The organism is Lelliottia sp. RWM.1 (genome assembly GCF_016859735.1).
Taxonomy (GTDB): domain Bacteria; phylum Pseudomonadota; class Gammaproteobacteria; order Enterobacterales; family Enterobacteriaceae; genus Enterobacter.
Genome location: NZ_WLVC01000027.1, coordinates 1 through 55,264 on the forward strand (window position 1 = coordinate 1; position 55,264 = coordinate 55,264).

At 55.7% G+C, this 55,264-nt stretch carries 61 protein-coding genes and 5 pseudogenes (1 of these 66 cut by a window edge); 56 read left to right on the forward strand and 10 right to left on the reverse strand.

What is annotated here, in order from left to right:
* Window positions 1–893: 893 nt before the first annotated feature.
* The 3 genes and pseudogenes from GF617_RS17470 to umuC all read right to left on the reverse strand — a co-directional run.
* Window positions 894–1,199, reverse strand: a complete 306-nt coding sequence (locus tag GF617_RS17470) for a hypothetical protein (RefSeq protein ID WP_008325193.1) — start codon at window positions 1,197–1,199, stop codon at window positions 894–896.
* A 53-nt stretch (window positions 1,200–1,252) separates the two neighbouring features.
* Entirely contained in the window at window positions 1,253–1,504 is a 252-nt protein-coding gene (locus GF617_RS17475; RefSeq protein ID WP_004118488.1) for a type II toxin-antitoxin system Phd/YefM family antitoxin, read from the reverse strand.
* 78 nt (window positions 1,505–1,582) lie between these two features.
* A pseudogene (umuC, locus tag GF617_RS17480) lies at window positions 1,583–2,725 on the reverse strand (translesion error-prone DNA polymerase V subunit UmuC); the annotation flags it as partial.
* Window positions 2,726–2,786: 61 nt separating this feature from the next.
* Between umuC and GF617_RS17485 the strand changes: the two are divergent.
* Both GF617_RS17485 and GF617_RS17490 read left to right on the forward strand, forming a co-directional pair.
* A complete protein-coding gene (locus GF617_RS17485) occupies window positions 2,787–3,794 on the forward strand; it encodes a site-specific integrase (RefSeq protein WP_008325196.1) in 1,008 nt (335 codons plus the stop codon).
* Window positions 3,778–5,388: a hypothetical protein gene (locus tag GF617_RS17490; protein ID WP_023294860.1), complete on the forward strand. Its 1,611-nt coding sequence runs from the start codon at window positions 3,778–3,780 to the stop codon at window positions 5,386–5,388. The genes GF617_RS17485 and GF617_RS17490 overlap by 17 nt, the downstream gene beginning before the upstream one ends.
* On the opposite strand, the gene GF617_RS17495 is transcribed toward GF617_RS17490, so the two are convergent.
* Window positions 5,323–6,020, reverse strand: a protein-coding gene (locus GF617_RS17495) for an IS1-like element IS1A family transposase (protein WP_223826526.1) whose coding sequence is annotated in 2 segments (ribosomal slippage) — window positions 5,323–5,771 and window positions 5,771–6,020 — 699 coding nt in all. Because the reading frame shifts where the segments join, the coding sequence is not laid out codon by codon here. The two genes, GF617_RS17490 and GF617_RS17495, sit on opposite strands and share 66 nt — an antisense overlap.
* 105 nt (window positions 6,021–6,125) lie before the next feature.
* Between GF617_RS17495 and GF617_RS17500 the strand changes: the two genes are divergently transcribed.
* Window positions 6,126–7,790, forward strand: coding sequence for a Mov34/MPN/PAD-1 family protein (locus GF617_RS17500; RefSeq protein ID WP_239006527.1), 1,665 nt, complete (start codon window positions 6,126–6,128; stop codon window positions 7,788–7,790).
* Between the two features lie 44 nt (window positions 7,791–7,834).
* Here GF617_RS17500 and GF617_RS17505 read toward each other — a convergent pair.
* The 3 genes and pseudogenes from GF617_RS17505 to GF617_RS17515 all read right to left on the reverse strand — a co-directional run.
* Window positions 7,835–7,963, reverse strand: a pseudogene (locus GF617_RS17505) (DNA polymerase V subunit UmuC); the annotation flags it as partial.
* Window positions 7,963–8,385: a translesion error-prone DNA polymerase V autoproteolytic subunit gene (umuD, locus tag GF617_RS17510; RefSeq protein ID WP_008324207.1), complete on the reverse strand. Its 423-nt coding sequence runs from the start codon at window positions 8,383–8,385 to the stop codon at window positions 7,963–7,965. The pseudogene GF617_RS17505 and the gene umuD, both read right to left, overlap by 1 nt.
* A 179-nt stretch (window positions 8,386–8,564) precedes the next feature.
* Window positions 8,565–9,236, reverse strand: coding sequence for an SOS response-associated peptidase family protein (locus GF617_RS17515; RefSeq protein ID WP_008324206.1), 672 nt, complete (start codon window positions 9,234–9,236; stop codon window positions 8,565–8,567).
* A 359-nt stretch (window positions 9,237–9,595) separates the two neighbouring features.
* Here GF617_RS17515 and GF617_RS17520 point away from each other — a divergent pair, with 359 nt between their 5' ends.
* The 8 genes and pseudogenes from GF617_RS17520 to GF617_RS17555 all read left to right on the forward strand — a co-directional run bounded on the left by GF617_RS17520 (window position 9,596) and on the right by GF617_RS17555 (window position 13,694).
* Window positions 9,596–10,273 (forward strand): DNA methylase, encoded by a 678-nt coding sequence (locus GF617_RS17520; protein WP_008324204.1) that lies wholly within the window; start codon window positions 9,596–9,598, stop codon window positions 10,271–10,273.
* Window positions 10,273–10,521, forward strand: a complete 249-nt coding sequence (locus tag GF617_RS17525) for a hypothetical protein (RefSeq protein WP_008324202.1) — start codon at window positions 10,273–10,275, stop codon at window positions 10,519–10,521. The genes GF617_RS17520 and GF617_RS17525 overlap by 1 nt, the downstream gene beginning before the upstream one ends.
* Window positions 10,505–10,924 carry a DUF1380 family protein gene (locus GF617_RS17530; RefSeq protein ID WP_008324200.1) on the forward strand — a complete coding sequence of 140 codons (420 nt, stop codon included), beginning with the start codon at window positions 10,505–10,507 and terminating at the stop codon, window positions 10,922–10,924. The genes GF617_RS17525 and GF617_RS17530 overlap by 17 nt, the downstream gene beginning before the upstream one ends.
* A gap of 53 nt (window positions 10,925–10,977) precedes the next feature.
* Complete coding sequence (locus GF617_RS17535; protein WP_008324198.1) at window positions 10,978–11,757, forward strand: hypothetical protein; 780 nt, start codon at window positions 10,978–10,980, stop codon at window positions 11,755–11,757.
* Between the two features lie 398 nt (window positions 11,758–12,155).
* Window positions 12,156–12,662 (forward strand): antirestriction protein ArdA, encoded by a 507-nt coding sequence (locus tag GF617_RS17540; RefSeq protein WP_114191415.1) that lies wholly within the window; start codon window positions 12,156–12,158, stop codon window positions 12,660–12,662.
* A 42-nt stretch (window positions 12,663–12,704) separates the two neighbouring features.
* The gene (locus tag GF617_RS17545) at window positions 12,705–12,896 is read left to right on the forward strand and encodes a hypothetical protein (protein WP_008324194.1); all 192 of its coding nucleotides are present in this window, start codon (window positions 12,705–12,707) and stop codon (window positions 12,894–12,896) included.
* Between the two features lie 192 nt (window positions 12,897–13,088).
* Window positions 13,089–13,343, forward strand: a complete 255-nt coding sequence (locus GF617_RS17550; RefSeq protein ID WP_008324193.1) for a DNA polymerase III subunit theta — start codon at window positions 13,089–13,091, stop codon at window positions 13,341–13,343.
* Window positions 13,344–13,377: 34 nt separating this feature from the next.
* Window positions 13,378–13,694: pseudogene (locus GF617_RS17555) on the forward strand (hypothetical protein).
* Between the two features lie 117 nt (window positions 13,695–13,811).
* Here the strand turns inward: GF617_RS17555 and GF617_RS27545 are convergent.
* Window positions 13,812–14,035 (reverse strand): annotated as a pseudogene (locus tag GF617_RS27545) (hypothetical protein); the annotation flags it as partial.
* A 284-nt stretch (window positions 14,036–14,319) separates the two neighbouring features.
* Here GF617_RS27545 and GF617_RS17565 point away from each other — a divergent pair.
* From GF617_RS17565 to GF617_RS17615, 11 genes are all read left to right on the forward strand, one after another.
* Entirely contained in the window at window positions 14,320–14,550 is a 231-nt protein-coding gene (locus tag GF617_RS17565; RefSeq protein ID WP_008324190.1) for a DUF905 domain-containing protein, read from the forward strand.
* Between the two features lie 70 nt (window positions 14,551–14,620).
* The gene (locus GF617_RS17570) at window positions 14,621–16,630 is read left to right on the forward strand and encodes a ParB/RepB/Spo0J family partition protein (RefSeq protein ID WP_008324188.1); all 2,010 of its coding nucleotides are present in this window, start codon (window positions 14,621–14,623) and stop codon (window positions 16,628–16,630) included.
* A 42-nt stretch (window positions 16,631–16,672) separates the two neighbouring features.
* Window positions 16,673–17,104, forward strand: coding sequence for a conjugation system SOS inhibitor PsiB (gene psiB, locus GF617_RS17575; protein ID WP_008324186.1), 432 nt, complete (start codon window positions 16,673–16,675; stop codon window positions 17,102–17,104).
* Window positions 17,101–17,829: a plasmid SOS inhibition protein A gene (locus GF617_RS17580; protein WP_008324185.1), complete on the forward strand. Its 729-nt coding sequence runs from the start codon at window positions 17,101–17,103 to the stop codon at window positions 17,827–17,829. The genes psiB and GF617_RS17580 overlap by 4 nt, the downstream gene beginning before the upstream one ends.
* Complete coding sequence (locus tag GF617_RS17585; RefSeq protein WP_008324183.1) at window positions 17,826–18,149, forward strand: hypothetical protein; 324 nt, start codon at window positions 17,826–17,828, stop codon at window positions 18,147–18,149. Before GF617_RS17580 ends, GF617_RS17585 begins: the two co-directional genes overlap by 4 nt.
* Window positions 18,150–18,210: 61 nt before the next feature.
* On the forward strand, window positions 18,211–18,570 hold the full coding sequence (locus tag GF617_RS17590) for a hypothetical protein (RefSeq protein ID WP_008324181.1): 360 nt from the start codon (window positions 18,211–18,213) through the stop codon (window positions 18,568–18,570).
* Window positions 18,571–19,196: 626 nt separating this feature from the next.
* Entirely contained in the window at window positions 19,197–19,571 is a 375-nt protein-coding gene (locus GF617_RS17595; protein ID WP_008324180.1) for a hypothetical protein, read from the forward strand.
* A 53-nt stretch (window positions 19,572–19,624) separates the two neighbouring features.
* Window positions 19,625–19,912 (forward strand): hypothetical protein, encoded by a 288-nt coding sequence (locus GF617_RS17600; protein WP_008324178.1) that lies wholly within the window; start codon window positions 19,625–19,627, stop codon window positions 19,910–19,912.
* A 46-nt stretch (window positions 19,913–19,958) separates the two neighbouring features.
* Window positions 19,959–20,303, forward strand: coding sequence for a hypothetical protein (locus GF617_RS17605; protein WP_008324177.1), 345 nt, complete (start codon window positions 19,959–19,961; stop codon window positions 20,301–20,303).
* Window positions 20,304–20,388: 85 nt separating this feature from the next.
* A complete protein-coding gene (locus GF617_RS17610) occupies window positions 20,389–20,652 on the forward strand; it encodes a hypothetical protein (RefSeq protein WP_008324174.1) in 264 nt (87 codons plus the stop codon).
* Window positions 20,653–20,694: 42 nt separating this feature from the next.
* Window positions 20,695–21,525, forward strand: a complete 831-nt coding sequence (locus GF617_RS17615) for an N-6 DNA methylase (protein WP_008324171.1) — start codon at window positions 20,695–20,697, stop codon at window positions 21,523–21,525.
* 206 nt (window positions 21,526–21,731) lie between these two features.
* Here the strand turns inward: GF617_RS17615 and GF617_RS17620 are convergent, their stop codons facing one another.
* Window positions 21,732–21,902, reverse strand: coding sequence for a hypothetical protein (locus GF617_RS17620; protein ID WP_203452182.1), 171 nt, complete (start codon window positions 21,900–21,902; stop codon window positions 21,732–21,734).
* A gap of 249 nt (window positions 21,903–22,151) precedes the next feature.
* Between GF617_RS17620 and GF617_RS17625 the strand changes: the two genes are divergently transcribed.
* Window positions 22,152–22,682 (forward strand): antirestriction protein, encoded by a 531-nt coding sequence (locus GF617_RS17625; protein ID WP_008324170.1) that lies wholly within the window; start codon window positions 22,152–22,154, stop codon window positions 22,680–22,682.
* A 46-nt stretch (window positions 22,683–22,728) separates the two neighbouring features.
* On the opposite strand, the gene GF617_RS17630 is transcribed toward GF617_RS17625, so the two are convergent.
* Complete coding sequence (locus GF617_RS17630; protein WP_008324168.1) at window positions 22,729–23,205, reverse strand: transglycosylase SLT domain-containing protein; 477 nt, start codon at window positions 23,203–23,205, stop codon at window positions 22,729–22,731.
* Window positions 23,206–23,636: 431 nt separating this feature from the next.
* On the opposite strand from GF617_RS17630, the gene traM reads away from it, so the two are divergent.
* From traM to GF617_RS17795, 33 genes and pseudogenes are all read left to right on the forward strand, one after another.
* Complete coding sequence (gene traM / locus GF617_RS17635) at window positions 23,637–24,029, forward strand: conjugal transfer relaxosome DNA-binding protein TraM (RefSeq protein ID WP_008324167.1); 393 nt, start codon at window positions 23,637–23,639, stop codon at window positions 24,027–24,029.
* A gap of 188 nt (window positions 24,030–24,217) precedes the next feature.
* Window positions 24,218–24,907 carry a hypothetical protein gene (locus GF617_RS17640; protein ID WP_008324166.1) on the forward strand — a complete coding sequence of 230 codons (690 nt, stop codon included), beginning with the start codon at window positions 24,218–24,220 and terminating at the stop codon, window positions 24,905–24,907.
* Between the two features lie 86 nt (window positions 24,908–24,993).
* The gene (locus GF617_RS17645) at window positions 24,994–25,218 is read left to right on the forward strand and encodes a TraY domain-containing protein (protein ID WP_008324165.1); all 225 of its coding nucleotides are present in this window, start codon (window positions 24,994–24,996) and stop codon (window positions 25,216–25,218) included.
* Window positions 25,219–25,275: 57 nt separating this feature from the next.
* Window positions 25,276–25,623, forward strand: a pseudogene (gene traA, locus GF617_RS17650) (type IV conjugative transfer system pilin TraA); the annotation flags it as partial.
* 153 nt (window positions 25,624–25,776) lie between these two features.
* Window positions 25,777–26,082: a type IV conjugative transfer system protein TraL gene (gene traL, locus GF617_RS17655; RefSeq protein WP_008324160.1), complete on the forward strand. Its 306-nt coding sequence runs from the start codon at window positions 25,777–25,779 to the stop codon at window positions 26,080–26,082.
* A 14-nt stretch (window positions 26,083–26,096) separates the two neighbouring features.
* Window positions 26,097–26,663, forward strand: coding sequence for a type IV conjugative transfer system protein TraE (traE, locus tag GF617_RS17660; RefSeq protein WP_008324158.1), 567 nt, complete (start codon window positions 26,097–26,099; stop codon window positions 26,661–26,663).
* Window positions 26,650–27,393, forward strand: coding sequence for a type-F conjugative transfer system secretin TraK (gene traK, locus GF617_RS17665; RefSeq protein WP_008324157.1), 744 nt, complete (start codon window positions 26,650–26,652; stop codon window positions 27,391–27,393). Before traE ends, traK begins: the two co-directional genes overlap by 14 nt.
* A complete protein-coding gene (gene traB / locus GF617_RS17670) occupies window positions 27,380–28,774 on the forward strand; it encodes an F-type conjugal transfer pilus assembly protein TraB (protein WP_008324156.1) in 1,395 nt (464 codons plus the stop codon). The genes traK and traB overlap by 14 nt, the downstream gene beginning before the upstream one ends.
* A gap of 21 nt (window positions 28,775–28,795) precedes the next feature.
* Window positions 28,796–29,335 (forward strand): type IV conjugative transfer system lipoprotein TraV, encoded by a 540-nt coding sequence (gene traV / locus GF617_RS17675; RefSeq protein WP_008324154.1) that lies wholly within the window; start codon window positions 28,796–28,798, stop codon window positions 29,333–29,335.
* A gap of 119 nt (window positions 29,336–29,454) precedes the next feature.
* Window positions 29,455–29,679 (forward strand): TraR/DksA C4-type zinc finger protein, encoded by a 225-nt coding sequence (locus tag GF617_RS17680; RefSeq protein WP_008324141.1) that lies wholly within the window; start codon window positions 29,455–29,457, stop codon window positions 29,677–29,679.
* 3 nt (window positions 29,680–29,682) lie between these two features.
* The gene (locus GF617_RS17685) at window positions 29,683–29,868 is read left to right on the forward strand and encodes a hypothetical protein (protein ID WP_008324139.1); all 186 of its coding nucleotides are present in this window, start codon (window positions 29,683–29,685) and stop codon (window positions 29,866–29,868) included.
* Window positions 29,852–30,253, forward strand: a complete 402-nt coding sequence (locus GF617_RS17690) for a hypothetical protein (RefSeq protein ID WP_008324137.1) — start codon at window positions 29,852–29,854, stop codon at window positions 30,251–30,253. Before GF617_RS17685 ends, GF617_RS17690 begins: the two co-directional genes overlap by 17 nt.
* Window positions 30,243–30,809, forward strand: coding sequence for a conjugal transfer pilus-stabilizing protein TraP (gene traP / locus GF617_RS17695; RefSeq protein ID WP_008324135.1), 567 nt, complete (start codon window positions 30,243–30,245; stop codon window positions 30,807–30,809). Before GF617_RS17690 ends, traP begins: the two co-directional genes overlap by 11 nt.
* The gene (gene traC / locus GF617_RS17700; RefSeq protein WP_008324134.1) at window positions 30,802–33,432 is read left to right on the forward strand and encodes a type IV secretion system protein TraC; all 2,631 of its coding nucleotides are present in this window, start codon (window positions 30,802–30,804) and stop codon (window positions 33,430–33,432) included. Before traP ends, traC begins: the two co-directional genes overlap by 8 nt.
* Window positions 33,429–33,776 (forward strand): type-F conjugative transfer system protein TrbI, encoded by a 348-nt coding sequence (trbI, locus tag GF617_RS17705; RefSeq protein WP_008324133.1) that lies wholly within the window; start codon window positions 33,429–33,431, stop codon window positions 33,774–33,776. The genes traC and trbI overlap by 4 nt, the downstream gene beginning before the upstream one ends.
* Window positions 33,776–34,423, forward strand: coding sequence for a type-F conjugative transfer system protein TraW (gene traW, locus GF617_RS17710; RefSeq protein WP_008324132.1), 648 nt, complete (start codon window positions 33,776–33,778; stop codon window positions 34,421–34,423). The genes trbI and traW overlap by 1 nt, the downstream gene beginning before the upstream one ends.
* Before the next feature lie 2 nt (window positions 34,424–34,425).
* Complete coding sequence (gene traU, locus GF617_RS17715; RefSeq protein ID WP_032160671.1) at window positions 34,426–35,412, forward strand: conjugal transfer pilus assembly protein TraU; 987 nt, start codon at window positions 34,426–34,428, stop codon at window positions 35,410–35,412.
* Between the two features lie 16 nt (window positions 35,413–35,428).
* Window positions 35,429–36,058, forward strand: a complete 630-nt coding sequence (trbC, locus tag GF617_RS17720) for a type-F conjugative transfer system pilin assembly protein TrbC (protein WP_008324130.1) — start codon at window positions 35,429–35,431, stop codon at window positions 36,056–36,058.
* Window positions 36,055–37,908: a type-F conjugative transfer system mating-pair stabilization protein TraN gene (gene traN / locus GF617_RS17725; RefSeq protein WP_022652255.1), complete on the forward strand. Its 1,854-nt coding sequence runs from the start codon at window positions 36,055–36,057 to the stop codon at window positions 37,906–37,908. Before trbC ends, traN begins: the two co-directional genes overlap by 4 nt.
* Window positions 37,909–37,939: 31 nt before the next feature.
* On the forward strand, window positions 37,940–38,128 hold the full coding sequence (trbE, locus tag GF617_RS17730; protein WP_008324128.1) for a conjugal transfer protein TrbE: 189 nt from the start codon (window positions 37,940–37,942) through the stop codon (window positions 38,126–38,128).
* A gap of 30 nt (window positions 38,129–38,158) precedes the next feature.
* On the forward strand, window positions 38,159–38,908 hold the full coding sequence (gene traF, locus GF617_RS17735) for a type-F conjugative transfer system pilin assembly protein TraF (RefSeq protein ID WP_008324127.1): 750 nt from the start codon (window positions 38,159–38,161) through the stop codon (window positions 38,906–38,908).
* 16 nt (window positions 38,909–38,924) lie between these two features.
* Window positions 38,925–39,173: a type-F conjugative transfer system pilin chaperone TraQ gene (gene traQ / locus GF617_RS17740; RefSeq protein WP_008324126.1), complete on the forward strand. Its 249-nt coding sequence runs from the start codon at window positions 38,925–38,927 to the stop codon at window positions 39,171–39,173.
* Window positions 39,163–39,717, forward strand: coding sequence for a type-F conjugative transfer system pilin assembly thiol-disulfide isomerase TrbB (gene trbB, locus GF617_RS17745; RefSeq protein ID WP_008324125.1), 555 nt, complete (start codon window positions 39,163–39,165; stop codon window positions 39,715–39,717). Before traQ ends, trbB begins: the two co-directional genes overlap by 11 nt.
* Complete coding sequence (locus tag GF617_RS17750; protein WP_008324122.1) at window positions 39,710–40,138, forward strand: hypothetical protein; 429 nt, start codon at window positions 39,710–39,712, stop codon at window positions 40,136–40,138. Before trbB ends, GF617_RS17750 begins: the two co-directional genes overlap by 8 nt.
* Window positions 40,125–41,495, forward strand: coding sequence for a conjugal transfer pilus assembly protein TraH (gene traH, locus GF617_RS17755; RefSeq protein WP_016247527.1), 1,371 nt, complete (start codon window positions 40,125–40,127; stop codon window positions 41,493–41,495). Before GF617_RS17750 ends, traH begins: the two co-directional genes overlap by 14 nt.
* A complete protein-coding gene (traG, locus tag GF617_RS17760; protein WP_008324119.1) occupies window positions 41,495–44,317 on the forward strand; it encodes a conjugal transfer mating-pair stabilization protein TraG in 2,823 nt (940 codons plus the stop codon). Before traH ends, traG begins: the two co-directional genes overlap by 1 nt.
* 21 nt (window positions 44,318–44,338) lie before the next feature.
* Window positions 44,339–44,770 (forward strand): entry exclusion protein, encoded by a 432-nt coding sequence (locus tag GF617_RS17765; protein ID WP_114191414.1) that lies wholly within the window; start codon window positions 44,339–44,341, stop codon window positions 44,768–44,770.
* A gap of 74 nt (window positions 44,771–44,844) precedes the next feature.
* Window positions 44,845–45,519 (forward strand): tetratricopeptide repeat protein, encoded by a 675-nt coding sequence (locus GF617_RS17770; RefSeq protein ID WP_008324909.1) that lies wholly within the window; start codon window positions 44,845–44,847, stop codon window positions 45,517–45,519.
* A gap of 133 nt (window positions 45,520–45,652) precedes the next feature.
* Complete coding sequence (traD, locus tag GF617_RS17775; protein ID WP_023307203.1) at window positions 45,653–47,854, forward strand: type IV conjugative transfer system coupling protein TraD; 2,202 nt, start codon at window positions 45,653–45,655, stop codon at window positions 47,852–47,854.
* Entirely contained in the window at window positions 47,854–53,094 is a 5,241-nt protein-coding gene (gene traI, locus GF617_RS17780; RefSeq protein ID WP_023307204.1) for a conjugative transfer relaxase/helicase TraI, read from the forward strand. The genes traD and traI overlap by 1 nt, the downstream gene beginning before the upstream one ends.
* A gap of 1 nt (window position 53,095) precedes the next feature.
* The gene (traX, locus tag GF617_RS17785; protein ID WP_203452183.1) at window positions 53,096–53,833 is read left to right on the forward strand and encodes a type-F conjugative transfer system pilin acetylase TraX; all 738 of its coding nucleotides are present in this window, start codon (window positions 53,096–53,098) and stop codon (window positions 53,831–53,833) included.
* 66 nt (window positions 53,834–53,899) lie between these two features.
* The gene (gene finO, locus GF617_RS17790) at window positions 53,900–54,619 is read left to right on the forward strand and encodes a fertility inhibition protein FinO (RefSeq protein ID WP_203452184.1); all 720 of its coding nucleotides are present in this window, start codon (window positions 53,900–53,902) and stop codon (window positions 54,617–54,619) included.
* A protein-coding gene (locus GF617_RS17795) for a DsbA family protein (RefSeq protein ID WP_008324924.1) crosses the window boundary here: on the forward strand, window positions 54,612–55,264 show its 5' portion. 139 nt of this gene lie beyond the right edge of the window; 653 of the gene's 792 nt are visible here — the first part of the coding sequence; its start codon is at window positions 54,612–54,614; its stop codon lies beyond the right edge, outside the window. Before finO ends, GF617_RS17795 begins: the two co-directional genes overlap by 8 nt.

Genomic DNA, 55,264 nt, shown 5'->3' on the forward strand with positions numbered 1-55,264 from the left:
CTGGGACCACGGTCCCACCTGCGTCATCGGTCAGGTTATCTGACTGGGACCACGGTCCCACCTGCGTCGTCGGTCAGGTTATCTGCCTGGGACCACGGTCCCACCTGCGTCATCGGTCAGCTTATCTGTCTGGGACCACGGTCCCACCTGCGTCATCGGTCAGCTTATCTGTCTGGGACCACGGTCCCACCTGCATCGTCTGTCAGGTTATCTGCCTGGGACCACGGTCTCACCTGCGTCATCGGTCAGGTTATCTGTCTGGGACCACGGTCCCACCTGCGTCGTCGGTCAGGTTATCTGACTGGGACCACGGTCCCACCTGCGTCATCGGTCAGCTTACCTGCCTGGGACCACGGTCCCACCTGCATCGCCGGTCAGCTTATCGGCCTGGGACCACGGTCCCACCTGCATCGTCGGCACATTATTAGTTTGGGACAACGGTTAAGCAATGCCTGTCACGAACAGGTATTGGCTTGTCGCCAGCAACCTGTTGAGCGGAGTAATCACGCAGCAGGGCGGCTATTACAGGTGATGGTGAAAGCTCTGTTGGGATCTGAACGAAGCATGTTGAGTGAAATTTGCAAAATTTCGCGGGGTGTGCGGCTTAATTTTAAATTTCCGCCAGCATTTTTAAAACCAGCTGCCGCCGCTGCGCGTTGGCCGGTCCTTCGTCCGGCCGGTAACCAGTCCCGGCCGTTCTTACGACCCTGGATGAACATGGTCCCGTCATCAGCGTCTCCAGTGTGATGTCGTTTGTCACGCCGTCCGAGGGGATATCAGGGACACAACATATGGTAGAAAAAGCAGCTGTCTGAGACACAATATATTGATTATCCACAGTAACGGGGGATAACCGTGTGGGTAACATATTGAAAGTCCAACACGTTATCTGATTAACTGACTTTGTAAACGCCGCTGAACCATGAAAAAAATCCGGGGGAATCATCACAGCGCATAAACATACCGTTTTGTTTTTGGGTGACGGCAAGGAGGCCCCTGTTATCACCACATACCTTGTCAAAGGTTTCCATTCCTATCCTTATCAGGCTCTTTTCGTTATTTTCGGGAGAGATCCGGAGATGTTTTGTCAGCCAGACAGGATAGGTATCAGCGTTACGCCAGTACTGCAATTCAATCACTGAAGCCATTCCCCAGATAGTGAAGAATAAGAAAACCACACCTGCGATTTTGCTACCCATATTGTTCCTTAACATTGATTTAATACATTCCTTGCTCCTCGCACCGGAGCACATCACAGATACTGATTGAGATCCACTTCACGCAGCGGCTGGTTTTGACGTTCTGTGATCAATTGCACCAGGTCTTTTTCGTCCAGCGCATCGAGCATTTGTTCATACAGAGCCGCGGGCACACAATAAAAAACAGGGCGGTTGCGGTCAATAATCGCGACCGGGTAGCCGCCGCCGGCACTGGCGGTGGCCACCGGATCGTTTTTAAGTTCGCTGATGCTGGCAGTCACATCACACAGAATGATATTTGTCATGGTTCCCCCCTGAGACAAGTCATCTGTATGATCGGTAAAGTAAGCTCTTGCAGCAAGTCCCGTCTGTCATTTCGACGGTCAGAAACGGGCAACCGGCAGCTCCTTCCAGCGGGTGGTATATGCCGGTGACAGCATCTCCCGTTTCATCTGCCAGTCCGGCGCAATACCCCGTCCGGCAAACCAGACTTTCCCGAGTCCGGAATGATTAATGCCGTCGAGCACCTTCATCAGCGCATCGCTGTGCGGCCGTGGCTGCACGTCATCGAACAGATTCAGCTGCGCGACGCCGTTCGGACTGAAATCATTGAGCATTATCCCCGCTTTTGCGTAGCGGTGGCCATCGAGCCAGATCCTGTCCAGAGACCTGACCGCTGCCGCGATAATGTCCCGGGTGTCACGGGTAGGGGTGTTCAGTTTTTCCGTGGCCACGTTACCGTAATACGGCTCATTAACCGCAAAAGGGGACGTCTTGATGAAGGTGCTGATATGCCGGCAGTACTGTCGCTCACCGCGCAACTTTTCCGCCGCGCGCTCGGCATACTGGCAGACGGCCTGGCGCATTTCTTCGTAGGTGGTGATCCGCTGCCCGAAGCTGCGACTGCAGACAATCTGCTGTTTCGGCGGCGGCGCTTCCTCCAGCGAAATGCAGCTCTCGCCGTTCAGCTCACGTACCGTGCGCTCCAGCACTACGTTGAAGTTTTTCCGGATAAATGTGGGGTTCGTCAGCGACAGCTGCAGGGCAGTGGTGATCCCCATAACGTGCAGCTTTTTCGCTATCCGGTTCCCCACGCCCCAGATTTCTTCCACCGGCTGCAGGCTGAGTAATTTTGCCGTTCTGCGTGGATTTTCGGGCGACAGCGCCAGCACCCCACTGAATTGTGGCCATTCCTTTGACGCCCACTGCGCCGATTTGGCCAGTGTTTTTGTGGCGCCGAAGCCGACACCGATCGTCAGTCCGGTTCCACTGAGAACATGCCCACGCAGCTGCCTGCCAAAATCCTCCAGATCCATACAGTGGCCAATTCCTCGGGCATCCAGGAAACATTCGTCAATTGAGTATTGTTCGACGCGGGGCGACAGCTCTTCCAGCAGGGCGACCACACGGTTACTCAGGCTCGCGTAGAGCTCGTAGTTGCTGGAAAAAACGTACAGTTTTTCAGGAAACTGCGCCTCTTTGAGCTGGAACCAGGGGGTTCCCATCTTTATACCCAGCCGTTTGGCTTATATGTTATTTGGAATTGACTATCCTTAGGTTGTGCTTTCTGACTCGGAAGGAAAGTGTATGCGTGCATCGTTGCTGGCATCTTTACCTTACATGATGGCTGAGCCTACAGCTTTTCGCTGGTTATGCTTACAGGAAAGTTTGCTGAAGGCGCCAAATACGGTTGAAGCTTATGCCCGTGGGATCGATGATTGGCTGCGTTTTTGTCGCCAGAATGATGTGAGCCCTACAGAAGCCAGCCGGGAGATCCTGGCTTTGTATGTTCGGCATCTTAATATCTCCCGCAATCTGGCGGCTGCCAGCCTTCGTCATCGACTCACTATCGTTCGATTATATTGTGACTACCTGCGAGAAGAAGGATTAATAGTACTGAACCCCGTTATGAGAGGCAGCTGGCATCCTGGCGGAGGTGGGCGCAGGGGGCTCATTCAGGCACAGCGACGCCTGCCATGGATACCGAGTGACCGTGACTGGGAAAACTTACTTATCGCAGCCCGCCAGACCACAATACGTAATCGTTTTATGCTATCTCTTGCGTACGACTGTGCCCTGCGCCGGGAAGAGTTGTGCTCCGTTGCTACCGGCGATATTGACCCTTCTCGTCGCTTGCTAACAGTTCGGGCTGAAACGACAAAAACTAAGCGAGGTCGGGTTGTGCCCTATTCTGTCGTAACCGGAGAGTTATATTTCCTCTGGTTAGCAGAACGGCGACAATTAAATACTTCCCGTGGCCCACTGTTTCTTTCTTATTCCTGTCGCAACAGAACTGCGCCAATAACCCGGTGGACCTGGTCCAAGATCGTAAGGTCGTTGGCAATGCAGGCGGGGCTACCCCAATTGAGTACGCATACCTTCAGACATCTATGTCTGACCGATCTCGCCAGAGCTGACTGGGATATTCATGAGATCGCTACGTTTGCCGGCCATCAGAGTATCCAGTCAACGTTACTTTATATCCATCTTAGTGCGCGTGATCTTACGGAAAAATTTAACGCAGGTATGGCGTCGATACATGAACATCGGTTACACCATTTAAAGGGGGACAATACGGATGGCAATGAAAACTGAATATGATGCGCCAGCCCCTTTTGACTACGAAGTATGGCAACCTGACCCTGACTGGGATTGTTCTCCCGAATTACAGCCGATTGAACGAGATACTTTGATAAAGCTGGCTCAGTATGTTGTTGGACGTCATAAACAAAACTGGTCGAACTGTGTAAGACAAAGGCTTTCTCGCCTGATAATTCCACTCAGAGCAGCATTAAAGTGGATGAATGCCGCATCCACAACAACCAATTCTGCAATTCATGACATCATTCTGGAAATGCACCGGCTGGAAAAAAACTACTGGTCATGGACCCAGGACGACTGGCTCGAAGTGCTGTGCAGCAGTGAAGAGGTATTTCGCAAAAAATATGGCAGCTGTGGTAATTGTCGACAGTATGTCCTCGCGATTGCTTGGTTACTGTGCGGATTTAATCGACTTGAGGCGGCTGGCTGCTTTTATCATTATCGGCTTTCTGTCAAAGTTTTTGGCCGCCCGGCGACAGAGGCGGCGGTAAACAAGCTTCAGGAGAACATGCAGCGCCTCGGCTTTGTCGCTGCTGACAATAACATTCGTAATGCGCTACTGCTGTCTATGCTTTGTCAGCGGCAGGTTGATCCTGAAAAATTGGAACTGGAAACACTTAAGCGAGTAATAACTTACGGGCCTGTTTATATGCGTCGCTCTGCGGCCACCTTGTCAAGGATATTTGCTGCGATGGGGCTGTTCCCAGCGGGCATTGACCATCGTATTCTTGAGCGCAGACGGCCTCACGGGGAATATCGTGCAACCAGTAACGTTCCGGAAGAATGGTTGCGATGGTGTGAACGCTGGCGTAAAACCGCTATTAAAGCACCATCATCTGAACTCAGTACATGGTACCGCATCCTGCAGTGTGGGCGCTGGCTGAAAGCCACTCACCCTGATATACATTCTCCTGCAGACTGGAGCCGGGACATCGCACTTGAATACGTAGCTGCAGTGTGTCAAATGAAAATAGGCCAGTGGTCTGAACCGCGCCATATGTATCAGAATCGAATAGGCCAGTTAATGACAGCCTCTGCACGGGCGGGGATTTTACAGGCTATCAGAGTTTTTTTTCGAGACCTTCAGGAATGGGGGCTTATTATCGTCCGATTTAATCCTGTCAGAACGTTCCGTTTACCCCGCGCTATCCGGGCCAGTATTGGCCCTGCACCAAGAGTCGTTGCTGATGATATATGGAGTAAACTTGTCTGGGCAGGGTTGAACCTGCAGGAGCAGGATCTGCATTATGGTGAACAACTTTACTATCGCTACCCATTTTCTATGGTTCGTGCATTATGTGTTCTCTGGCTGTTTGGTGGGTTGCGTCGTGATGAAATTTTGCGGATGCGAACAGGCTGTATACGCTGGCAAAATGATGAACATCAGGGCGGCTCTCGGATATGTTTGCTGGATGTCCCCGTGAACAAAACCAGCACGGCCTTCACCAAACCTGTTGATCCAATCGTAGGGGAATACATTGATTGCTGGGAAAAAGAACGAAATATAGGTAATGACTCCAACTTATTGATAGTGTTTTATGTTCAGATAATGCCCGATGACTTTGTCATGCAGCTCCACCGATTTTGAGAACGACAGCGACTTCCGTCCCAGCCGTGCCAGGTGCTGCCTCAGATTCAGGTTATGCCGCTCAATTCGCTGCGTATATCGCTTGCTGATTACGTGCAGCTTTCCCTTCAGGCGGGATTCATACAGCGGCCAGCCATCCGTCATCCATATCACCACGTCAAAGGGTGACAGCAGGCTCATAAGACGCCCCAGCGTCGCCATAGTGCGTTCACCGAATACGTGCGCAACAACCGTCTTCCGGAGCCTGTCATACGCGTAAAACAGCCAGCGCTGGCGCGATTTAGCCCCGACATAGCCCCACTGTTCGTCCATTTCCGCGCAGACGATGACGTCACTGCCCGGCTGTATGCGCGAGGTTACCGACTGCGGCCTGAGTTTTTTAAGTGACGTAAAATCGTGTTGAGGCCAACGCCCATAATGCGGGCGGTTGCCCGGCATCCAACGCCATTCATGGCCATATCAATGATTTTCTGGTGCGTACCGGGTTGAGAAGCGGTGTAAGTGAACTGCAGTTGCCATGTTTTACGGCAGTGAGAGCAGAGATAGCGCTGATGTCCGGCAGTGCTTTTGCCGTTACGCAACACCCCGTCAGTAGCTGAACAGGAGGGACAGCTGATAGAAACAGAAGCCACTGGAGCACCTCAAAAACACCATCATACACTAAATCAGTAAGTTGGCAGCATCACCCGAATTATCTTGATTATAATCATGCCGCAGCTCATAAACTCAGCCTCCAGATGGTCAGCAATGGTAAGCCGATAATTTTAAGGGCTGTACCTGAACATTCTAATCAGGGCATCAGACCATTTCGCTTATTAACCATTGCCGTCCCACCAGTTGAAGCCTCATTAGTTGCTTCATATCCTGACAATCTGAAAAAACTGGAAGAGCAGCTTCAATCCTGGGGAAGTGAACTTCTCCAGCCACTCGCTGATGCTGTTTATGATGCTATACCTGATACAGGTCTTCGCCCTAGCTCTGGTGAAAAGGAAGGTTTGCTAATTCTGCTATGGGTTCCTCGTTTAAGGGATGGTAAAACAGAACGTACTGATGTTATGGGCTATATCGTGGAACGCTCACTCTACGAACTTGCCAGCGTATTAGACATACTTGCCCCTAGGAATGAGCGGGGAATACAGCACCGTTTCCGACTACTTGGTGGCGTAAGAGGTACACAATGGCAACAATTACCACTGTTACCTGTCGAAATACGTTCGGCTATGAATGCTGCACGAGCAAGAGACATTTCTGCTGTTGATTCTGATAATGCATCTTTCTATGGTGTTCTGGCTGGCGTTGGGGCTCTTGGCGGCACATTAGCTGATATCTGGATACGAGTCGGCTGGGGACACTGGACATTTATCGATCCTGACAAACTCCTTCCACATAATCTGCCCCGCCATATTGGGGTTGATGATCATATTGGATACCCTAAAACTGATATTCTTCGGCACCTCGCAGGTAGTATTTATCCACATGAACCTCTCCCCGGAGCGATCAATAAAAGTATTCTTGATGACGATCATGATATTGCCAGAGCTGTGAATGAGGCTCACTTAGTTGTGGATGTCAGTACCACCTTTGAGGTGCCTAGGACCCTAGCGTTAAAAGATGATATACCCAGAACAGTTAGTCTGTTTCTGACACCATCAGGCAAGGCCAGCGTGATGTTAATAGAGGATACAGACAGACAGTGCCGAATTGATGCAATTGAGGGGCAATACTACCGGGCAATTTTGAGCAGCGAGTGGGGAAACACTCACCTACAGCACAATTATGGTGATCGTTGGGTCGGTGGTGGATGTCGGGATATTTCTGTACGTATGTCTAACGAATGTATTCACGTTCATGCTGGTATCCTGTCGCGCCAACTACGGCAGACCGTCCTTAAGGATGATGCTCGATTATGTATCTGGGTGTCTGATGAAAATTCAGGTGCAGTGAGCGCTCATGAAATTGAGCTTTACCCTGTGGTATCTGTAATTGCTGGCGAATGGATTGTTAGATACGATCAAGGCTTAGAACAAAAACTGAGACACACCCGTTTACAGGCCCTACCGAATGAAACCGGGGGCGCTATTGTGGGCATAACTGATTTTAAGAACAAGACTATTATTCTGGTTGATGTGCTCCCAGAACCTATCGACAGTAAATCCTCACCAGCCTTCTTTGTCCGAGGAGAAGAGGGACAAAAGGAAGCATTAGAACGGGTTCAGCAGCTGACCGCTCGTGTTGTCGATTATGTTGGTGAATGGCACTCCCATCCTCAAGGATTTTCAGCGAAAGCCAGTAATGAAGATGATAATTTAATCAAAAAGTTACATCAAAAAATGAGTGTGGAAGGTTTACCTGCTGTGATGCTGATTGTTGCGGAAAACGATATCAATATTATAGTCAGATGAAGTTCGCTTCATCTGCATCACAGTGTTACTTGCAATTCCACATAATCGGCACTTCGCGCTATTACACAGCCGTCGTTGTTGCTAAGAACAACAACAGGTTTGTTCCGCAGGTCGGGACGAAAAACTTTCTCGCAGCTCGCATAGAACGAATTCACATCAGCGAGCGCAAACATCAGTTAGTACCCCGCGTCTTATGTATGAATGCCATCACCACGCCGAATATCTGCAGTTCCTCCGGGTAGAGGGTGGGGTAGGCGGGATTCATCGGCAGCAGGGCGATTCGGGGTTTAAGCTGCAGGCGTTTAACGGTGAACTCGCCATCTGTTTCTGCGATGACAATATCCCCCTGTATGGGTTTTTCGGCTTTGTCGACAACCATTAAATCGCCGGAGTGCAGGCCCATATCTTTCATCGAGTCGCCAATGGCCCGGACAAAGTAGGTCGCGCTGGGGCGACGGATACAATAGGCATTCAGATCCAGTTCGTCTTCGGTATAGTCCGCGGCCGGTGACGGAAAACCTGCCGGACAGCGCTCTGTGAAAAGTGGTGCGGTGGACAGTGCTGGTTCAGATGCGGGAGTGACAAAAAGGATCATGGCATACCTCTTAAAATGCCTGTTTTTATATACAGTATTATTTAAGATATTTCCCGTCCTGCAAGGAGAATTTTACCGGCTCCTGCCAGGTTATTGTTCTGCCGGATAAAACAGGCTCTGGGTTATCCACAGAAACGGTGCATAACCCTGTGAGTGGATGCCGGGTATCTCACCGTCTGCTAAGCCAGTGGCTCTATAAGTTCCCTGCCCTGGTTCCCGGGATTGCCAACAGCCCGGCTGACGGGGTGCCATGTGAAATCTTCGGCGGAAAGACTGCCCTCACGGGCAATGTCTTCCGCCTCTTTACCGGTTGTGTTTTCACTGAGCCATTTACGTGCGGCATCCGGTGAGTACACGAACGGTCGCCGATCGTGAATATCCAGCAGTCCCTCATCCGCAGCTGCCGTGACGATCAGGAATCCTTCCAGGTCATTACCATTCTCAAAAGGTGGTTTCCCGATGGCAGCGAGCAGGAGTGGATTTCCGTCCTTGCGGTAAATGAAAAACGGCTGTTTCACGCCGTTTTGCTGTTTCCACTCAAACCAGCCGTCAGCAAAAATAATGGCCCGTCCGTGCTCCCAGAGTGGCCTGAACATCCGGCTGCCAGCCGCAGTTTCACTTCTGGCGTTGATTAGAGCGGGCTTGTTCCACCACTCCGGCGCATAACCCCAGTGAACAGGATCAAGATGCAGCTGCGAGCGGCGTTCACTCAGCAGTAATACCCGGGTTCCGGGCGCAACGTTGTAGCGGCCGACGGGCTCCGGATCATACGGGATGTCCCGTTCTGCTTCTTCTCCGAGAAAGGCCAGGTACTCCTCGCGGGAGTTGTACTGCGTAAACCGACCGCACATTATCGTTTCTCCGGTGTAGATTTCGCATGCGAAATCTGTGTTTTCTTCAGTTCAGAACATAGGCCGTTTTTCAGGTTCCTGCCATCGTGTGGCCGCCGTGCCGCTACTGTAGCCGGGCCGCTTCGAATGCAAGGGTTCGCTCTGCCGGTGTCCTCACCCGGTCGCAGTTTATTTCAAAGGCATTATCCGCCGTCTTCCCGTCGTTTTCCGTCTCAATTTTCGCCGTCAAACCGTCCAGCCAGCGTCTGCTTTTTCACTGCGCTGCGGCTTGCGGCACCGCCCCTGCATTCTCCGCTTTTCGCCCGGCTGTCGTATCGGCACGGCGTAACTGGCGCCGCATTTGAGAAAGGAGAACTACCATGTCCCGATTTATCCAGGGTAATTGCGTCCATATCGTGTCCGGCTTTCCGGATAATGCTGTCGATTTCATTCTGACCGACCCGCCATATCTCGTCGGTTTTCGTGACCGTCAGGGGCGTACCATCGCCGGCGATAAAACCGATGAATGGCTGCAACCCGCCAGCCATGAGATGTATCGCGTGCTGAAAAAAGACGCGCTGATGGTGAGCTTCTACGGCTGGAACCGCGTCGATCGCTTTATGGCTGCGTGGAAACAGGCCGGGTTCAGCGTTGTTGGTCATCTGGTTTTCCCTAAAACCTACACATCGAAGGCCGCATATGTGGGCTACCGCCACGAATGCGCCTACATCCTTGCAAAAGGTCGTCCGTCCCTGCCGCAAAACCCGTTGAATGACGTGATTGCGTGGAAATATTCAGGCAACCGGCACCACCCGACAGAAAAACCCGTAACCAGCCTGCAACCGCTGATTGAGTCTTTCACACATCCCGGCGCAATTGTGCTCGACCCCTTTGCCGGAAGTGGCTCCACCTGTGTGGCCGCCCTCCAGGCTGGCCGTCGTTACATCGGTATTGAACTGCTGGAGCAGTATCACCGGGCCGGACAGCAACGTCTGGCCGCCGTCCGGCGCGCCATGCAGTACCCGGCCGCTAACGACGAGTTCCCGGAGGCCGCGTAATGAACTATGCCGGACACGAAAAACTCCGCGCAGAAGTGGCGGAAATCGCCAACAGCATGTGTGACCTGCGGGCGACGCTGAACGGGATGGAGCACCGCTATCGCTTTGACTCCGATGTGCTGGCCGAACGCCTGACCCGTCAGACCCTTTTTCGCATCAATGCCCTGTTTATGGCGGCATACAACGAAATTCTTGAGTTGGATGCCTGCTTTAAGGACAGAGGAGAAAAATATGTACGGAACCTGTGAAACCCTCTGCCAGTTGTTGCGTGAACAGTATCCCGCAGAAACCCCGCTGAACCTCATTGTCTGGTCCCCGGCGGATATCGAAGCGCTGGCCGACGGAATGGAATATGCTGTTTCGGAGCAGGACACAAGGGTGGTACTGGCGCGTATGGACGCCATTCCGGAGGAACAACGGCTTGAATCGGGCGTGTCTGCCGGTGCGGTGATGGATCTGATTGAACAGGTGAAACAGGCCGCAGCGGCGGTGAGTGTGCCGGCTGACCTGCTTGAAACCCTGCTGACCACTGCCGAACAGGCGTTATGGCACAGGGAATGGACCGCCCGTGACAGCAATCATCCGGTCCCGGAAAGCGTTACCCGCCGCCTGGCTGATGCGGCGAAAGTTCGCGCCTTACTGAAAAACTGAAATCAACACGCCGCCCGGGCGGCGTGTACTGACCCCGTTCAGAGGAACCCATTATGCAGGAAATCACCACGTTAACCGCCCTTGTTATGCGCCGTGCGCGCGATTTGATTGCTGATTATGGATGGCCTGACCATACCGATGTTGATCAGCGTGATCCGGTCAATAAACCGGGATGGATAAGCATTTATGTCCGTCTGGATGCGGCAAATATTGTTCATCTGCTGCCTTTGCTTTGTACCGGTGACGTACCCGCAGAGCTGCAAAGTGCCATGACAAAAATAGCCGGGACGCCAGCGCAGATTATTTTATCCGGCAGCCGCTATGCCGACGCGCCGCAGCTTCCGGAGGACGGAACACAGATAGCGTTCCCCTGGGCCGGGGAATGGCTGACGGAGCCGGAGATTCAGGCTGTAACGGATTGCCTGTCCCGCGCGGTGCGGGATATCTCCCGGCAGGTATGGGAGGATGCGCGCCGGATAAAGGCGGCGCTGACCACGCGCGGGGAAACGCTGTTTTATCGCCAGACCCGAAACTTCCGTCTGGTTGTGAAGGAAAATGATATGCCCTGCTGGCTGGACGATGATGACAATTTGCCGGTGGTGCTCGATGCCATCCTGAACAAAGGGGCACGCTACAGCAGCGTCGAGTTCTTTGTTATCAGCGACAATGTTGATCAAATCCTGGCATGTGGCCAGATGTGCGATGTGCTGCGTATTCCGGGCGAGCCTCCGCGCCGGTGGATGGATTTAACCCTGTTACATGAGGTCATGGCAGAAGCGCGTGCAGAAATCAGTCTTGTCCGCAATGCCCTGTCAGCAATCCGGCCAGTGTAGCGAACAGCAGGGGGCGGCGGCCCCCTGAATCCACCACGAAGGATGTCGCCGGCTCCACTTTTACGGCTCTTCCTTCACGTTGTTCCGGCTTCGCGGTGAGTAACGTCCCGTGCGGCCTGCGGCAAACGCCGTGCCTCTACTATAGCCGGGCCGCGGCTGATGCAAGGGAAGCGTAAACGCCGTCACCTTCACCCGGTCGCAGTTTATTTCATACGTTATCCGCCGTCTTCCCGTCGTTTTCCGGCTCAATTTTCGCCGTCAAACCGTCCAGCCAGCTCCTGCTTTTTTACTGCGCTGCGGCTTCGGTGACGCCCTTGCATCCTCCGCTTTTCGCCCGGCTGTCGTGTCGGCACGGCGTAAGCCGGAACTCAGACGACATCGACTATGGAGGATTTTTTATGCGCACTACAACCACCACACCGGCTGTTTACGTGGGCACGTATCACAAATACAACTGCGGCAGCATTTTCGGCAAATGGTTTGATCTGACGGAGTTTAACGGCAGGGAAGATTTTTACGAGGCCTGTCAGGCACTGCATGCCGATGAATGGGATGCCGAGTTTATGTTCCAGGACTGGGAGGGCATTCCGTCGCAGTTCGTCTCTGAATGCTCCATTGACTGGGATTTTATCGCCGCTTACAAACGCGCCGAAGAAGAGGGCAAGGAAGCCGCTTTTATCGCCTGGGCGGAGTATACCGGCGAATGTGACTATGACGCGTTTGATGATGCGTACCGCGGCGAGGCGGAAAGCGAGGAAGACTATGCGCGGGAGATGGTGGAGGACAACGGCCTGTTAAATGAGGTGCCGGAGCCGTTGCGCAGCTATTTCGATTTTGAAGCCTGGGCGCGTGACCTGTTCAGCAGCGGTTATGTGTTCCATGACGGCTATGTCTTCAGCAACTGATTAATGTCCGGCGGGGAAACCCGCCGGTTAAGGAGAAAACGTATGAAACTTGCATCGGAAACCCGCGAGATCCTGCGACAGTACAAAGCCCTGATTAATGCCCGCCGACGTGATGCCGGTCAGCGGGAACTGACCACCGCGCAGGTGATGGATGAAATCTGCGAATACATGACCTGTCAGTGTGCCGTGTACATCGGCGGTCATTTCATCTTACAGGGTGGAAAAGGCCAGTAAGTATGATGGCAGGCGTCCGGGCCGGAGGGCGCCTGTCAGCCCGCGCGAAAAACCGGGCAGGCTGCGCCTGCCGGAGAGAAACTTCGCCGCGCCTCCGGCGCCGCGCACTCTCCTCTCCGTTGTCAGTCGCTGTTGCCCGGGAAAGCGCGTATTATCAGGGATATCTTCCTGTAAAGCAGACCGGTGAAGCATATGTCGAAGTGGAATATCGCCTCTTTCTCAAAAGATGATCAGGATAAGGTCTCAGTCGATAAAGCCGCCGCTGCCGTTGCCTGGCAGGAAAGGATGAACAAGCCTGTTGTGCCTGAGCTTGTTGAACGGGAACAGCCTGAACATCTTCGCCAGTATTTTCGTGAACGGCTTGACGTTCATCGGCAGAACAGTCAGCAGCTGCCGCGCGCAAATGCGCCCGAATATAATAAACCCGGAGATGAGCAGCAGAAGTGATTCTTATAGTCAGTGTGTCCAGGGAGGAAATTTTATGCGTATGTCTCTGATGTTTGCGGCCGTGACTCTTTTAACCGGTATTAACCTGTTGTTTATTCCGTTTCAGCCTGTACCGGCTCTATGGGGGGGAATCTTGGCCGTTGCTTTTATCCTGATTAATGTCGCGGCGGATAAACTGCGTCTCTGGAGTGGCGTTGCATGGATTATCGTTGCCGGCATCATCATAATTTTGATGCTGAAGGGGAAGGAACCGGGGGACGAATTAAGATGCTGATCACCGTTTTTGCTTTCCTGGCTTCGGCCTGGTATAGCGTTGTGCAGTACAGAAAAGAAAAGCATTTTCGCTCCTGATGTTCCCGGCTGGCATCAAGCTGGATGATCGTCAGCCATCATTTTAGCCGCATGTAATCCATTCTTATCCTCCCGTTTTCTGTTTTCTGCCCGTTCCCGTTTTCATTGCGGGCGTCCGGGCGGGCTGTCGTGAACGGAGCCGGTAAACCGTCTCCGCCCTTCGGGCTTCCATCCCATGACGCAACACCAGGGCTTGCAGCATCCTTATCAGGATGCGCCGCCTCTGTCGCGCCGTGGCCTGCGCTCCCTGCACCCCGGCGAAAATCAACGGCCGCCGGGCTGTAAGGGGCAACGCCGTTTCGCGCCCGCGCTTTCCGTCGTTGCGGCGGGTTCCTGCTCATTCCTTGCCTGGTTTTTTCACCCTTTTGAGTCCTTTCGCCGGGGCTGAGACAAGCACAGCCGCTGTCAGCTGTCCAGGGTAAATGGCACGCGGTAAACCGCGCCCCGGACATCCGCCATCGCCCGCGCTGGTTTACGCCCCTGCGGCGAACGGCTCTCAAACGGGTGAAGGTAACAACCAGCGGGGGCGTTCAGCAGGTCCCCGCAAAACGTCAAAACCGCGGCCCCGGCAACTCAATGGGTGATGGTTTTTTAAAAGCAAAACAGGTTCAGAAGGAGGGGCAACATGAGCGAGGCGCTGGCGGTTTTACCCGACGACACCTTTACCCGCGAACAGGCTGAGGTCGTTGCGGCGCAGTACACCAACGTGGCAATTGAGGACGATCAGGGTACACATTTTCGTCTGGTCGTTCGTCAGAACGGCGTAATGGTCTGGCGCGCGTGGAATTTTGAAGCGGATGCCGGGAAATGGCTCAACCGTTACATCGAACGTTACGGTATTCGTAAACAGCAGTAAATAAGAAGGTGCCCTGCCGGAGCGGTAACTCCGCAGGGCCGGACAATCATCAATCAGTGAGGTATCAACTATGTCAGTAACCGATGTTAAAGCAAAAGCACCCAAAAAAGCGAGCAGCAAAAAAATTACGAAGGCACAGGAGGCTGCCCTGAAGATCGCCCTTGAGGCCGCTGCGGTCGAGTACGTTCCGCTGTCCGATCTCGTTAAATCCCCGCTGAACGTGCGCTCCATCCCCTATTCCGTGGACAGCGTTCGCGGTCTGGCCGACTCCATCGAGACGCTCGGACTGCTGCAGAACCTTATTGTTCACACCCTCGCGGACGGACAATCCGGCGTGGCCGCAGGTGGCCGCCGATTAACTGCCCTGCAACTGCTGGCGCAGGAAGGGCGTCTCGCTGCTGACCATACCGTTATGGTGAAGCGTGTTTCCGACGACATTGCCGCCCTTGCCTCCGTCGCCGAGAACGAGCAGCGCGCCGCCATGCATCCCGCCGAGCAGATTGCAGGTTTCCGTACGCTGGCAGGGCAGGGCAAAACCCCCGCGCAGATTGGCGACGCGCTCGGCTTCGGCTCCCGTCACGTGCAGCGCATGCTGAAGCTGGCAAACCTCGCCCCCTCCCTGATGGAGAAGCTTGCACAGGACGAACTGACCGTTGAGCAGTGTCAGGCGCTCTGTCTCGAGGACGATCCTGCCCGTCAGGTCGAGGTATTCGAAAACGTGAAGGCCAGCTGGTCAAACGCGCCCGCACACCTGATTAAACGCGCTATTACCGAAACCGAGATGCGCACCGACAACGCCAAATTTCGTTTTATCGGGCGCGATGCCTACGAGGCGGCAGGGGGTTACATCCGTGAAGATCTGTTCAGCCAGGACGAGGGCGACGGTACGGCTGACAGCGTGCTGGTTGAGCGTCTGGTGCAGGAAAAGCTGGAGCGTATCGCGCAGGACATTCAGCAGCGGGAGGGCTGGGCATGGAGTCGCGGACGCGCAGCCCGCATCTGGTACCACGGCGAAGACGGTAAGGAGTTCGTGCAGCCTGCTGAACCCGATCCGGTGTACACCCCTGAGCAGCAGCAGCGTCTTGGTGCGCTGCGGGAGCAGTACGATACATATGACAGCGTTTGCGACGAGTCAGATGCGATCGAAGCGGACATCCTCGCCATTCAGGCGGCGGCAGAAGCCAGCGCGTGGACTGACGACATGAAGTCAGGCGCGGGAGTGATGGTCAGCCTGTACGAAGGGCAGGTGTACGTGCAGCGCGGTGTGCGCCTGAAAGCGGATATGCCTGAAGAAACCGTAACCAGCAGCGTAACGGTGCCATTCACCTCACGCCAGCCCGACGCCGCAGAGGGGATCAGTGTTCCGCTGCTCACGAAAATGACCTCCGAACGTACGCTGGCAGTCCAGGCGGCGCTGATGCAGCAGCCCGAAAAGGCGGTGGCGCTGATGGTCTGGCGCATGTGTACCTGCGTCTTCTCGGGCTGCCTGACCACGACGCATCCGTTCCGTATCAGCCTCACTGTATCTCACGGCAGCCTGACGGAGAACGCCCCGTCCGGTAAGGATGGCGCAGCGTTTAACATCCTGATGACCGAACGGGCAAGGCTGAAAGCCCTGCTGCCGGAAGGGTGGGAGAAGGACTTCACCACCTTCTTTGCCCTTGACGGCGGGGTGTTGATGTCGCTGATGGCCTTCTGCACGGCCTGTTCCGTTGACGGGGTGCAGACCCGCGATATGGGGCACACCTCGCGCAGTACCCTCGATGCGGTCGAGGCGGCAATCGGCTTCCACCTGCGCGACTGGTGGCAGCCGACGAAGGACAACTACTTCGGCAGCCTGAAACATCCGCAGATTGTCGCCTCCCTGAAAGAGGCGGGGCTGACGGGCGCGGCGGGTGACGCGGAGAAGATGAAGAAGGGCGATGCTGCAGCGCATGCGGAGCACTTTATGCAGCACACCCGCTGGGTTCCGGCATGGCTCAAAGGACCGGAGTCAGCGGGTGAATCCGGTGCAGACGACGCGGCTTCAGATACCGACAGCCCTGACAACGACACCACCAACACGGCACACGCCGCCTGATAACGGAGCGCCGCCCTGCGGGGCGGCGATAAGGAGATACCCATGCGCACTATTCTGACCCCCGATGTACTGAAAACGATGTCCTGTGATGAGTTTGAGGACTGGCGGGACAGCGGCGAAGACTTCCGCCGCGAACTGACCCACGCCGTCATGCGTGACCTGTCCTGCCCTGAAAACTGGGATGTGAACGGCGAGTACCGCAGCGAGTTCGGCGGCTTCTTCCCCGTACAGATACGCTTTACCCCCTCGCACGGCAATTACCATATTGCGGTGTGCAGTCCTGGTGCCATCAGTCCGGCGTGGATGGTGGTGTTCGTGCCCGCCAGCGGTCGCCCGTTCTCCGTCATTCGTACCCTGAGCGGCTACCAGCCGGAGCTTGTCAGCCACACCGTCAGCCTGACGGCGCGTCTCGATGCGGACGGATACAGTCAGGCCAGCATCATCAGTATTCTGGCAGCGGAGGGCGCGGCATGATACCTGCAAACCTGTCACTGGTTCCCTTCAGCCCTGAGCGACGCGCCGCGATGGAGGCCATCGCGGAGGTTGAACGCCGGCGGTCGCGCGGCGCGGTGTCCACGATGTATCCGTATGCCAGCGCCTTTTTCCGGCGGCTCACGGGCAGCACGCGCATCACTATCAGGGAAATCCATCATTTTGCGCCGGTGCTGACGGCGCGGGAGCTGCGGGGCAGCAGGGACAGCTGGCTCAGTGCCATCGATGCGCTGATTGAAAGTCGCGGGACGCGTTGCTGGCTGCCGCTTCCCGTTGGTGCGGGTCAGCGCCTCTTTCCGGAGGTGGCCTTTCAGCAGACCGAGCGGGTTCGCTGTCAGGACGCCCTGCGGGATGAAAAATACACCCGACAGCGTCACAAAGAACGGTGCCAGCGTGAGCAGGCGTACCAGGCGCTGGCGGGGCAGGCGGAGATTGAGCTGGCATTCCATACGCCTGAAACGGTCAGCAGCTGGAGCGCACGCTGGTCGGGGACTGAACTGCGCCAGTACGACCTGGAAGAGATGTTCTGGCGCTGGAGCGAGCGTTTCCCGTCACTGGAGCCAATGGAGCGCTGGACGATGGAGAGTCAGCCTTTCTGGACGGTGATGGCTGAAACGAATGCGCTGGCAAGGGAAAGTCCGGGATCTGTCCGGCAGCTGGAGCGCTGGATGGTACCCAACAAGCTGACAGCGCGGAGTCAGGTATGAAGTGGCGTTACTCGCTGCGCTGGAAGCGTCCCGGTCCCTGTCCCGGTGAACCTGAACTGGCGTCAGAAGTGGTGGAGGCCGGGAAGCCAGCCCCTGAGTCCGTGATGTCACTGTGGGTGGCAGGAGCCGGATATGCTGTCTGCGTTGATTTTCTGTATGAACGGCCGATCAGGCGCTGGAGCGATGAGCGAAAGGCGGCCACGCGGCGACGGAATCTGGCGCGTCGTGTTAACAGGATCGCGCCCCTGTTTGCAGATGAACTCATTGAGCGGGAACTGACGGTGCGACCGGATTATTTTCGGGGAAAGTCGCCTCACTGAGTCTGATATCATATCCTGCCAGAATACGGTCGGCAGGGTGCTTAAAAGGGATAATTTAGAGATGAGATACTGGATACTGGTCGCGCTGTTAAATGGCCTGTTTACGCTGGTCATACATTACGCGGCGCCGGAGATGTTCGGAAGCACGGCGTACTATGCCGGGGTGGCAATCTGTGCCCTGATTGCGCTGGTTATCACCTGGCGCGATCCGCCAGGTATGCTGGACAACGTGCTCTTGTTTCTCCTTAAGTGGGGAATTGTGGCTTCAGGTCTGGCGTTTTTTATCTGGGGTATCGGATACAAGCTGGAATTCTGGGGAGATCATAACCCCGATGAAATTGGCGGTGCTGAGCGGTGTTCTGCTTCTGGTCAGTGGCTGGGTGTACTGGAGGCGAAGGTAACAAACTATACGCCAGCGTGAGGGCAGGAAAGTAAAAAGAGCGGTTATGCCTGCGGTATAACTGCTCTTTTATATGGTCCTCACGCTTTGTAATTTCCTGCTGTGAATCACCTCTGAAGAACGAACGCTGCGAATTATGGTGGCAGTTGTCTGTATCATCTTTTCAAATTTGCCTGCTGTCTGACGGGGTCACTGGCCATGACTGCGGGCGACCTCCCTGACGGGAACCGGGGCTGTCGTAAACGGAGCCGGTAAACCGTCTCCGCCCTGACGGGCTTCCATCCCACTGTCGCAACGTCAACACCGGCTCGCAGTGACCGTTCCGGTCACGCCGCTTTCACCATGCCGGCGATAAAGCCGCCGGCACTCAGGTGACGCCACGTCGTTCCGCCGTGTCGGGTGTGTTCATCCTCTCCCCGTACCTCTGGCGAGCCCTCTCCCGTTAAGTCCCCGGGCGGAGGGCTTGTCGTAGCACCGTCGTGTCGTCATCCGAAGGGTGAAATGCACTCCGCCAAAACTTTTTGCGAGGGACCGCAAAAACTTTAGTCTCCGCCCTTCTCCTGCCGCCCCGCCGTTGCTCCTTTGCCCTTTGCCGCCAGGGAACTCACCGAGAGATGGATAAACCACCAGACAGGAGGAAAAGCAGGATGAACACACAGAACGTCAACGTCAAAACCGCCACCAAAGAATCTTCCGAAAGATGGGTGAAAACCTCGTCCCTGCGTACTGATGGCTTTGTGCGCAATATCCATTCCCGTAACCCGTTCGATGTTATTCGCGCGGACGTGGTGCTGGCCCGTATGGAAATACAGGCTAACCGGGGATGTGGCCTGCACTACGAGATTTATGAGTCCCGTCTGCTGGGTATGGCTATGCATTACCTGGCAGAACTGCCACTGAAAGACCGTCCGGCGTTTATGGGGGCGGCAGCGAAACGGGGTTACATGCTGACGACTGCGGAAGAAGAACGTGCCGATGGTGAATGTGCTGACCTGATGATCGAGCTGGCGGCGGATTACTGATTACTTAACCGGCTGGCGGCAGGGGATGCCGCCAGTCACACCGGAGAAACATTATGAGCAACAGCAACACGAACAGTACGTTCAGCTTTGACGCATGGGAGAAAAGCGCGCTCAGCGAACTTGATACCCTGCAAAACCACGTCAGTAAAGCCCTGATGAAGTACCAGAGCAATACGGACAAAACGGCGCTGGGCGAGTCTGCAAACCGCTATATGGGCGAACTCAGAACCGCTGTCACGCGCATCCTGAAAGCCACGCCAGCCATTCAGCAGAAAGTCGACGAGATTGCCGACATGCTGCACCTGATGGCGCATTTTTCCGGCATCACGTTCGACGAATAACCACCACGGCGAAATATCAACGCCATTAACCAGAAGGAGATAAACCATGCACTTAAATCTGACCGAATCCTGCGCTGAAGCGGGTATTTATGCGACCAGTGAGGCCGAACGCGCGTACTGGCTGAGCCGCGAAAAGTCATATCTGACCGCGTCCGTCGAAATCGACGTACACGCCTTCCATGATGCGCTGGGGCTGATGTACCCGATGAACTGGCGCAGCAGTCAGAACGGCGAGTGTGAAACCTTCATGCTGGCGGAAATGGTCTGCGGCAATGTGACCGAAATCTACGCGCGGATCGGTATCCGTTATTACCGGATGCGCGACTACAGCAACCTTGACCACGCGGAGATTCTGGCACGCGTTAAGGAGGGAGTGCAGCGCCAGAAATGAAAAAGGCAGACTTTCGTCTGCCATATCCCGCCGGATTTACCCGCTTGCAACGATTAATCCGGCCTTCACCAAAAGGAACAAACCAATGCAATTCAGTGAAGTTTCGATTGTTACACCGACCGCCCTGTATGTCCAGATGCTTGAGGCGGAAAACGCACCCGTAAAAAAACAGGTGCGTATTAAACGCAGTGATATCGACCGTGACGACATCAGCGCCGAAATGCGGGCGCTGGGCCGTCACATAGCGCACTGCCGGAAGAAGGGGCGCGCCGTTCGTATTCCTGCCATGCGCGGGAGTGAGTGGGGGCAGGTGTTACGCACGCTCGAACTGAAGCGGGCATTTAACTGATAACTGAGCCGCTCCTTACGGGGCGGCATTTAAGGAGGAAATATGTCTCAACTCAGTTTTGCCAGCTTCTTTGATCAGGCGAGAGAAGCCGCACCCTTAACACCCGCTAAACCCGTATTGCCCACCGTGAATGCGCAGCCGATACTGCACCGGATGATGACAATCGACCAGGCCCGCCGCCAGTTTATCAGCGTGTTCAGGGATACCGCCCGCAGCCTGCGCCGCTGGGAGGTGTTCAGCGACTTTATCACGCTGGCCGCCAGCGAGCTGGATATGGCGCGGATAAGAACGCCAGAGAATATTGAGCAGAGCCGCAAAATCTGCGCGAAGTACAGCGAGAGTGATATCAGCAACCTGCATACGCTTTTCTGCCTGATGGTCTGCGCACTGGAGGCCAAATTCCACGACTTCCTCGGCGCGATCTTCATGGAGCTTGAGCTTGGCGACGACCGCAACGGACAGTATTTCACGCCGTATCACGTCCAGTCACTGCTGGCGAGGCTGCTGATGCCGGACGTCGACGAAACGATACGCCGTGAGGGATTCGTTACCGTCAGCGATCCGGCAAGCGGTGCGGCGGGAATGATTGTGGCGTATGCGGAATATCTGCTGGAGGCGGGCTATAACCCGTCTGAACATATGTTCGGAAGCTGCATCGATATTGATTCTGTTGCGGCCGATATGGCGTTTATTCAGCTTTCCCTGCTGGGTATTCCTGCCGAGGTGGTCACGGGCAATACGCTGACGATGAAGTTAAACAGGGTGCGGTATACGCCTGTGTACTACATCAACAACTTTGGTAAGCGGCTGGACGATCAGCGCCGTATCAGTGCCATGCGCGAATTTTTGCGCTGTATAAATGACGCTGCATAGCTATCCAGAAGGGCAGGGGAGTGTCCTGCCTTTCGTGGCATCAAAGGCCGCGCGCCTGCGGCGCAGAATAAGCAGGCTGCGCTGACGCGCTGCCTGCATTATTCCGGCGCGTGGTAGTCTGAAGTTCCTGTCTTTTGGTCAGGTGGTTAATATTCCTCATTCTCCTGCTGGCGATGGTCTTTATTATTCTGCCGCGGATATGGATATTATCCTTTCTTTTCCGGGCGTCGTCCCTGAAGGGACACGGCTGTCGTGAACGGAGCCGGTAAACCGTCTCCGCCCTTCGGGCGTCCATCCTGACGTAAATTCAAATTCACGCTTGCTGCATCCCGAATGGATGCGCCGCTTTCACCGTGGCGGTAATAAATTACCCCCACTCTGAAGCCCGTAACGGTAATTCGTCTTACGCCGATTTTCCGTTACGGGATGTGTGCATTCTCCTGGTGTGACTATCGCCCGATTTCATCAGTTCGCGGAGGGCTGCTTTTAGCATCAGCCAGTAAGGAAATAAAGGGGTATATAAACGCTGCGCGCCCCTTTATTTCCTTACTGTCAGCTGCTCATTGCCCTTCGCCGCTCAGTGATGAAGTCGAACGATGTAATAACCCAATGAGGAGAAAACCAGAATGCACACATTAAACGTCAAAACCGCCACTCGTGAATCAGCCGAACAATTTAAGATCGATGAACGCCAGCGCTACTCTGTTACAGATGGTGATGAACGTCTGGATTTTATTCCTGCGCTCTTTTTTACGCCTTCTGCTGATAACATGATTGCCAGCTGGTTACGTCAGCATTCAGATTATGATGGCGGTTTCTGGAATTACTGGATTATTCCGCAGGGCACCGGAGGAAACATTGCTCCGAACTGTGTCAGATTCACCACGACGCAAACCGGATATATCGCACCGGAAGGTGAACAGCGCTATAACATGGTTATTCCCGGTAATTACTTTGAAGCAGAGGTCAGTGCCGATGCTGCCGGAATTATTGCGACCCTGATGATCATGAACTGGTTGTCCTGGCAGGTTGCAGATATGGGGCCTGAATATTCGAAAGTCTGTAAACACCTCGTCGCTCGTCAGGATGCACTGAAAGACTACATCAGTATCATAAAACACCCTGAAGCAGATTTAATTTATCGGGCTATTGATTGACGACATAAATACTGGATGAATAAAAAGACCTCCTGTTGAGGTCTTTTTACTGTTTTGCAAGAGTCTGCGCTGCATTTTTATTATTCTTTATAGCCCGATATGTTGCCTCAATTTTTCTGGCATAGACATATCTTCTCTGCGCCTGTTCTTCTGTTTTCCTGAAACCTGCATTATAAGCGCCCACGGCCTGCCAGCTGACTCCCCACTTTTTGAATGCAATTGCAAGATAGTAAGCCCCGGTGTAGATATTCATACACGGATCGGAAAGAAGATGCTCCGGTTTTATTCCATAACGAGCCAGTTCGTTAAAGTGCTGGGAGTCCACCTGCATAAGTCCGGAGCCAAAACCCGAAACAGGATTGTAGCCTTTTACGTATGTGCGGAAGTTCGATTCATTCCAGGAGATTGCCCGAAGCAGATCCGGATCTATATGATAATCCCTTCCTGCCAGATCAAAACAATCAGCAGCGTTCAACATTCCAGAAAAAGCCAACATTAAAAACGTAAGAGCAATCCGTTTCATTTCTTCCCTCCGGGCACCATGCCGGAAATACGTTAACCCATCCCATGCCCAGACTCAACTAATATGCACTCCTCACCACCAAAAGCTCCACACCCCACGCAAAATTAAAGTTTTGCTGATTGGGTATTCAAATCATGCAGTTAGTGAAAAAGTAATGTGAAATAATTTATTTTAATGTGTGTAAACGACTCGGTAGCGAGTTCTATTCGACTCGGTAAAAACTCTACTCAGAGTCATTTGTGACTATTTTTAATAAATCCATTGAGTTATGACTACGGCGAGTCTATATTCGAGTCGTGAATTTTTACAGTGTGTGTCGGCATGCAAGTCGTCTGTTTTCTGGCAGGGAGTTTGTGCCGAGTCGTGCATTTTTAGCTTTTCAAAATATTCTGAGGTACAGAAGTTTTGGAACTATAAATAAGGAGAAAATTATGGCCAGAGTTCAGGTCTATGTAAGCGATGAAGTGTCAGAGAAAATAAGAGTAATCGCTGAAAAACGTCGCGCTGAAGGAGCGAGAGATAAAGATGTAAGTTTTTCGAGCATTGCATCAATGCTGGTCGAACTTGGTCTTCGGGTCTATGAAGCGCAAATGGAAAGAAAAGAGTCTTCCTTTAATCAGGCGCTCTATAATAAAACTATTCTTGAAAATGTAATGAAAACTCAATTTATAGTCAGCAAGCTCCTGGCGATGGAGTCGCTGAGTCCGCATCTCGCAGGAAATGAAAAATTTGATTTCAGGGATATGGTTACGTGTATACGTGAAGATGTGCAACAGATTGTTGAAAAATTCTTCCCCCAGGAGGAAGAGTCTCAAGATAATTAGCTGAAAATGTTTGATAAATAGGATTTAGATCTGCTGTTTTTGAGTGACTTTGGCGTCAGTAATTGATATATTTTATGCAGACATAAGTAAAATTTGATGCTCGCCATTCAGTTTGGCGGGTCGCCGGTACACCGGGCTAGACCCCCGGGTGTACCGACTATACACAGAAACCTTCAGAGGAGGCTTCAATGCACCCGCGCGATCCTAGAGATCTCTCCCAATCAAGTCAATCATTAGATGATATTGTGAAGCGTTTTGATGCGCTCTATAAGTACTCACCTTTGCCTTTTTGCATTCGGAATCAATCCAGAAACCCCATATATAAAAATGATGCATATTTAGATTTCTTTCACCCATTATCAAAGTGTTTTTCAGGTGTCAGTTTTGATCCTGATGAAGTTGAGCTTGATTTGTCGACAATTGAGTTGGAGGCCTTTGTTATGGGGCCTGATACAGCTATTTGTAGAACTTTTAATTTGAATGGTGAGTTTTATCAGTTACGTGTTGAAATTCGTATGGTAAATAAAGAATTATATGCTTTATGGTTTATTAATTACTTCCCGGATTATCAAGCTTTATTCAATACCTCGAATAGGATAAAAAATGATGAGTTTGATTTTGATATTTTTATATCAGGGTTGACGAATAAAAAGATGATTACGTTATGTTTTTCAATTCTTGGTTTTCAACTTCATACGATGGCGCAATATTTAGGTGTCTCTGAAAAAGCAATTTCAAGCAGACTTTCTAGTGTGAAGAGTGAGCTTGCGAAATATTTTATTGATTACGATGACTTCAGATTCTACTGCATGAGAATGGACGTATACAGAAAGGTGAGAATGGTTGTTCTTAAGGTTTTGAATGTTAAATTTATGTAAAAAATATAGTGGAATTTTTCGCGTATTGAATAAATTGTATTCAATGTGTCACTATCCTGACGCAGGAATATGTTGAGAGGGAAAACATGATTAGACGTCACAGGCTTCGTGGCCCAACGGTAACTATGTCGATCTACCTTGACCCACAAACCGATCTTCTTATTTTGAAGGCGAAGGACAGAAGTGGTCGTTCTAAATCAGCTGAAGCGCTGATTCGGTTACGTGACCACCTGGAAAAATTCCCTGATTTCTATAACTCTGAAATGGCGGAGGTGATCCCAAACAATCTTGAACCCAAGTCACAAAATTAGTTTCTTAGGATTTTTATTTCAACAAATCTATCCGGTGTAATTAAAGGATTAATGAATATGACTGATGTGTCTGTTATTAACGCTGTACCCGCGACCCCTGCAAAGAAAAAATTCAGCAAAGTCCCGTTACTCAAAGCGCTGAAGTTTGCCCTGCCTGTCGCAGCCCTTGCTGCGTTTTTCCCTGATACGGTTCTTGCCTCGACTGCGGGTAAAGATCTGATGTCCAGCGGCGATGCAACCGTTAAAGGAACATTTGGTAAAGACTCCAGCGTGGTTAAGTGGGTTATTCTTGCCGAAGTTCTGGTGGGCGCCGTGATGTATATGACGACCAAGAACCTCAAGTTCCTGGCGGGCTTTGCGATCCTGTCCGTATTCGTCACGGTAGGTATGTCTGTCGCAGGATACAGATATCCAGCGACAGCCGTTCAGAGCCACTTCCGACTATTAAATTCCGGTTTAATTCTGAATGCCCTTCACGAGCATTCACGGGAGGGCTTTGCCTGTAATCCGGCTGGCAGGTATTTCCATACTGCCAGCTGTACCGGAGACGGAACATATATGGCAGATGAATCTCTCAAAAAATATCGCTTTCCCGAAACCCTGACGAATCAGAGCCGCTGGTTTGGCCTTCCTGTGGATGAGCTTATTCCGGCGATTGTCTGCCTGGGGTGGGGATTCTGGACCCAGCATTATATCCCCGGAATTATCGCTGCCGTACTGGCCTATCTCGGAATTAAAAAGCTCAAAAAAGGGCGGGGCAGTTCATGGCTACGGGACCTGGTCTACTGGTATATGCCGACCTCACTGCTGAGGGGGATTTTTCATGATGTACCCGACTCATGCTACCGCCAGTGGATTAAATAGACAGGAATAATCAGATGGAACACGGAGCACGATTAAGTACACAGCGGGTTATTGCCATCGGCTTTATTGCCATGGGGGTGGTTATTCTGGGAAGCATCACCACCAATGTTATTCAGGCCGTCAACAACTACCGCCTTCAGAATGAGCAGAAGTCTATCGTCACGCCAATGCTTTTCAACGCGCCGTTTGCCGTGTCGCAGAACCAGGCAGATGCCTCCTACCTGCAACAGATGGCCCTGTCGCTTATCGCCCTTCGCCTCAATGTTACCCCGGAAACCGTTGATGCCTCTCATGAGCAGCTGCTGTCCTATGTCAAACCCGCAGCGCAGAACGAGCTGAAAATCCGGCTTGCTGAGGATGCGAAGCGCATTAAGGACAACAACGTTAACTCGTCTTTCTATATGACCAGCGTGAAGGTTTACCCGGCAAGCAGCCGCGTGGACGTACGCGGCCAGTTGAAGACCTGGATAGGCGACTCGAAACCGTATCCCGAGCTGAAACAGTACGTTCTCAAGTTCGAGCGCGAGGACGGCATCAGCTGGCTCAGTCACTTCGGAGAAATCATCGATGAACAAAAATAGTCGCCGTGCGCTGCTGGCGTTGCTGATGCTCGCTTCCGGTCAGACGGTCGCCGCACCCGCTGCGCTTTCTGCCACGATTGTCCCGTTGACGAACGGCGGACAGGCCAGCATCGCGGTCAGCAATACCGACCCGAACCTTTTTACAGTCGCAGGTGACCGCGTGACGGCCCTGACCAGCCTCGACGGTGAGCTGACGCGTCAGGAACAGACGGCAAGCGGTGGTGTGATTGTCAGCACCCTCAACAAAAAGCCTTTCACGTTCATTCTGGAAACCGAACGCGGCCTCAACTTCTCGGTACAGGCCGTGCCACGTGCGGGCGCGGGGCGAACCATCCGGCTGGTCAGCGAGCTGTCCGGTACGGGTGAAGCGGCGCGCACCTGGGAAGAGTCTTCCCCCTACGAGGCCACGCTGGTTTCCCTGAGCCAGCATCTGCTGGGCGGGCAGCTTCCGTCCGGCTGGCAGGCTATCCCCGTTACGCATGAAGCCCTCAACGCTCCCGCCGGACTTTCTGCAGTCCCCGAGCGCGTCTGGGTGGGTAATCACCTTAAGGTGGTGCGCTATCGCGTCACCAACAATACCGGGATGGCCCGCAACATCGCGGAAAGCGACTTCTGGCAGAGCGGCATTCGCGGCGTGCTGTTTGGTGAAGCCTCGCGTCAGCTGATGGCGGGCGGCGCCCTGCAGGTCTTCATTATCAGCAGCGGAGGTGCGGCTGATGGCCAGCATTAATTCAGTGGTGAAGCGCAAGCAGTTTATCTGGCTGGGTATCGTGCTGGCGACCGTGGGCGTGGTGGGCGGCGGCGGCTGGTATCTGGCGGATGCACGCTACGAGGGCAGCAGCGATGCGGCAGCCGCCGGCGAGCCTGCGCCCGATATGACCGGCGTGGTGGACAGCACCTTTGACCAGAAGGTGCAGCAGCATGCCACGACCGAGATGCAGGCTACGGCCTCCGAGATGCAGAAGCAGTATGCCGAAATGCGCCGCGAGCTTGAGCTGCTCAGCAAGGGGCAGGCAGGCTATCAGCACCAGATTGACAAACTCAGTCAGGATAATGCGGCGCTTTCCGCTCAGGTCAGCGCGCTGGGGGCGAAACCCGTCACCGCATCGGGTGAGCCGGCCCCGCAGCCGCCAGTGCCTGCGCCGGGGCCTGAAGGTGAGCCGCAGCCGACCGGTTTCCCGCCGCAGACGGGGGCCGTCCCGCCGCCGACCGCGTTCTATCCTGGTAACGGCGTCACGCCGCCGGCGCAGGTGCAGTACCAGCCCATCCCCGTACCCAACCAGCTGCGCCGGCAGTCTTTTGCCCACAGCGACGAGAGTAAAGGTCCGTCCCTGCCGTACATCCCGTCGGGCAGCTTCGCCAAATCGATGCTGATTGAGGGGGCTGACGCCAACGCCTCCGTAACCGGTAACGAGTCCACGGTGCCGATGCAGCTGCGCATTACGGGCAGGGTGGAAATGCCCAACAGCAAAAGCTACGACCTGACCGGCTGCTTCATCGGGCTTGAAGCCTGGGGCGACGTGTCCAGCGAACGCGCCATCGTACGCACCCGCAACATCAGCTGCCTGAAGCACGGCGTCACCATCGACCAGCCCATTGCCGGGCACGTGAGCTTCCGGGGAAAAAACGGCATCAAGGGCGAGGTGGTGATGCGAAACGGCAAAATCCTCGGCTGGGCATGGGGCGCGGGATTTGTTGACGGCATCGGTCAGGGCGTGCAGACCGCGTCCCAGCCTTCGGTCGGCCTCGGCGCCACGGCATCACTCGGCGCGGGTGACGTGATGAAGATGGGGATTGGCGGAGGCGCCTCCAAAGCCGCCCAGACCCTCAGCGACTACTACATCAAACGCGCAGAGCAGTACCACCCCGTCATTCCTATTGGGGCGGGTAACGAAGTGACCGTTGTCTTTCAGGACGGTTTTCAGCTGAAAACCATTGAAGAGCTGGCGCACGAGAATGACAGAAGCAAAGCGGAGGGCGACGACCGCAGCCCGGTTCCGCCGCCGTCAGTCCCGCAGGGCGGCATGAACGGGTTCAGTACCGACCAGATGCTCAACCAGCTGGGCAGGCTTAACCAGAGCCAGTTTATGCCGAAGGCCGACTCACAATAACCCCACGTAAAGGAACCGCAAATGAACAAGACAGTGCCTGTTGCGCTCACACTGGCCAGTCTCCTGACGCTGTCGGGATGTGCCGGTACAACGAGCGATTTTGAGTGTAACGCGACGACATCCGATACCTGCATGACCATCGAGCAGGCCAATGAGAAAGCCAAACGACTGGAGGAGGCCAGCGCGGTAAAGCCGGGTGCGACATCGCTGCCGCGCCTGGCTGAGGGTAATTTCCGGACCCGGTCCGTGCAGCCCCTGACGCTGCCGGCTGAACCGGTGCATGCCATCGCATCCAGGAATGCACCTCTGACGGGTATACCGACTCTCCCCCGCCCGCAGCCGCACTCAGCCTCACGGGCGCCGCTCTCCACGGTCACGCCGGTTACTGTGTCGCCGCCAGGGCGCGAGTCCATCGTGGACCCGAGGCCGCTTCGCGTCGGTGAAAAGGCGGCCGGGCTGTGGATCGCGCCCTATATCGATACGCAGGACGTTTATCACCAGCCGACGCGGGTGTTTTTTGTTGTGAAACCCTCAGCGTGGGGAACCCCACGCGTTAACTGAAACCTGAACCGCCACCGCGTGTGGCACCCATTTTAACAATCTGTCGTTATCACGCGTGCCCTGAAACGTAAAAAGGGATGGGCGGTAGCGTGTCCGGACAGTGTGAGCAGGGAGCGTTGATGGCAGACGAACTCGATCTCCTGCAGGAGCAGGACGAATTGCTGAACCAGCTTCATATACAGGCCGCGAGGCAGCGATCCTGCCTGCAGGGCAAAAGCCGCAACCGGTGCGAATGCTGTGGCAATCGCATCCCCCTCAGGCGGCAGCAGGCCATCCCGGGCGTACGTACCTGTACGGAATGCCAGCGGGTTCTGGAAATACGAGAAAAACAGTATCTGAGGTGACCGATGGGAAGAAGAAAAACCAATGTGATGGTCGTGGGGAAAACCGGTAGCGGTAAGACAGCCATCAGCGTTGAGGTTATGCGGACCTTTTTATCAGAACGACAACTCCGCGACTGGCGTGAATTGCGCAAAGACATTCAGAACGATGGCAAAAAACCAGGAGACGAACATCATGACAACCAACAGTAACAGCGGTCCGGGTAAGACCCGCCACCTTAACGATATAGCGGCCTGCTGCGAGGCGATGGGGATGCGTGTCATCTGTGTTAATGCCGCAGAGCGCGACTTCTGGCTTTCAGCGTCTCAGCAGAGCGCTCCCGCCCTTGACGGGAAGGCTGGGATTTCTCAACACATAATGCAACGGCAGCGTGGGCACTGTCTGTTCCTGGGTAAAGCAGGCTCAGGTATGAGCGTAACAAAACAGCAGATGAGGGTTTTCCTGGCGAAGTCTGACGTCAGCCGGATTAAAGCGCTGTACAGCGGAGAGGACGGGGAGAGGCTGGCGGAGGCTATCAGACACAACTGCAGCGTCTGGTTTCCGCTGAATCCCGGAGGTAAAGGGAATGATGCTTAAGCTTCTGTCCGTCCTGCTGTATTGCCTTAGATGGCTTGCCTGGGCTTTTCACTATCTGATTATCTGGCCTGCCGCCACGCTGATGCTGCTGGTTGCCATGCTTTTGTGGATGGATAACACCACGCCCGGAGAGGCGATGGCGCAGGAAATTATGGCCGTCACGCATAACGTCAGCAGTGGCGAGTTTCGTATTGCGGTCTGCCGTGATGAACCTTTACAACCCTTTATACCGCCTGCTCCGCAGAACAAGTCCTCCGGCCTCACGCTGCATGACGCTCCCTCTGCCGTCTGCCATGACCGGGGCAGCGTCGTCACCGATGCTAAAGGATATGCCGGTCATGTTGACGGGGCGCTGAGTGCGTTTAAGTTGCTGTGGATTGTGATGGCCATTGTGTTTTCAGGGGCGGCGCTGCTTATGGGATGCCGTCCGTATTTCTGCCTGTACGGTCAGATGCGCTCAGTGCGTTTTCGCTACGGTATCCCCGCCAGCCGCCCGGCCCCTGCGACGGAAGCGGTCAAAACGGCCGACAATAAAAAGGAGGGGGATCATGAGTAATCCGCTGGACTCCGTCACCCGCACGGTCAACTCGCTGCTGACGGCCCTGAAGATGCCCGATGCGTCCTCTGAGGCGAACGATGTCCTCGGGCAGATGCGCTTCCCGCAGTTTAGCCGCGTGCTGCCGTACCGCGACTACGATGCGGAAACCGGCCTCTTCATGAACGAAAAGACGATGGGCTTTATGCTCGAGGCGCAGCCCATCAACGGCGCCAACGAAACTATCGTTTCGTCGCTGGAAAACCTGATGCGCACCAAGCTGCCCCGCGAGGTGCCGGTGGCCGTTCACCTGGTGTCCAGCCATCTGGTGGGTCAGGATATCGAGTATGGCCTGCGCGAGCTCTCATGGACGGGGGAAAAGGCTGATACGTTCAACGCCATCACCCGCGCCTACTATCTCAGGGCCGCAGAAGAAGGGTTCCCGCTGCCCGATCACCTCAACCTGCCGCTGACCCTGCGTAACTACCGGGTGTACATCTCCTGCTGCGTCCCCCGTAAGCGCGGAAGTAAGGCCAGCGTGATGGAGATGGAAAACCAGGTCAAAATCATCCGCGCCTCGCTGCAGGGGGCGCAGATAGCCACCCGCAGCGTGGATGCGGATGCCTTTATCCGCATTGCGGGCGAAATGATTAACCACAACCCGGATGCGCTGTATCCCACCGAACGGGAACTGGACCCGCTCAAGGATCTGAACTACCAGTGCGTGGACGATACCTTTGACCTGAAGGTGAAGGCCGACTACATGACGCTGGGGCTGCGCGGTAACGGTCGCAACAGCACCGCGCGCATCATGAACTTCCAGCTGACCAAAAATCCGGAGCTGGCCTTCCTCTGGAATATGGCCGACAACTACAGCAACCTTCTCAACCCGGAACTGTCCGTTTCGTGCCCGTTTATCCTGACGCTGGTCCTTAGCGTGGAAGACCAGGTAAAGGCGCAGAACGAGGCCAACCTGAAGTTCATGGATCTTGAGAAGAAGTCCAAGACCAGCTACGCCAAGTTCTTCCCGGGCGTGGCGCAGGAGGCAAAAGAGTGGGGCGATCTGCGCCAGCGCCTGTCGTCCGGGCAGTCCTCGCTGGTGAGCTATTTTCTGAACGTGACCCTCTTCTGCCGCGATGACCAGGAAACTGCGCTGAAGGTCGAGCAGGACGTACTGAACAGCTTCCGTAAAAATGGCTTCGAGCTGATTTCCCCGCGCTTTAACCATATGCGCAATTTTCTCGTGAATCTGCCGTTTATGGCGGGCGGCGGCCTCTTTAAGCAGCTGCGTGAGTCCGGCGTGCTGCAGCGCGCCGAAAGCTTTAATGTCGCCAATCTGATGCCGGTGGTGGCGGACAGCCCGCTGGCCACTTCCGGCCTGCTGGCACCGACCTACCGCAACCAGCTGGCGTTTATCGACCTGTTCAGCCGCGGCATGGGTAACACCAACTTCAATATGGCGGTGTGTGGCACCTCCGGCGCGGGGAAAACCGGGCTTATCCAGCCCCTGATACGCAGCGTTATCGACTCCGGCGGCTTCGCCGTGGTGTTCGACATGGGCGACGGCTACAAGTCCCTGTGCGAGAACATGGGCGGGGTCTACCTCGACGGCGAGACGCTGAAGTTTAATCCGTTCGCTAACGTCACCGACGATACCATCGATGAGATGGCCGAACGCCTGCGGGACCAGCTGTCCGTGATGGCCAGCCCCAACGGCAACCTGGACGAGGTGCACGAAGGTCTGCTGCTCAAGGCGGTGAAGGCCACCTGGCTTACGAAGAAAAACCAGGCGCGCATTGACGACGTGGTGGACTACCTGATGATGGCCCGCGACAGCGAGGAGTACAGCGGATCGCCAACCATCCGCAGCCGCCTCGATGAGATGGTGGTACTGCTGACCCAGTACACCCGCGACGGGGTGTACGGCAGCTACTTCAACTCCGACGAACCGTCCCTGAAGGACGAAGCCCGGATGGTGGTGCTTGAGCTCGGCGGACTGGAGGACAGGCCGTCCCTCCTGGTGGCGGTGATGTTCTCGCTCATTCTCTACATTGAGAACCGCATGTACCGCACGCCGCGCAGCCTGAAGAAGCTCAACGTGATAGACGAAGGCTGGCGCCTGCTGGACTTCAAGAACAACAAGGTCGGGGCGTTTATCGAGAAGGGCTACCGTACCGCCCGCCGCCATACAGGTTCGTACATCACCATTACGCAGAACATCGTCGATTTTGACTCGGAAACGGCCTCCAGCGCCGCCCGCGCGGCATGGGGTAACTCGTCCTACAAAATTATCCTCAAGCAGTCCGCCAAAGAGTTCGCCAAGTACAACCAGCTGTACCCGGACCAGTATTCGCAGCTGCAGCGCGACATGATTAAAGGTTTTGGCAGCGCGAAGGACAACTGGTTCAGCAGCTTTATGCTGTCGGTTGAGCACCTGACGTCCTGGCACCGCCTGTTCGTCGATCCGCTCAGCCGGGCAATGTACTCCTCGGACGGTCCGGACTTTGAGTTTCTGCAGCAGCGACGCCGGGAAGGGCTGAGTATTCACGAAGCCGTCTGGGAGCTGGCGTGGAAAAAATCCGGGCCGGAAATGGCCGCGCTGGAGCGCTGGCTTCACGAGCATGAAGGGAAGACCATCTCATGAAAAAACACGTACTCATTAACGCCGCGCTGATTGCCGGCACGCTGGCTGCGGGCGCAGGCATCAGCTGGCTGGTCTGCCAGCTTAACCGTCCTGTGGTTGTGGCCTTCAACATGAAATCCACGGTGGATGCCTTCTTTGACAGCGCCGGTCGCCGTTCACTGGACGAGGCGCAGACAAAAGCACTTTCAGACCGCTTTAACGCGTCACTGGAGGCCAGCCTCAGGGACTGGCAGGTCCGCCATCGTGCCCTCATCCTTGTCGCACCTGCCGTGGTGCAGGGGGCGCCGGATATCACGCGTGAAATCCAGACTGACGTGGCCCGCCGGATGAAGGAGGGGGGGTGATGCGCGCCCTTGCCCTGGGCCTGACGCTGCTGACCGGCAGCGTGACGGCCGCTGACCTCGGGACGTGGGGCGATCTCTGGCCGGTGGCGGAGCCGGATATGCTGACCGTTATCGAAAGCCGGCTGCAGACGCTGGCGCAGTCCGGCGAGATGGACAAAAAGATGGCGGAGTTTAAGGCGCGCGTGGTGCGCAACAGCCAGCGCCCGCCTGCCGTTGAGGGAATAACCCGCGCGGTGCGCTACGAGCGGCGCTGGTTTGACCCGAGCGTGCGGGTGGACAAGGCGCTTGCCGACGACAGGGGCAACGTGTTTGCTCAGGCGGGGCAGGTCTTTAATCCGCTTGATGTGGTGCCGTTTAACGAAACCCTGCTGTTTATCAACGGCGACGATGCGGAGCAGCTCGCGTGGGTACAGCGACAGAAGCCTGACACCCTGATCACCCGCATCATTCTGGTTCAGGGCAACATTCCGCAGACGTCGGAGAAGCTCGACAGCCGCATTTTCTTCGACCAGAACGGGGTGCTGACCGCCCGGTTCGGCATAAGCCAGGTGCCGGCGCGGGTAACGGCGGCACCCAGCGGAAAGCGCCTGCAGGTGGAAATCATTCCGCCCGATATGGCGCAGCATGATGCAGGAGGTGTCCGGTGAAAATGCTGACCGTCTCTCTGTTCGGGCTGCTTCTGTGGGGTAACAGCCACATGGCAGCGGCGGACGCCGCCTGCGAAGGGCGCTTCGTCAATCCGATCACTGATATCTGCTGGCGCTGCATGTTCCCCCTGTCGCTCGGCAGCACAAAAGTCACGGGCGGGGATTTACCGGACACGTCCAATCCCGGTAGCCCGATACAGTTTTGTCCCATGCCACCGCCGGTATTTCAGCGCGTTGGCCTGGCAATAGGGTACTGGGAGCCGATGGCCATGACCGATGTGGCACGTTCTCCGGGCTGCATGGTGAACCTCGGCGGATTCACCGTTAATCTCGGGAAAATGGGGATGGGCGCCGCCAAAAAAGATGACAAACAGGTCAATGGCGCGTTCTACCACGTGCACTGGTACAAATATCCGCTGACGTACTGGCTCAATATCATCACCTCCCTCGGGTGTCTGCAGGGCGGCGATCTGGATATCGGATACCTGTCTGAAATCGACCCGACATGGGGGGACAGCGCCCTGACCTCCATTCTGAATCCGGAGGCGGTCATTTTTGCCAACCCCATCGCGCAGGGCGCATGTGCGGCCGACGCGGTGGCCAGTGCAGCAAAAACGTCGGTTGACGCGCTGTTCTGGTGTGCCGGATCGCAGGGGTCAATGTATCCCTTTAACGGCTGGGTGAGCAATGAGTCCAGCCCCCTGCAGTCTTCCGTTCTGGTCAGCGAGCGCATGGCGTTCAAGCTGCACCGTCAGGGTCAGATAATGGAGAGCGTCGGGGAGGATAAAAAGGTCTGCTTCGAGTATCCGTCACCCATTATTCCCAAAACGCGCTGGCGCTATCAGATGGTGAATATGTATCCGGACGTGGCGCAGTGCCATCCCTTCGGCCGAACGGTCATGCGCTGGGAAACGGGGCGTAACCCGCCGAACACGAAGAAAAACTACGGCTATCTTCTCTGGCGCAAGCGCAACTGCGTCTTCCTCTGAGAAAAAGGAAACTTCCATGAAAACTCTGTCCGGTCTGACGGCGGCGCTGCTGCTGTCAGCATACTGTTGCACTGCGCTGGCGTCAGGGGCTGATGAGGCGAACCGCGAGTTTATTCGTCAGCAGGAGTCTTTCAGCCAGCAGCTGAGGGGGCAGGACAACGCGCCGCTGCGCCAGATGCTGGAGCAGCAGGTGCGCCAGAACCCTCTTTCAGCAGACGACGCCCGCTTTATCGGGGAGCTGAAACAGCGCCAGCGCGAGGACCAGCAGGATAAACCCACGCACGGTGCCCTGTATTTCGTCTCCTTTGCCATCCCGCAGGCGGGGCTTAAGCGCATGCTGACCGAGGCCCGCCGCTACGATATTCCCGCCACCCTGCGGGGTATGGTCAACAACGACATGAAAACGACGGCAACCGCCGTGATGGCGCTTGTTCAGGACGGCTCAGCCAGCGGCGTCGCCATCGACCCGACCCGCTTTCGTGAGTACGGGATCACCAGCGTGCCGTCCCTGGTGGTGTACTGCGAGGCGGGCCACGACGTGATTCGCGGCAATCTTCATCTGAAGCAGGCGCTGGAAAAGGTGGTGGGGAAGGGCGAGTGCAGGGATGAGGCGCAACAGCTGCTTAATAAAGGAGATGCCCGATGAAAAGAGCAATACTGATGTCGGTGCTGGCCATTGCCACCACGATGGCAAGCGTGAATGCATTTGCCGATGCTGACGCGCAGTACAGGGCGGGGGCTGATTTTGCCCGTCAGGTACAGGGGCAGGGTGAGAGCAGCCTGAAAAACTTTAACCCCTCAGCGTCTATCCCCAACTATACCGCCTCACCCGGTGAGAAAAAGTACTATGGCGGTGTGACGGCGACCGGTGATGGTGCGCTGAAAGCGGACGGTACCACGGGCTGGACTACTAATGAGGCTACAAAAGCCGTCACCGACTCGTTTGTTAACAACCCGAAGGAGCCCATTTCGCCCGACGCGCCGTTTATTAAGGCCAGCCAGGATGTCCAGTCCCGCGCTGATACCATCATCGGCAAAACGGGGCAGACGCAGTGCGAAGCGCAGAATATCAGCCGCAGTGAGTTCACCAACTATACCTGTGAGCGCGACCTGCTGGTTGAGCAGGCCTGTACGCGCACGGCCAGCATTACCGGCCACTATGAAGATACATCTGAAACAAAACAGATTGTTATCCAGTCTCAGAATATTTCGTTTGCTTCCTCCGAAGCGGGATACACAGGAACATGGACTGCGCCGGTGACAGGGAAGGTTGTTGCTGCAACAGCCACCTATTCCTGGAATAAACGTCTGGCGTTCAGTAATCCTAACTGGTTTATGCGAGTAACCACGCCTTTCGGGTTGATTTCCATGGATAACGATACCGGTAGCCTGGCGCTGAGTAGCGGCATGCAGCTGAAGAAAGGCGCAGGGATGGTGTTTTCCATTCGTACCAGGAGAAACAATCCCACTACAGATTCAATCTGGAAGCACAGCAATATGCGCTACAGCTTCACCGTTACGCTCCAGATTGAAATTCCCGCCAAAAAATGGGTACCAGACGTGGTCTGGAACGAATCCTGCCCGTTCAGCAAGAGCGAAGGTACGCTCAAAAAGACGGAATGTATTGAGCCGGGGAGCACAAAAACGGTGGTGGTTGACGGCGTGTCATACCCGGTCACGCAGGCTTGCTGGAAGTACAAAGACACGTATATGACCCAGGCTGCTGACAATGGCACCTGCAAAACCTACATGAACAATCCGGCCTGTACGCTTGCCTCACGCACCTGCGCCTTCACGGCAGAAGACGGCAGCGGCTGCCTGCATGAATACGCGACGTACTCCTGTGAAACACGTACTTCCGGCCAGGTGATGATATGTGGCGGCGACACCTTCTGTCTCGATGGTGACTGTGAGCGGGCGCAGAACGGTAAAAACAACGATTTTGCACCTGTCGTTTCGGCACTCGCCGCGCTGGCCGCTGCGGGCAAGGACGTGGCAGCCATTAACAGCGTTAACGTACGCGCCTTTACCGGCAGCGCGAAGTTCTGCAAGAAGTTTGCGGCAGGCTTCAGCAGCTGCTGTAAGGACGGCGGCTGGGGCCAGGACGTCGGGCTTGCCAGGTGCAGCAGCGAGGAGAAAGCGCTGGGCAAGGCCAAAGAGAATAAGCTCACGGTCAGTATCGGTGAGTTCTGTTCAAAAAAAGTGCTCGGCGTCTGTCTCGAGAAGAAGCGCAGCTACTGTCAGTTTGACTCAAAGCTTGCCCAGATTGTGCAGCAGCAGGGACGTAACGGTCAGCTTCACATCGGCTTTGGCAAGGCCAGCAGCCCGGACTGTCGCGGCATCACCCAGACTGAGTTGCAACAAATCAAGTTCGACAAACTCGACTTCTCAAACTTTTTCGACGATCTGCAAAAGAACAAGAAAATCCCGGATAACGACACCCTGACGAAGCGCGTCCGCGAGGAAATCGCCGCGCAACTGAAGAACAAACAGTAAGCCACTCATCACTCACTCAGGACTCTCCATCATGAAAATTAAAGGATTTACTGGACGCCTTATCATCAGCCTGATTGTCGCCTCACCGGTGCTTTACTGGCGCGGGAATATCGTTGATGAAACAACCCGCATCGATGTGTTTTTTATGGCGCTGATGGTTGTGCTTTTCGTGGCGGGAGTTCTGCTGGCGTGGCTGTTAAACCCGCTTTTCAAACGATAACCGACCTGCTTCGGGATAAGGAAGGTTCCAGTGAAAAAGAGAAAGACAGCGTTAGCGCTGCTGCTTCTTGGCAGCGTTTTTACCGCCACAGGAAAAGATGCCGGCTGGCAGTGGTACAACGAAACGCGCAGAACGCCGGAGGACGACAAATCCTCTTCAACACAGCCTCAGCAGGCCTCGCCGGACATCATGGAGAAGCTTGCCACGCTTCAGCAGGCCACGAAGCGCGCCATGTACGAGGCCATTCTGTATCCGGGCGTGGAGAACTTTACCCGCTACTTCCGCCTGCAGAACTACTGGACGCAGCAGGCCGGGCTGTTCTCGATGAGCGCCAAAAAAGCCATGCTCGAGCACCCCGAACTGGACTACAACCTGCAGCACAGCCACTACAACGGTACCGTGCGCAACCAGCTGGCGGCGGACTTTGCCGACCAGCGCCGCGCCATTGAAACGCTGGCTCAGCACTATGGCGTGATGTTCTTCTACCGCGGACAGGACCCGATCGACGGCCAGCTGGTTCAGGTCATTAAAAACTTCCGCGAAACGTATCACCTCAGCGTCATTCCGGTTTCCGTGGACGGTATCGTGAATCCACTCCTGCCGGATACCCGAATGGACGGTGGACAGGCCAGCCGGCTGGGTATTCGTTACTTCCCGGCGCTGATGCTGGCCGACCCTAAAAGCGGGGCGGTCAAACCCGTCTCGTATGGCTTTATCAGCCAGGATGACCTGGCGAAGCAGTTCCTCAACGTTTCCACAGATTTTGCCCCCAACTTTTAATACAGGAAGAGTTCGCATGCGCAAATTCCGTTTTCGCCTGCCTGAGTTCGACGTGCCCGGATTATGGGTGCTGAGCCTCGGGATATGGTTTCACATTGTTTCCCGCCTGGTCCGGCGCGAGCCGGAGATGGCCATTCTTCTGGCGCAGATAATCGGCGTATCGATGGCGCTCTGGGGGGGCTACCGCATCATCAACCGCTGGATTGATGCCGCCCGTGAGGCCGAAAAGGCCCGTGATGCCGGAGGATGCCGACATGAACCTTAGACATACCGTGTTTACCGTGGCGCTCATGTCCCTCTGCCTGGCCACACAGGCTTCCACAATGGACGAGATCAAATCGTTATGGCATCCACAGGGGGCGCGAACGTCGGGATCTCTGCCAACATCCCCGGAAGACCCTGAAGTTAAGCCACTTCCGGCGAAGCCGCCGGTCTGGTACCGCCTCAGCAACGGCCGCCAGATCAATCTGGCCGACTGGAAGGTCGTGCTGTTTATGCAGGGACACTGCCCGTACTGCCACCAGTTTGATCCGGTCCTGAAGTCGCTGTCGGCACGGGTGGGGTTTGGGGTGATGGCCTACACCATCGACGGTCAGGGGGATGCGTCCTTTCCCGATGCGTTGCCCGCGCCGCCGGAGGTGATGAAAACCTTTTTCCCTAACCTGCCCGTGGCCACGCCAACCACCTTTCTCGTCAACGTAAACACCCTTGAAGCCCTGCCCCTGCTGCAGGGCGCGACCGACGAACAGGGCTTTATGGCCCGCATGGATACGGTCCTTCAGATGCGTGGAGTGGGTAACAATGGCTGATCAGAACAATGCAGAGGAACACGACATGATGACCTCCGGAATGCTTCAGAGAGCTACGACGCCAGAGTTAATCGCGCTCAGGGCACGGAAAGAGGACGCACGGTTCGGCGTTTATGCTGAGTGGGCGGGCATTTTGCTCATTGCCGGCGTGCTGTCGCGCGTCTTTATGACATACGTTTTCAATGCCTGCGTCGGCGACTGGCTCAGGGACGGTCACCTGCAGCTGAAAGATTTGTGGAACGTGTTGATGTACGCCATTCCACTGATATTTATCGCGCTGAGCGGCGGGCTTGCCGTTGCAGGTGGCGTTTATGCAATCCTGAACTCGCTTTATACGAAAGGGCAAATGTTCATACTAAAACGAAAAATGGGAAAACTCGCCCTGCAGGCGAGTCGGGAGGGTGCCGATGTTCGTCCGTAAACCTCTCTCCATACTGTGTGGCCTCCTTCTTGCGTGTTCAGCGAGCGTGAGTGCCGACGTGAACAGTGACATGAACACCTTCTTTAATAAGCTGGGCTTTGCGTCCAACACCAGCCAGCCACAGGTCTGGCAGGGCCAGGCCGCGGGCTACGCCACGGGCGGCTCACTCTACGCGCGCACGCAGGTGAAAACCGTCCAGCTTATCTCCATGACGCTGCCCGACATCAACGCCGGCTGCGGCGGCATCGATGCCTATCTGGGCTCCTTCAGCTTTATTAACAGCGATCAGTTGCAGCGTTTCGCCAAGCAGATTATGTCCAATGCGGCCGGATACTTCTTCGATCTGGCGCTGCAGACCACGGTACCGGAAATCAAGACCGCTAAAGACTTCCTGCAGAAGATGGCCAGCGACATTAACAGCATGAACCTCAGCTCCTGCCAGGCGGCGCAGGGGATTGTCGGCGGTCTGTTTCCGCGCACTCAGGTCTCCCAGCAGAAGGTCTGCCAGGACATTGCCGGTGAGAGCAACATGTTTGCCGACTGGGCGGCATCCCGCCAGGGCTGCACGGTGGGGGGAAGCATGGATAAGGTCCGTGATAAGGCCAGTGATAAGGATAAAGAGCGCATAACGAAGAATATCAATGTCATCTGGAATGCGCTCGGAAAGAACCGCATGTTTGACGGGAATAAAGAGCTTAAGGAGTTCATCATGACCCTGACCGGAACAATGGTCTTTGATGAGAAGGGTAATATAACCCCGCTTCCGGCAAGAACGACCGATCGCGACCTTATTCGGGCCATGATGGAGGGGGGGACTGCACGGGTGTATCACTGTAATGACAGCGATAAATGTCTGAAGGTGGTTGCCGATGCTAATGTCACGATCAGCCAGAAAAATGCACTGAAAAATCAGATAAAAGACATCCTTTCCAGCATTCAGAATAAAGCCGTTGCCGATCTAAAGTTAACCGAGAAAGAGAAGGGATTTATCACAAGTACTACCATCCCGGTCTTCAAGTACCTGGTTGATCCACAGATGCTGGGGGTTTCTAACAGCCTCGTTTATCAGCTAACCGATTACATCGGCTACGACATTCTTCTCCAGTACATCCAGGAGCTGGTCCAGCAGGCCCGTGCAATGGTGGCAACGGGAAACTATGACCAGGCGGTTATCGACAGCATCAATAATAACCTCAACGAAGCCACGCGGCAGATAGCCTCCTTCCAGGCACAGGTGCAGGTACAGCAGGATGCGCTTTTGGTTGTTGACCGCCAGATGAGCTACATGCGCCAGCAGGTCTCGGCACGCATGCTGCAGCGCTACCAGAACAACTATCACTTCGGGGGGGCGCGCTGATGCAGGAAATCTATGTCATCGCGGGCGGCGACTGGCTGACGCAGACGCTGAATGCCATCGTCACGTTCATGTCGACGGAGAACTGGGTTGTTATTCGGCGTATTGCGACGGCTTTCTCTGTGCTGGTTGTAGCCATTTCGTGGATACGACGGCACAACATCATGGATATGCTGGGCTGGGCAGGCGTCATTGTGCTGATGTCGCTGCTGGTCAGTGTTCGCACCTCCGTACAAATAATCGATATCAGTAATCAGACAAAGGTCTATAAAGTCGATAACGTGCCCGTCGGGCTGGCACTGCCTGCATCGCTGACCACCAAAATCGGATATGCCCTTGTTCAGGGGTATGAAATGGTCTTTTCACAGCCCGACAGCATCACCTACAGCAAAACCGGCATGATATTTGGGGCGAATCTGGTTTCACGCAGTACGGACTTTTTATCACAGAACCCAGAGATAACTACGATATTCACGGACTATGTGCAGAACTGCGTGATGGGCGATATTTTCCTGAACGGAAAATATACCATGGAAGATCTAATGAACAGTGCAGACCCGTATACGCTGATTTTCTCAAAGCCGAGTCCGCTGAGGGGGGTATTCAACAACAATAATCAGTTTTTAACCTGTGAAGAAGCCGCTGCGGTAATTAAGCCAAAGCTTGCCCTGGATACTCAGACCGGAGGAAAAACATGGAGTTACTACGTGCGTCAGCTTTTTGGCGGACGTCCGAATCCTGACATTTTGTTCAGCCAGATGATCGGGGACAGCTATAACTATTTCTATGGTGCTGGTCAGAGCGCCGCGTCGATTGTCCGTCAGAATGTGACGATGAACGCTTTGCGAAATGGCATCATGAGCTATGCAGCCCGCAACGGTGACACCTCAAGCCTGCTGAATATCGCCACTACGTCATCGATGGAGAAGCAGCGGCTGGCGCATGCGACGGTCGGTCAGGTGGCATTACGCTCACTACCTATGTCTCAGACGTTGATTGTCGGTCTGACCATCGGAATATTCCCCCTGATGGTGCTGGGCGGGATGTTTAACGCCGTCACCCTTAATGTGCTGAAGGGGTACGTGCTGGCTATCATGTGGGTGCAGAGCTGGCCACTGCTTTACGCCATCCTCAACAGCTGCATGACCTTCTATGCGAAGGCCAACGGTTCACCAGTGGTTCTCTCGGAGTTGTCACAGGTGCAGATAAAATACTCAGACCTCGCTACCACGGCAGGCTATCTGTCGATGCTTATCCCGCCACTGGCATGGGGAATGCTGAAGGGACTGGGGGCGGGGTTCTCAAATCTCTACAGCCATCTGGCCTCTTCCGCTATCAGCCCTGCAGCCACTGCTGCCTCTGGTGCTGTTGATGGTAACTACTCTTACGCTAACATGCAGACAGAAAATGTGAGTGGTTTTAACTGGAATACCAATAGCTCAACAGTATTTGGACAAATGAGCCAACAGTTGGCTAACGGAGCCAGTTCGACGCAAATGCGTGATGGTAGTGTAGTGACAGATTCCAGTGGTGCTACGTCACGTATTCCTATGAGTATCAACATGACTCGTCAGATTGCAACCGCACAGCAGGCAATGGCCCGCGAGGCACAAACCCAGTCAGAGAGTGCATTGCATGGATATAACAGTAGTTTGAGTAGCGCATGGAATACGCTTAGTCAGTTTGGCTCAAACCGTGGTAGCAGTAATTCAATGACCAGTGGCGCAGACAGCACTATGAGTGCTCAGGATTCTATGATGGCCAGCAGGATGCGCAGCGCAGTAGAAAGCTATGCGAAAGGGCATAATATTAGTAATGAACAGGCCACTCAAGAGTTAGCGTCAAGGAGCACCAGAGCGTCACTCGGATTGTATGGTGATGCACATGCTAAAGGAAGTATGGGGCTGAATGTGCTGGGTACCGGAGGAGGGGTAGGGTTTCAGGCAGGAGTTAAGGCGGGAGTTGATTTTTCCGATGACGATATGCACCAAGCAACAAATAGCTCTCGAGCTAGCCATGATGCTCGACATGATATGGATGCTAAAGCAACCCAGGACTTTAAGGAGGCGAGTGATTACTTTACTAGCCGTAAAGTCAGTGAATCTGGGAGCCATACGGACAATAATGCGGCTTCCCGAGCAGATCAACTTTCGGCATCGTTGAACTCAGCAAAACAGAGCTATGATCAGTACACCACAAGTCAGGCTCGTAGCCATGAATATGCTGAAATGGCGTCTCGTACAGAAAGTATGAGTGGTCAAATGAGCGAGGATCTAAATCAGCAGTTTGCCCAGTATGTCCGTAAACATGCACCTCAAGATGCAGATACATTGCTTACTAATACCAGCTCAGCAGAAATCGCAGGAAAACGTCGGGAACTGGCTTGGGGATTTGTTCAGGAGCAGGTACAACCGAGCGTTGATGCATCATATTCAGCAGCTAAAGGAAATGTTGGCCATGGTATGGGGGCCATTTCTGGTGGCGGTGGAAATAGCGATGTTAGTGCCGATCACCAGTCTCATCAGGCTACTATCGAACAACGTACACAGGACAGCGGAATTCAGAATAATGTAAAAGACCAAGTTGATAATATGCTCACAACATCGAGAGAGAATATAGCCGATACTAAAGGAGGAATACGCGATGAAGAAGGCAGCATAAATAAACAGTATTCTGATCTGCAAAAACATCATAATTCAGAGCAATCTTCGCAAATGAATACGTATAATAAGGAAAAGGAGTCTCAAGAACGAGTGCCGGGGGCTGACAGTCCTGAAGAACTGATGAAGAAGGCAAAAAAATATCAAGATAAACATAAGCAGTAACAGGATGCCAGAGAGGGTGCGATGAGAAATCTGCTTCAGATATTCATGGTAGTGTTGTTTCAGTCTATTGCTTGTTATCTGGCTGGATGGTTAGTTACGGAGGTGGTATTCATTGGTGCAACTGTGCTCTTATGGCAAGGATTGTTCATCTATTTGTTTTATAAAATATCTAAGAATAAAGGCAGTGTTGAACCCTACACATACAACAGGGTAGTTTGCTATGTGATAATGCCTATATGTTCACTGGCTCCTCCTCTTGTTACTTTTTTTGTATTCATTGTGGGTACATTGATGGATTTATATAAGGTTAGCGGGTGTATAAGCATCAAAGAGTGGCTTGAAAAAAACAAGGTAGATGGCGCCCACTCTATAAATAATGACTTTGAATCCGTGGACTTTGATAATGTTAATTATAATCCGGAAAGTAATTATCCAATGGGTTGGAAGCGTTAGATTGAGTTGTAGGATTTCATAGTCAGTTTCATGGTTGTGTATGGATATAATATTTAGTTTTATGGAGGTAAACAATGCGAGTGTTCTATGGGATGTTGGGAGTTTTTGTTTTCCTGTCGTGTACCTTGAGTGTAAGGGCTAGCGACGACTACTACACTAACTTAAAAAAAGATGCGAATTCTGGAAACGCATTAGCTCAATATAAGCTAGGTGCAATGTATTTGGTCGTATCTGGTGATTATAAAAAAGCTTTTTATTGGACTAATAAGTCGGCGATTCAGGGTAATTCAGATGCCCAAAATAACCTAGGTCTGCTCTATTATTATGGGCAAGGTGTTGATAAAAATATAAAAAAAGCAGGCTATTGGTGGGGGAAGGCAGCAGATGCAGGGAATGCATCTGCTCAGAATGACTTGGCAATGCTTTATAAAAATGGATTATTGAAAGATGCCCGTTGTGATAAAATAATGGATTTGCTTAACTCCTCAGCTCAAAAAGATTTTGAGTTGGCATATTTGAATATTGGAAACCTGTATTCTACAGGTGAGTGTGTTAATAGGGATATGCACGAGGCGGTGATCTGGTGGGAGAAAGCATCCATTAAAAATAACGGACAGGCTGAGTTTAATTTGGCAGGGGCTTATATGAGAGGTGATGGTGTATTTCCAGGTTCTGGAATGGCAGATATCTATTTGAAAAAATCATGCTCACATGGATATGCAGGAGCGTGTGATTTACTTAAAAAATAACATTCATTATTAATAATCTCCCCGCCTTTAGTTAAATGATGTCATCCTAGTGTTTTGTAACGGATGACATTAAATCAATTGCTTTCTGAAATCATGGTCGCTATACATATAGACCAACCTCTATGAGGCTAATATGAGTTTTAATGCTAAGGATATGACCCAGGGCGGTCAGATCGCGAGCATGCGTATCCGTATGTTCAGTCAAATTGCCAATATCATCGTGTACTGTCTCGTCATTCTCTTCGGCATCATTGTCGCGATTACGCTGTCGGTTAAACTGACCTGGCAGACGTTCGTGAACGGCATGGTTTATTACTGGTGTCAGACGCTGGCCCCCATGCGCGATATTTTTAAATCCCAGCCTGTCTATACCATCCGTTATTACGGCCATGAGCTGAAGTACAACGCGCAGCAAATACTGCAGGACAAATATATCCAGTGGTGCGCCGACCAGGTCTGGACGGCCTTTATTCTTGCTGCCATCATCGCGGCCGTGGTGTGCGTTATTACCTTCTTTGTCACCACCTGGATTCTGGGCCATCAGGGTAAGCAGCAGAGTGAGGACGAGATAACGGGAGGGCGCCAGCTGACTGACGACCCGAAAGCGGTGGCGAAAATGCTCAGGCGCGACGGTCTCGCATCCGACATCAAAATCGGTGAGCTGCCGCTTATTAAGGACTCGGAGATCCAGAACTTCTGTCTGCACGGTACCGTCGGGGCCGGTAAATCAGAAGTTATCCGCCGTCTGATGAACTACGCCCGCCAGCGTGGCGATATGGTCATCGTGTATGACCGCTCCTGTGAGTTCGTCAAAAGCTACTATGATCCGGCCACAGATAAAATCCTTAACCCGCTGGATGCGCGCTGCGCTGCATGGGACCTGTGGCGGGAGTGCCTGACGCAGCCTGACTTCGACAACGTTTCCAACACGCTTATTCCTATGGGCACGAAGGAAGACCCCTTCTGGCAGGGGTCGGGACGTACCATCTTTGCCGAAGCCGCATATCTGATGCGCAACGACAAGGACCGCAGCTACAGCAAGCTGGTCGACACGCTGCTTTCCATCAAGATTGAGAAGCTGCGCTCGTACCTGAAAAACTCCCCGGCGGCGAACCTGGTGGAAGAGAAAATCGAGAAAACGGCCATCTCCATCCGCGCCGTGCTGACCAACTACGTCAAGGCTATCCGCTACCTGCAGGGCATCGAAAATAACGGCGAGTCATTCACCATACGCGACTGGATGCGCGGCGTTCGTGAGGATGGTAAAAACGGCTGGCTGTTTATCTCCTCCAATGCTGACACCCACGCTTCCCTCAAGCCGGTTATCTCCATGTGGTTGTCCATCGCCATTCGCGGGCTGCTGGCGATGGGGGAAAACCGTAACCGCCGCGTGTGGATCTTCGCCGACGAGCTGCCTACCCTGCACAAGCTGCCGGACCTGGTTGAGATCCTGCCGGAGGCGCGTAAGTTTGGCGGCTGCTACGTCATTGGCATTCAGTCCTACGCCCAGCTGGAAGATATTTACGGGCAGAAGCCGGCGGAAACGCTGTTCGACGTGCTGAACACCCGTGCCTTCTTCCGCTCGCCGTCGCGCAATATCGCCGAGTTCGCCGCTGGCGAAATCGGTGAAAAAGAAATCCTCAAGGCGTCCGAGCAGTATTCCTACGGTGTGGACCCGGTACGCGACGGTACCTCGGTCGGCAAGGACATGGAGCGCGTCACCCTGGTGAGTTACTCCGACGTCCAGACGTTGCCGGATCTCTCCTGCTACGTCACGCTTCCCGGACCTTATCCTGCCGTGAAAATGGCGCTGAAGTATCAGCAGCGTCCAAAGGTGGCACCGGAATTCATTCCGCGCACCATCGACGGGAAAGCGGAGGAACGCCTGAATGCCGCGCTGGCTGCACGTGAACATGAATCCCGCAGCATCGCCATGCTCTTTGAACCGGATGCCGATGTTGTCGCGCCAGAGGGCGGTGCGGAGAATGTTGGTCAGCCACAGCAGCCACAGCAGCCACAGCAGCCACAGCAGCCACAGCAGCCACAGCAGCCACAGCAACTGACGCCCGCGCCCCGCGCTGCAGACGCGGCATCCGTAGCAGGTGCGGCAGGCGCCGGCGGTGTGGAGCCTGAGCTGAAGACAAAGGCGGAAGAGGCAGAGCAGCTGCCGCCCGGCATCAGTGAAAGCGGTGAAGTAGTGGATATGGCGGCATGGGAGGCGTGGCAGGCGGAGCAGGACGAACTGTCTCCTCAGGAGAGGCAGCGTCGTGAAGAAGTGAACATCAACGTTCACCGGGCGCCTGAAAAGGATCTTGAGCCGGGAGGATACATCTGATGATGAGCATCGGATCGGTAAAATCCGCCGGCAGCGCGGGCAATTATTACACCGACAAGGACAACTACTACGTTATCGGTAGTATGGGCGAGCGCTGGGCCGGAAAAGGGGCTGAAGCGCTGGGGCTCAGCGGCGGGGTGGACCAGAAGGTCTTTACGAAGGTTCTGGAGGGACGCCTGCCGGACGGCAGCGACCTCAGCCGGACTCAGGACGGGGCGAACAAACACCGTCCGGGCTACGACTTCACCTTCTCTGCGCCCAAAAGTGTCTCCGTGATGGCCATGCTGGGAGGCGACAAGCGTCTTATTGAGGCACACAACCGCGCGGTGGAGACCGCCATTAAGCAGATAGAGGCAATGGCCTCCACGCGGGTTATGACGGAGGGCAGGAGCGAGACGCAGCTGACCGGCAACCTGGTGATGGCGCTGTTTAACCACGATACCAGCCGCGACCAGGAGCCGCAGCTGCACACCCACGCGGTGGTGGCCAATGCCACTCAGCATGGCGATGAGTGGCGAACGCTCAGCAGCGACAAAGTGGGTAAAACCGGGTTTATTGAGAATATCTACGCCAACCAGATTGCCTTTGGCCGCCTGTATCGTGCCGCGCTGAAGGATGACGTCGCGGCGATGGGCTATGAGACTGAGACGGTCGGCAAACACGGCATGTGGGAGCTGAAGGGCGTACCGACGGAGCCGTATTCCAGCCGCAGCAGGACCATCAGCGAGGCGGTCGGGGATGACGCGTCCCTGAAGTCCCGCGACGTGGCGGCGCTCGATACCCGCCAGTCGAAGCAGAAGGTTGACCCCGAACAGCGCATGGCCGAGTGGATGCATACCCTGAAAGAGACGGGGTTTGACATTAAAGCCTACCGTGAGGCGGCAGACCTGCGGGTTGTGCAGGGGAATATTCCCGCAACGACGCCTGAAGCCATTGATATTAACAGCAGCGTCGGGCAGGCCATCGCGATGCTGAGCGACCGGCGGGCGCGGTTCACGTATTCCGAACTGCTGGCCACCACCCTCGGGCAGCTGCCCGCGCGGTCGGGCATGGTGGAGATGGCGCGTGACGGCATCGATGCGGCGATAAAAAATGAGCAGCTCATCCCGCTGGATAAAGAGAAGGGGCTGTTTACCTCGAACATCCACGTGCTGGATGAGCTGTCGGTGTCGGCGATGACCCGCGATTTACAGCGGACGGGGCAGGCCGACATTTTTCCGGATAAAAGCGTGCCCCGCAGCCGGTCATACAGCGATGCCGTGAGTGTCCTGGCCCAGGACCGTCCGCCGGTGGCGATCATTTCGGGTCAGGGCGGGGCGGCCGGCCAGCGTGAGCGCGTGGCGGAGCTGACGATGATGGCGCGCGAACAGGGGCGTGACGTGCAGATTATCGCCGCCGACAGGCGTTCGCGCAGCGCCCTTATGCAGGATGAGCGCCTCAGCGGCGAGCATATCACCGACAGGCGGGGGCTGACGGAGGGCATGGCCTTTACGCCCGGCAGCACGCTGATTGTGGACCAGGGGGAGAAGCTGACCCTGAAAGAAACGCTCACGCTGCTCGACGGTGCGCTGCGCCATAACGTCCAGCTGCTGATTGCCGACAGCGGCCAGCGCACCGGGACCGGCAGCGCCCTCACCGTCATGAAGGAAGCGGGAGTGAGCACGCTCGCGTGGCAGGGCGGTGAGAAGACGCAGGTCTCGGTTATCAGCGAGCCTGACCGGCGGCAGCGGTATGACCGCCTGGCCGCTGACTTTGCCCGAAGCGTCCGCGCAGGTGAACACAGCGTGGCGCAGGTCACCGGTCCGCGCGAGCAGGCGGTGCTCGCAGGCGTAGTCCGCGAGGCGCTTAAGGCGGAAAAGGTGCTGGGCGAGCGGGAGGTCAGTATCACCACGCTGGAGCCGGTCTGGCTCGACAGCCGCCATCAGCAGGTGCGCGACCACTACCGGGAGGGGATGGTCATGGAGCGCTGGAATGCCGAAGAGCGCAGCCGGGAACGCTTTGTCATTGACCGCGTGACGGGCCGCAACAACAGCCTGACGCTGCGCAACGCCCAGGGTGAGACGCGGGTGACCCGCCTGTCTGAACTCAACAGCAGCTGGTCGCTGTACCGCACCGGCACGCTGCAGGTGGCCGAAGGCGACCGTCTGGCAGTGCTGGGTCAGGCGCAGGGGACGCGGCTCAGGGGAGGCGATACGGTGACCGTTAAGGCGCTCGGGGAGGCGGGGCTCGTCGTCAGCCTGCCGGGGCGTAAGGCGGACGTGGTCCTGCCCGCCGGCGACAGCCCGTTTACCGCCGCGAAGGTGGTTCAAGGCTGGGTGGAGTCGCCGGGCCGCTCGGTGAGCGACAGCGCCACGGTTTTTGCCTCGCTGTCGCAGCGCGAGCTGGATAACACCACGCTGAACAAACTGGCGCTCAGCGGCCGGGCGGTGCGGCTCTATTCCGCGCAGACGGCGCAGAAAACGACGGAGAAGCTGTCGCGTCAGTCTGCCTGGAGCGTCGTGTCCGAACAGATTAAGGATGCGGCGGGGCATGACAGGCTCGATGATGCCCTGGCGCACCAGAAGGCCGGTCTGCACACGCCGGAGCAGCAGGCTATCCATCTGGCCATTCCGGTGCTGGAGGGGAACGGCCTGGCGTTCACGAAGCCGCAACTGATGGCCGCCGCGAAAGAATTTGAGCAGGACAGCCTCAGCCTGCAGGCCATCGAAAAGGAAGCGGACCGTCAGGTGCGCAGCGGCGACCTGCTGTCGGTGCCGGTATCGCCGGGAAACGGCCTGCAGCTGCTGGTCTCACGCCAGTCGTACAACGCTGAAAAAAGCATTATCCGCCACGTCCTTGAGGGAAAGGAGGCCGTCACCCCGCTGATGGATAAGGTTCCGGACGCGCAGCTGGCGGGCCTGACCGACGGGCAGCGGAACGCCACGCGCATGATACTTGAATCCCCCGACCGCTTTACCCTGGTGCAGGGCTACGCCGGGGTGGGTAAAACCACCCAGTTCCGGGCAGTCATGTCGGCCATCGGCACGCTGCCGGAACGGGAGCAGCCGCGCGTTATCGGCGTGGCCCCCACCCACCGGGCGGTGAGCGAGATGCGCGATGCGGGCGTGCCTGAAACGCAGACGCTGGCGGCCTTTATTCACGACACGCAGCAGCAGCTGCGCGGCGGCGAACGAACGGACTTCAGCAACGTGCTGTTTCTCGTGGATGAAAGCTCAATGGTCGGTAACGCCGACATGGCGAAGGCGTACAGCCTGATTGCCGGGGGCGGGGGGCGCGCGGTCTCCAGCGGGGATACCGACCAGCTGCAGTCCATTGCCCCGGGCCAGCCCTTCCGCCTGCTGCAGAAGCGCAGCGCCATTGACGTGGCGGTGATGCAGGAGATCGTCCGCCAGACGCCGGAACTAAAACCTGCCGTCTACAGCCTGATTAGCCGCGATATCGGCAGCGCCCTGACGACCATTGAGAGCGTGGCGCCGGCACAGGTGCCGCGCAGGGCGGATGCCTGGCAGCCGGACAGCTCCGTCATGGAGTTCAGCCGCGAACGGGAGGAGGCCATTGCGAAAGCCGTGGCGGCCGGCGACCTGATGCCCGGCGGGCAGCCCGCGACGCTGCTGGAGGCCATCGTGAAGGACTACACGGGGCGCACGTCAGAGGCGCAGGCGCAGACCATCGTTATCACCGCCCTGAACGCCGACCGCCGCCAGGTGAACGCCATGATTCATGACGCCCGTCAGGGTGCCGGCGAGGTGGGCGAAAAAGAGGTCACGCTGCCGGTTCTCACGCCTGCCAATATCCGCGACGGGGAGCTGCGGCGCATGGCAACGTGGGAGGCATCCCGCGACAGCCTGGTTCTGCTGGACAGCACCTATTACAGCATTGAGGCGCTGGACGGGGAGGCGCACCTGGTGATGCTGAAGGATGCGCAGGGCAACACCCGCAGCCTGTCGCCCGCGCAGGCGGCGACAGAGGGCGTCACGCTCTACCGTCAGGACACCATTACCGTGTCGGAAGGCGACCGGATGCGCTTTTCGAAAAGCGACAACGAGCGGGGCTTCGTGGCCAACAGCGTCTGGTCGGTCAGTGAGATAAAAGGTGACAGCGTCACGCTGTCGGACGGGAAACAGACCCGTACGCTCACGCCGTCAGCCGAGCAGGCAGAGCAGCACATCGACCTGGCCTATGCCGTCACCGTTGAAGGCTCACAGGGTGCGAGCGAGCCCTTCTCAATCTCCCTGCAGGGTACGGACGGCGGACGTAAGCGGATGGTGAGCTTCGAGTCAGCCTACGTGGCGCTGAGCCGCATGAAGCAGCACGCGCAGGTCTATACCGACAACCGGGATAAGTGGGTGGCCGCGATGGAAAAATCGCAGGCGAAAAGTACGGCGCATGACATTCTGGAGCCGCGCGGCGACCGCGCCGTCGCGAATGCCGCCCGCCTGACGGCGACGGCAAAAGCGCTGGGTGAGGTGCCTGCCGGTCGCGCCGCGCTGCGCCAGGCCGGGCTGCAGCCCGAGGGCTCGATGGCGAAATATATCTCGCCGGGGCGTAAATACCCGCAGCCGCACGTGGCGCTCCCGGCCTTCGACCGCAACGGCAGGAAGGCGGGCGTCTGGCTGAGCGCCCTGACGTCCGGAGACGGGCAGCTTAAGGGGCTCGCTGGTGAAGGCCGGGTGATGGGCAGCGGGGACGCGGCGTTTGCGGGTCTGCAGGCCAGCCGTAACGGCGAGTCGCTGCTGGCGCGGGATATGGAAGAGGGCGTGCGGCTCGCGAGGGAGAATCCGCAGAGCGGCGTGGTGGTGCGGCTCGAAGGCGAGGCGCGACCGTGGAACCCCGGCGCCATTACCGGCGGTCGGGTCTGGGCCGACGGCCTGCCCGATGCCACTGGTACGCAGCCCGCAGAAACGGTGCCGCCGGAGGTGCTGGCACAGCAGGCCCGGGAGGCTGAGGTGCAGCGGGAGCTGGATAAGCGTGCCGAAGAGGCGGTCCGCGAGATGGCCCGCAGCGGCGACAGGCCGGCCGGAGGGGCTGACGTCGCCGTCCGGGATGTGGTGCGGGATATGGATCGGATAAAAGAAACGCCGGCATCTCCCCTCACGCTGCCGGATGCGCCGGAAGAACGCCGCCGGGATGAGGCGGTGTCTCAGGTGGTGCGCGAGAGCGTGCAGCGGGACCGCCTGCAGCAGATGGAGCGCGAAACGGTGCGAGACCTTGAGCGTGAAAAGACCCTGGGAGGCGACTGATATGCGCGCTGAAAACCATCAGCTCTTCCCCCTTGTGGTGGTGGCCGACTGCTGGCTGCAGCGTCTGCTTGTGTGGACGCCGGGCCAGACCGACCTTATCAAAACCGTGGCGCTGCTGCTGATGGTGGCCGACCACATCAGCATGCTGTGCGGACTGGATAATGACTGGCTGCGTCTTGCCGGTCGGGGAGCGTTTCCGCTCTTTGGCCTGGTCTGGGCCATGAACCTCGCCCGCCATCCGCAGATTCAGCAGCGCGCCCTGAACCGGCTCTGGATATGGGCCGGGGTGGCGCAGGGCGGCTGGATACTGGCCGGGCTGCGCCCGGACCTGGGCAATATTCTGTTTGCCTTTGCGGTCAGCGGACAGGCACTGGCGATGATGCAGCGGCACGGGCCGCGCACGTGGCCGCTCTCCCTGATGCTGGTTCTGGCCTGGCTGCCGTTTTCGGCGGGAAGCTACGGGCTGGCGGGGGTAGTGATGCTGATGCTGGCCTGCGGCGTATGTATGACGGGCCGGCGCACCACGCGCACGGGGCTGGCGCTGTGTCTGGCACTGGCGATACTCGCGCTGAATGCCGCGGACAGCCCCGCCTTTGCCATCGCGGGTCTGGTAATACCCGGCGTTACCCTGACGGTGCTGAGCCGGACCTGTTGCCGCGTGCCGAGGTTCTGGCCGCGCGAATTTTTCCCGCTGTTCTACGCGGTGCACCTTGCCGTCATCGGACTGATGGTGATGTGATATCTGCCGTGTCAGAATAGGGTCAGTCAGGGGAGTATACGTGAAACAGATTTATCCGGAGGCAGGATGACAGAGCAGGGGCGCCCCACGCTGACGCTGCGCCGCAAAGCGGAGCCAGAAGGTCAGCGTGCCGTAAGCAACAGTGAACCGGACGGTGCGGGTCCGGGCCGGGTCACGCGTAAAAAGACCGAGGTGGTGAACACGACGCCTGCCTGGAAGGTCAGGAAGCAGGCGGTGGATGAGAGCGCGAAAAAGGCGCAGGCGGACGAGAAGGCCGCCAGAAAAGCAGAGAAAGCCCGGCAGTGGGCTGAGCGACAGGCCCAGGAGAGGGAGGCCATGCGGGCGGCCAGGCGCAAACCTGCCCCGGAACCGGTGTACCGGAAGGTCATGCCGCTTGCGGACGCGCTCGCGCTCCTGAAGCGTTGCTGGCCAGCCCTGGTGACGGACGGCCAGCCGCAGCTCCTGGCGGTCAACATCCGGGAGGCAATGGTCAATGACATTCGCCGGCGCGGGCTGGAGATTTCCGTGAAGACGCTGAAACGCTGCCTTGCCGCCGTCACCCGCTCGGATGCGTATCTGGGCGCCATGACGGTGGGCGCGTGGCGTAAAAACCTTGCCGGTGAACCGGTCGCAGCGGTGAGTGCGGAGGAGGCGGCGTATGCCGTGGAGCGCAGGGCTCAGGAGCACGCTAAACGACAGCGCAGGGCGGTTAGAAGCGTCGCCACCCGTGCACGGAACGAACTGATAACAACCGAGAAGAGAAAAACACAGGATGAACATGAATAAAACCCTTTCAGTCATGCTTGCCGCAGGCCTTCTGGTCTCCGGCGTGGCGGGGGCAGCAGAGAAACCTGCCGTTGCCTTTACCCCGGAACAGGAAGCCCGCATTGGTGAAATCGCGAAAGACTACCTGCTGGCTCATCCGGAAGTGCTGGTTGAGGTCAGCCAGAAGCTGCAGGCCCAACAGCAGGAGAAGCAGCAGCAGGCGATGACGGCCGCCGTGGTTCAGAATCAGGCAGCGCTGCTGAACGATAAAGGCACACCATCATATGGTCCTGCTGATGCGAAAGTGACGGTCGTTGAATTCTTTGATTACCAGTGCATCTACTGTGCCCGCCTGGCGCCGGAACTGGAGAAGGTAATAAAAGCTAACCCGGACGTGCGCTTTGTGTTCAAGGAATTCCCGATATTTGGCCAGCGCTGGCCGGCGTCGCTCAGTGCGGCGAAAACCGGGCTTCAGATCTGGAAGCAGAAGGGGGCCGATGCTTACCTTAACTATCACAACGCGATTTACGCTACCGCCCACAACGAGGGTAAGCTGACCGATGCTGATATCAGCGCGGCCGCAAAAGCCGTGAAGTTCGATGCGAAAACAGCCCCAGATGTTCAGGGGACCCTGGATGGCATAAACACACTTGCGCAGCAGCTGGG

Coding starts and splice junctions, on each gene's coding strand:
- GF617_RS17470 (WP_008325193.1), bottom strand. CDS start 1,199: ATGGGTAGCAAAATCGCAGGTGTGGTTTTCTTATTCTTCACTATCTGG.
- GF617_RS17475 (WP_004118488.1), bottom strand. CDS start 1,504: ATGACAAATATCATTCTGTGTGATGTGACTGCCAGCATCAGCGAACTT.
- GF617_RS17485 (WP_008325196.1), top strand. CDS start 2,787: ATGCGTGCATCGTTGCTGGCATCTTTACCTTACATGATGGCTGAGCCT.
- GF617_RS17490 (WP_023294860.1), top strand. CDS start 3,778: ATGGCAATGAAAACTGAATATGATGCGCCAGCCCCTTTTGACTACGAA.
- GF617_RS17500 (WP_239006527.1), top strand. CDS start 6,126: ATGGTCAGCAATGGTAAGCCGATAATTTTAAGGGCTGTACCTGAACAT.
- umuD (WP_008324207.1), bottom strand. CDS start 8,385: ATGATCCTTTTTGTCACTCCCGCATCTGAACCAGCACTGTCCACCGCA.
- GF617_RS17515 (WP_008324206.1), bottom strand. CDS start 9,236: ATGTGCGGTCGGTTTACGCAGTACAACTCCCGCGAGGAGTACCTGGCC.
- GF617_RS17520 (WP_008324204.1), top strand. CDS start 9,596: ATGTCCCGATTTATCCAGGGTAATTGCGTCCATATCGTGTCCGGCTTT.
- GF617_RS17525 (WP_008324202.1), top strand. CDS start 10,273: ATGAACTATGCCGGACACGAAAAACTCCGCGCAGAAGTGGCGGAAATC.
- GF617_RS17530 (WP_008324200.1), top strand. CDS start 10,505: ATGTACGGAACCTGTGAAACCCTCTGCCAGTTGTTGCGTGAACAGTAT.
- GF617_RS17535 (WP_008324198.1), top strand. CDS start 10,978: ATGCAGGAAATCACCACGTTAACCGCCCTTGTTATGCGCCGTGCGCGC.
- GF617_RS17540 (WP_114191415.1), top strand. CDS start 12,156: ATGCGCACTACAACCACCACACCGGCTGTTTACGTGGGCACGTATCAC.
- GF617_RS17545 (WP_008324194.1), top strand. CDS start 12,705: ATGAAACTTGCATCGGAAACCCGCGAGATCCTGCGACAGTACAAAGCC.
- GF617_RS17550 (WP_008324193.1), top strand. CDS start 13,089: ATGTCGAAGTGGAATATCGCCTCTTTCTCAAAAGATGATCAGGATAAG.
- GF617_RS17565 (WP_008324190.1), top strand. CDS start 14,320: ATGAGCGAGGCGCTGGCGGTTTTACCCGACGACACCTTTACCCGCGAA.
- GF617_RS17570 (WP_008324188.1), top strand. CDS start 14,621: ATGTCAGTAACCGATGTTAAAGCAAAAGCACCCAAAAAAGCGAGCAGC.
- psiB (WP_008324186.1), top strand. CDS start 16,673: ATGCGCACTATTCTGACCCCCGATGTACTGAAAACGATGTCCTGTGAT.
- GF617_RS17580 (WP_008324185.1), top strand. CDS start 17,101: ATGATACCTGCAAACCTGTCACTGGTTCCCTTCAGCCCTGAGCGACGC.
- GF617_RS17585 (WP_008324183.1), top strand. CDS start 17,826: ATGAAGTGGCGTTACTCGCTGCGCTGGAAGCGTCCCGGTCCCTGTCCC.
- GF617_RS17590 (WP_008324181.1), top strand. CDS start 18,211: ATGAGATACTGGATACTGGTCGCGCTGTTAAATGGCCTGTTTACGCTG.
- GF617_RS17595 (WP_008324180.1), top strand. CDS start 19,197: ATGAACACACAGAACGTCAACGTCAAAACCGCCACCAAAGAATCTTCC.
- GF617_RS17600 (WP_008324178.1), top strand. CDS start 19,625: ATGAGCAACAGCAACACGAACAGTACGTTCAGCTTTGACGCATGGGAG.
- GF617_RS17605 (WP_008324177.1), top strand. CDS start 19,959: ATGCACTTAAATCTGACCGAATCCTGCGCTGAAGCGGGTATTTATGCG.
- GF617_RS17610 (WP_008324174.1), top strand. CDS start 20,389: ATGCAATTCAGTGAAGTTTCGATTGTTACACCGACCGCCCTGTATGTC.
- GF617_RS17615 (WP_008324171.1), top strand. CDS start 20,695: ATGTCTCAACTCAGTTTTGCCAGCTTCTTTGATCAGGCGAGAGAAGCC.
- GF617_RS17625 (WP_008324170.1), top strand. CDS start 22,152: ATGCACACATTAAACGTCAAAACCGCCACTCGTGAATCAGCCGAACAA.
- GF617_RS17630 (WP_008324168.1), bottom strand. CDS start 23,205: ATGAAACGGATTGCTCTTACGTTTTTAATGTTGGCTTTTTCTGGAATG.
- traM (WP_008324167.1), top strand. CDS start 23,637: ATGGCCAGAGTTCAGGTCTATGTAAGCGATGAAGTGTCAGAGAAAATA.
- GF617_RS17640 (WP_008324166.1), top strand. CDS start 24,218: ATGCACCCGCGCGATCCTAGAGATCTCTCCCAATCAAGTCAATCATTA.
- GF617_RS17645 (WP_008324165.1), top strand. CDS start 24,994: ATGATTAGACGTCACAGGCTTCGTGGCCCAACGGTAACTATGTCGATC.
- traL (WP_008324160.1), top strand. CDS start 25,777: ATGGCAGATGAATCTCTCAAAAAATATCGCTTTCCCGAAACCCTGACG.
- traE (WP_008324158.1), top strand. CDS start 26,097: ATGGAACACGGAGCACGATTAAGTACACAGCGGGTTATTGCCATCGGC.
- traK (WP_008324157.1), top strand. CDS start 26,650: ATGAACAAAAATAGTCGCCGTGCGCTGCTGGCGTTGCTGATGCTCGCT.
- traB (WP_008324156.1), top strand. CDS start 27,380: ATGGCCAGCATTAATTCAGTGGTGAAGCGCAAGCAGTTTATCTGGCTG.
- traV (WP_008324154.1), top strand. CDS start 28,796: ATGAACAAGACAGTGCCTGTTGCGCTCACACTGGCCAGTCTCCTGACG.
- GF617_RS17680 (WP_008324141.1), top strand. CDS start 29,455: ATGGCAGACGAACTCGATCTCCTGCAGGAGCAGGACGAATTGCTGAAC.
- GF617_RS17685 (WP_008324139.1), top strand. CDS start 29,683: ATGGGAAGAAGAAAAACCAATGTGATGGTCGTGGGGAAAACCGGTAGC.
- GF617_RS17690 (WP_008324137.1), top strand. CDS start 29,852: ATGACAACCAACAGTAACAGCGGTCCGGGTAAGACCCGCCACCTTAAC.
- traP (WP_008324135.1), top strand. CDS start 30,243: ATGATGCTTAAGCTTCTGTCCGTCCTGCTGTATTGCCTTAGATGGCTT.
- traC (WP_008324134.1), top strand. CDS start 30,802: ATGAGTAATCCGCTGGACTCCGTCACCCGCACGGTCAACTCGCTGCTG.
- trbI (WP_008324133.1), top strand. CDS start 33,429: ATGAAAAAACACGTACTCATTAACGCCGCGCTGATTGCCGGCACGCTG.
- traW (WP_008324132.1), top strand. CDS start 33,776: ATGCGCGCCCTTGCCCTGGGCCTGACGCTGCTGACCGGCAGCGTGACG.
- traU (WP_032160671.1), top strand. CDS start 34,426: ATGCTGACCGTCTCTCTGTTCGGGCTGCTTCTGTGGGGTAACAGCCAC.
- trbC (WP_008324130.1), top strand. CDS start 35,429: ATGAAAACTCTGTCCGGTCTGACGGCGGCGCTGCTGCTGTCAGCATAC.
- traN (WP_022652255.1), top strand. CDS start 36,055: ATGAAAAGAGCAATACTGATGTCGGTGCTGGCCATTGCCACCACGATG.
- trbE (WP_008324128.1), top strand. CDS start 37,940: ATGAAAATTAAAGGATTTACTGGACGCCTTATCATCAGCCTGATTGTC.
- traQ (WP_008324126.1), top strand. CDS start 38,925: ATGCGCAAATTCCGTTTTCGCCTGCCTGAGTTCGACGTGCCCGGATTA.
- trbB (WP_008324125.1), top strand. CDS start 39,163: ATGAACCTTAGACATACCGTGTTTACCGTGGCGCTCATGTCCCTCTGC.
- GF617_RS17750 (WP_008324122.1), top strand. CDS start 39,710: ATGGCTGATCAGAACAATGCAGAGGAACACGACATGATGACCTCCGGA.
- traH (WP_016247527.1), top strand. CDS start 40,125: ATGTTCGTCCGTAAACCTCTCTCCATACTGTGTGGCCTCCTTCTTGCG.
- traG (WP_008324119.1), top strand. CDS start 41,495: ATGCAGGAAATCTATGTCATCGCGGGCGGCGACTGGCTGACGCAGACG.
- GF617_RS17765 (WP_114191414.1), top strand. CDS start 44,339: ATGAGAAATCTGCTTCAGATATTCATGGTAGTGTTGTTTCAGTCTATT.
- GF617_RS17770 (WP_008324909.1), top strand. CDS start 44,845: ATGCGAGTGTTCTATGGGATGTTGGGAGTTTTTGTTTTCCTGTCGTGT.
- traD (WP_023307203.1), top strand. CDS start 45,653: ATGAGTTTTAATGCTAAGGATATGACCCAGGGCGGTCAGATCGCGAGC.
- traI (WP_023307204.1), top strand. CDS start 47,854: ATGATGAGCATCGGATCGGTAAAATCCGCCGGCAGCGCGGGCAATTAT.
- traX (WP_203452183.1), top strand. CDS start 53,096: ATGCGCGCTGAAAACCATCAGCTCTTCCCCCTTGTGGTGGTGGCCGAC.
- finO (WP_203452184.1), top strand. CDS start 53,900: ATGACAGAGCAGGGGCGCCCCACGCTGACGCTGCGCCGCAAAGCGGAG.